Raw genomic sequence first — 57,671 nt, 5'->3', positions numbered from 1 at the left:
TAGCTGTAGAACTCTTTGTTTTAGAGAATGGACAAGTTATTATTAATGAGTTAGCACCACGTCCACACAACTCAGGACACTATTCGATTGAGGCCTGCAACATTTCGCAATTCCATCAGCATATTCGTGCTGTATGTGGTTGGCCATTACGTGAACCACAATTATGGTCACCTTCGATTATGGTTAATGTCCTTGGACAACATGTCGTACCACTGAGTAATTCTATTTCAAAATACTCTGACTGGTCTATTCATTTATATGGTAAGCACGAAGCAAAACATAATCGTAAAATGGGCCACGTTACAATCATGACAAACGACATTGAAAAAAAGTTAACAGAAATTAATGATTCCCACATTTGGTCGGAATAGAAGGAGAAATTTATGATAGAACGCTATACTCGTCCCGAAATGGGCGCAATTTGGACAGAAGAAAACAAATATCAAGCTTGGTTGGAAGTTGAAATCTTATCATGTGAGGCTTGGGCAGAACTTGGTGATATCCCGAAAGAGGATGTTATGAAAATCCGTGAGGGTGCAAGTTTTGATATTGACCGTATTTTAGAAATTGAAAAAGAAACTCGACATGATGTAGTTGCATTTACACGTGCAGTTTCTGAAACTCTAGGGGAAGAACGTAAATGGGTACATTACGGTTTAACTTCTACGGATGTTGTAGATACTGCTCTTTCTTATTTAATCAAACAAGCTAATGAAATTTTACGTAAAGATATCAAAAACTTTATCGAAATTTTAGAGAATAAGGCAAAAGAACATAAATACACAGTTATGATGGGCCGTACACACGGTGTTCATGCTGAACCAACTACATTTGGTTTAAAACTCGCATTATGGTTAGAAGAAATGAAACGCAATTTAGAACGCTTTGAAGCATCAGCTCAAGTAATCGAAACAGGTAAAATTTCTGGAGCGGTTGGTACTTATGCTAATATTGATCCATTTGTTGAAAAATACGTTTGCGAAAAATTAGGCCTTCAAGCAGCTCCTATTTCTACACAAACGTTACAACGTGACCGTCACGCACAATACATGGCAACTTTAGCTTTAATCGGATCTTCAATTGAGAAATTCGCAACTGAAATTCGTGGTTTACAAAAATCAGAAACACGTGAAGTTGAGGAATTCTTTGCAAAAGGTCAAAAAGGCTCTTCTGCAATGCCTCACAAACGTAATCCAATCGGTTCTGAGAATATGGTTGGTATGGCTCGTTTACTTCGCGGTTATATGATGACAGCTTATGAAAACGTGTCACTATGGCATGAACGTGATATCTCACATTCATCAGCAGAGCGTGTAATCTTACCAGACGGTACAATTACTCTAAACTATATGTTAAATCGTTTTGCAAACATTGTGAAAAACTTAACGGTATTCCCTGACAATATGAAACGCAATATGGGTCGCACATTTGGCCTTATCTATTCACAACGTGTATTACTTGCTTTGATCGACAAAGGCCTTGCACGTGAAGAAGCGTACGATACAGTACAGCCCCTAACTGCTAAAGCTTGGGATGAACAAGTGCAGTTCCGTGGACTAATTGATGCTAGTGAGAAAATCACTGCTCATTTATCAAAAGAAGAGTTAGATGATTGTTTTGATTACAATTATCACCTACAACATGTAGATACAATTTTTGAACGTCTAGGATTAAACTAAACCGGGGGAATTAACAGTGGAAAAAGGTCAACTTTTGTATGAAGGAAAAGCTAAAAGATTGTACTCGACAGCAGAAGAAAATATTCTGTTTGTTGAGTACAAAGATAGTGCTACAGCATTCAATGGTGAGAAAAAAGAGGAAATCGCAGGTAAAGGTATTTTAAATAATAAAATTACAACTTTAATTTTCGATAAATTAAAGTCAGCGGGTATCGAATCTCACTTTGTTGAACAAATTTCAGAAAACGAACAGCTTGTAAAAAAAGTAGACATTATTCCAATTGAATTGGTTGTCCGCAATATTGCAGCAGGTAGCCTTGCAAAACGACTTGGATACGAAGAGGGTACGCCTCTTCGTCGTCCAATCGTTGAATTTTATTACAAAAACGATGATCTTGGAGATCCACTCATCACAACAGAGCATATTGAAATATTGAATATTGCTACACCAGAAGAAGTACAAGCTCTTTACGACAATGGCTTAAAGGTGAATGAAGTTCTCCGTCCATTATTCCAAGAAATCGGCGTAACTCTAGTAGACTTCAAACTAGAGTTTGGTCGTGATGCTAGTGGGCAAGTGCTATTAGCAGATGAAGTTTCACCAGATACTTGCCGTCTTTGGGACATAGAAACAAATCAAAAGCTTGATAAAGACGTTTTTCGTCGAGATCTTGGTAATTTAACAGATGTTTATAAAATCATATTAGCTCGCCTAGGAGGACTATCAAAATGAAAAAGGTAAAAGTTTATGTAACATTACGTGAAAGTGTATTAGATCCACAAGGTTCTGCAGTGAAAGGCTCATTACACACAATGGGCTACAAAGAAGTTGCAGACGTTCGTATTGGTAAATACTTAGAATTACAAATCGAACCATCTGATCGTGATTTAAATGTAGTAGTAAAAGAAATGTGCGAAAAACTACTTACAAATACTGTTATAGAAGACTACCGTTTTGAAGTCGAGGAGGCTAACTAACTATGAAGTTCGCAGTACTCGTTTTCCCAGGATCGAACTGTGATTTAGATATGTATCACGCAATTAAAGACGAACTTGGTGAAGAAGCAGAATATGTATGGCACGATACAAAAGATTTAAGTAGCTATGACGGTATCTTATTACCAGGTGGATTCTCTTACGGAGATTACCTACGTTGTGGTGCAATTGCTCGCTCTTCAAACGTTATGACTGAAGTAGTAAAAGCTGCTGAAGCAGGTAAGCCAATCCTTGGCGTTTGTAATGGATTCCAAATTTTAACTGAGGCAGGACTACTTCCGGGTGCCCTTCTACGCAATAAAAATTTGAAATTCATGTGTCGTACTGTTGACTTAAAAGTAGTTAATAATAATACACAATTTACAAATCAATATGCAAAAGATGAAATTATTAAAGTACCTATCGCACATGGTGAAGGAAATTATTACTGTGATGAAGATACTTTGCAATCATTAAAGGACAATAACCAAATTGTTTTCACTTATTCTAGCGAAAATCCGAATGGTAGTTTAGAAGATATTGCAGGAATTGTCAATGAACGCGGTAATGTACTTGGTATGATGCCTCACCCAGAGCGCGCTGTGAACGAATTAATCGGTGGCGCGGATGGACTTGCAGTATTTAAATCAATCGTCAAACAGTGGAGGGAATCACATGTCAATCAAGCTTGAACCAACACAAGAGCAAATTAAAGAGCAAAAACTCTATGCACAAATGGGCTTGTCCGATGAAGAATTTGCGCTAGTTGAAAGTATTCTAGGACGTCTACCGAATTGGACTGAAACAGGTCTCTTTTCAGTAATGTGGTCAGAGCACTGCTCATATAAAAACTCAAAACCGGTGCTACGTAAATTCCCAACTACAGGACCTCGAGTATTACAAGGCCCTGGTGAAGGTGCAGGAATCGTCGATATCGGCGATGACCAAGCCGTTGTGTTCAAAATGGAATCACACAATCACCCGTCTGCAATTGAACCTTATCAAGGTGCAGCAACAGGTGTCGGCGGTATTATCCGCGATGTATTCTCAATGGGTGCACGCCCAATTGCCATGTTAAACTCTCTACGCTTTGGTGAGTTGAAAACTCCACGCGTAAAATATTTGTTTGAAGAAGTAGTAGCTGGAATTGCAGGCTACGGTAACTGTATCGGTATTCCAACAGTTGGTGGCGAAATTCAATTTGATGATTGTTACGAAGGTAATCCACTAGTAAATGCTATGTGTGTTGGTTTAATCGATCATAAAGACATTCAAAAAGGTATTGCTTCAGGTGTGGGGAACCCAGTAATGTACGTTGGTGCTAAAACAGGTCGTGATGGTATTCACGGTGCTACATTCGCTTCTGAGGAATTAAGTGAGTCATCAGAGGAAAAACGCCCAGCTGTACAAGTTGGCGATCCATTCATGGAGAAATTACTTCTTGAAGCTTGCCTAGAATTAGTGAAATTTGATTCACTAGTTGGAATTCAAGATATGGGTGCTGCAGGCTTAACTTCATCATCTGCCGAAATGGCTTCTAAAGCAGGTTACGGTATTGAGATGAACTTAGATCTAGTACCTCAACGTGAAACAGGTATGACAGCTTATGAAATGATGCTTTCAGAATCTCAAGAGCGTATGTTAATCGTTGTGAAAAAAGGACATGAAGCTGAAATCGTTACTCTATTCGAGAAGTATGGTTTAGATGCTGTAACAATCGGTCATGTAACTGACGATAAAATGCTACGCCTTATACATAAAGGAGAAGTTGTAGCAAATGTTCCTGCAGATGCTCTTGCAGAAGAAGCACCTGTTTATAACAAACCATCTGCAGTACCAGCTTACTACAATGAATTCCAAGCAATGGAAAACGTAGAGCCTACAGTTGCTGACTATAAAGAAACTTTAATCTCACTATTAAAACAATCTACAATTGCTTCTAAAGAGTGGGTTTATGACCAGTATGACTATCAAGTACGTACATCAACAGTTGTAGCACCAGGATCTGATGCAGCAGTAGTACGTGTACGTGGTACGAACAAAGGTCTTGCAATGACGACTGACTGTAACTCTCGATACATTTACTTAGATCCAGAAGTTGGCGGGAAAATTGCGGTAGCAGAAGCAGCACGTAATATCGTTTGTTCTGGTGGTAAGCCACTTGCAATTACAGACTGTTTGAACTTTGGTAATCCAGAAAAACCAGAAATCTTCTGGCAAATCGAAAAATCAGCTGATGGTATTTCAGAGGCTTGTTTAGCACTAGAATCACCAGTAATCGGTGGTAATGTTTCTCTTTACAATGAGCGTAGTGGAGTGGCTGTTTATCCAACACCAACAATCGGTATGGTTGGTTTAGTAGAAGACTTAGCTCATGTTACAACACAACAAGTTAAAGAGGCTGGAGACTATATCTACTTAATCGGCGATACAAAAACTGAATTTGGTGGATCTGAACTTCAAAAAATGCAAAATGATGGTCGTATTTTCGGTCTAGCACCAGAAATCGATTTAACTGTAGAAGCAGCACGTCAAGACGCGTTATTAAAAGCTATCCAACAAGGTTTAGTAGCATCTGCACATGATGTTGCTGAGGGCGGAGTAGCTGTTGCATTAGCAGAAAAAACATTTGGTACAAAATTCGGAGCAGAAATCATCTTAGAAGGTTCGGCAGTAACTGCTTTATTTAGTGAATCACAATCACGTTTCTTAGTAACAGTTAAAGCTGAAAATGCTCAAGCATTTGAAGTAGCTGTAAAAGATGCTCGTAAAATTGGTGTTGTTTCAGCAGATGCCAAATTGAGTGTTCGCGGTGAAGACGGTTCTACATTAATCGAAGGTCCAGTAGCAGAATTCCAAGATGCTTGGAAAGGGGCAATACCATGTTTGGTGAACTCAGAGGCTTAAATGAAGAATGTGGCGTGTTTGGGATTTGGGGTAATGAAAACCCAGCGCAGCTTAGTTATTATGGTTTACATGCATTACAACATCGTGGTCAAGAAGGTGCGGGGATTGTTGTCAAAGATGGCAAGCAATTTCGCGCTGTAAAAGGTGAAGGACTTGTAAATGATGTATTTAGTGAAGGTAAATTAGAAGGCTTAAAAGGACAAGCAGCAATAGCTCATGCACGTTATACAACAGCAGGAGGCGGCGGAATTGAAAATGTTCAGCCGCTGCTGTTCCGCTCATCAACAGGCAGTTTATCAATTGCGCACAATGGTAATTTAGTTAATGCAAATCACTTAAAGCAACATTTAGAACGTCAAGGTAGCATTTTTAACTCAACTTCTGATACAGAAGTACTTGCTCACTTAATTAAAAAAAGTACGCATCCGACATTTCTTTCAAAAGTGAAAAATGCGCTTACTTTGTTAAAAGGTGCATTTTCAATCTTGATGTTATCTGAAGAAGGTTTAATCGTGGCTCGAGATCAGCACGGTTTACGTCCTTTAGCGCTTGGTAAGTTAGGTGACAGCTGGGTTGTTGCTTCTGAAACTTGTGCGTTCGATTTAATTGGCGCAGAATTCGTCCGTTCAGTAGAACCAGGAGAATTAATTGTCATAAATGATTCAGGTGTGAAAAGCGACCGTTTTGTAGAACCAGATAAACGTGCAATGTGCGCAATGGAATATGTATATTTAGCGCGACCAGATTCAGAAATTGGTGGCATAAACGTGCATATGGCACGTAAACGTATGGGTAAAACACTTGCTAAAGAATGTGCTCATATTGAGGCAGATGTTGTAACGGGTGTTCCAGATTCAAGTATTTCCGCAGCAATTGGTTTTGCAGAAGAAAGTGGGATTCCTTACGAATTAGGCCTGATTAAAAACCGTTATGTTGGTCGTACCTTCATTCAACCTACACAAGAGTTACGTGAACGTGGTGTGAAAATGAAATTATCTCCAGTACGTCAAGTTGTTCAAGGAAAACGTGTTGTAATGGTAGATGATTCAATTGTTCGTGGTACAACTTCAAGACGTATAGTGAAAATGTTGAAGGAAGCTGGAGCAGCAGAAGTACATGTTGTTATCAGTTCTCCACCAATGACAGACCCATGCTACTACGGTATTGATACATCTTCATCAGAAGAACTTATCGCTTCTAGTCATAGTGTTGAAGAGATCCGTGATGCAATTGGTGCTGATACGGTAACATTTTTATCTGTTGAAGGCATGGTAGAATCTATTGCTCGTCAACACGAAGGTCCAGAGCGTGGTCTATGCTTAGCATGTTTTACTGGAAAATATCCAACTGAGATTTTCCCGGATACTATCTTGCCACACGAAAAAGAACTTATACGTTAAGGAGACGATCTACATGTCAAAAGCATATGAACAAGCAGGCGTTAATATTGAAGCAGGCTATGAAGCAGTCCAAAGAATGAAATCACATGTTGAACGTACAGCAAGAAAAGGCATCATGGGTTCATTTGGTGGCTTTGGCGGCATGTTCGATTTATCTGAATTAAACTTGAAGGAACCAGTTCTTATTTCTGGTACTGATGGTGTTGGTACAAAATTAAAACTAGCGTTTATGGCTGATAAACACGATACAATCGGAGTAGATTGCGTAGCAATGTGTGTAAACGATATCGTTGCACAAGGTGCAGAGCCGTTGTACTTTTTAGATTACGTAGCAGTTGGTAAAGCTGAACCTGCTAAAATCGAGCAAATTGTTAAAGGTGTTGCTGATGGTTGTGTTCAATCCGGTGCTGCGTTAATCGGGGGCGAAACAGCTGAAATGCCTGGTCTGTATGAAGAGGATGAATATGATTTAGCGGGCTTTGCGGTAGGTGCTGCTGAAAAAGCAAACATCGTAACAGGCGAGAAAATTTCAGAAGGTGACGTACTTCTAGGTCTAGCTTCTAGCGGTATTCACTCAAATGGTTATTCACTTGTCCGTAAAGTTGTATTTGCTGATAATGACTTTACACCTGAAACAATTGTTGAAGGCTACGAGAACCTAGGCCCGATTGGTGAAGCTTTATTAGTACCAACAAAAATTTATGCAAAACCTGTTTTAGCAATGCTAAAAGAGTGTGAAGTGCATGGTATGGCACACGTTACAGGTGGAGGTTTCTACGAAAACCTACCTCGTATGATGCCGGAAGGACTAGCAACTGAAATTGATTTAGGCACTTGGCCAGTATTACCTGTCTTTGAATTCTTAAAAGAGAAGGGTAACCTACAAGAGCGTGATTTATATAATGTTTTCAATATGGGAATTGGATATGTACTTTCAGTACCAGCTTCTGAAGCAGCCCGCATTATCGAGATTGCTGAACAACATGGTGAAAAAGCGTATGAAATTGGTCGCGTTGTGAAAGGTGAAGGTGTTCTTTTCAACGGTAATCATGATGGGAGCTTAACTCATGAGTAATATCGTTTCCATCGCAGTTTTCGCATCAGGTAGCGGTTCAAATTTTCAAGCTATTCAAGAAGCAATTGAATGCGGTGAACTAAATGCGAAAATTGAGCTCGTTGTCACAGATAAGCCTGGTGCTTATGTTGTAGAACGTGCTAAAGCAAAAGGTATCCCCGTATTAGCGCTAAGCCCTAAGGATTTTGGTTCTAAGGAAGCTTTTGAACAAGCTATTTTAGCTAAGCTACAAGAGTGTGAAGTGAAATGGATCGTTCTTGCGGGATATATGCGTTTAATCGGTGAAACATTATTAAATTCCTATAATTCGAAAATTGTCAATATTCACCCTTCTCTATTACCTTCGTTTCCAGGGAAAGATGCCATTGGACAAGCAATGGAACATCGTGTGAAAGTAACGGGTGTAACAGTTCACTTTGTAGATGCAGGGATGGATACAGGTCCAATTATTGCGCAACGTGCTGTAGCAGTCACTGACGGAGACCGCGTCGCAACTGAACAAGCAATTCATGCTATTGAGCATGATCTTTATAAAGAAGCATTACAGGCAACTTTAAAATAAATAATTAAGTGGAACCAGAGCTTCGTGCTTTGGTTCCGATTATGTACAACATAAGAATTACAACTTGCTTTCAAATCTAAGGAGGAAATAATCGTGACGAAACGTGCGTTAATCAGTGTCTCTGATAAATCAGGTGTTTTAGAATTTGCTAAGGAATTAGAGGCATTAGGCTATGAAATTTTATCAACAGGCGGTACAAAAAAACATTTACAAGAAAACGGTGTAGCAGTAACTGCTGTTGACCAAGTAACAAACTTCCCAGAAATTTTAGGTGGACGTGTTAAAACATTGAACCCGCTTATTCATGGTGGATTACTTGCAAAACATGATGATCCTGAACACCAAGCGCAAATGGTTGAACATGGTATTCAACCAATCGAAATCGTTTGTGTAAATCTATATCCATTCGTTGAAACAATTTCAAAGCCTAATGTAACAATCGTCGATGCTATTGAAAATATTGATATTGGTGGTCCTACAATGCTTCGTTCGGCTGCTAAAAACCAAAAATATGTATCTGTTATCGTCGATTCAAATGATTATGCAACTGTATTAGCAGAGCTAAAAGCAGAAGGTCAAACAACACTTGAAACACGCCGTCGTCTAGGTGCAAAAGTATTCCGGCATACAGCTGCTTACGATTCTTATATTTCTAACTACTTAACAGAATACACTGGTGAAGAATTCCCAGAGCAAATGACTTTAACATATGAATTAAAACAACCACTTCGTTACGGTGAAAATCCACATCAAAAAGCAGCTTTCTACCAAAAGCGCTTAGGCTCAGATTTCTCAATCGCATCAGCTGAGCAATTACATGGTAAAGAACTTTCTTACAATAATATTCAAGATGCAAATGCTGCACTTCAAATTATCAAAGAATTTGACGCACCAGCTGCAGTAGCCGTAAAACATATGAATCCTTGTGGTGTTGGTACAGCTGAAACAATCTCTGAAGCATTCGCTAAAGCATATGAAGCAGATTCAACTTCAATTTTCGGTGGTATTATTGCGTTGAACCGTGAAGTAGATTTAGCAACAGCAGAACAACTTGCTGGGATCTTCCTAGAAATTATCATCGCTCCTGCATTCACTGCTGAAGCACTTGAAAAATTATCTGCGAAGAAAAATATTCGCTTACTAACAATTTCATTTGCACAAGAAAAACGTGATGCATTCAACACGGTATCTGTTGAGGGTGGCTTACTTGTTCAAGAGCCAGACCGTTTTGGCTTAAAAGATGGAGAAGTAAAAGTAGTTACAGACCGCGAACCAACGGAAGAAGAATGGGCAGCAATGAAACTTGGTTGGTCAGTAGTAAAACACGTTAAATCAAATGCTATCGTTGTAACTGATGACAAAATGACATTAGGTGTTGGTGCTGGTCAAATGAATCGTGTAGGCTCAGCGAAAATCGCATTAGAGCAAGCCGGTGAAAAAGCAAAAGGTGCAGCACTTGCATCAGATGCATTCTTCCCAATGAATGACACCGTAGAAACTGCTGCTAAAGCAGGAATTACAGCAATCATCCAAACAGGCGGCTCAATCAAAGACCAAGACTCAATCGACAAAGCAAACGAATACGGCATCGCAATGGTATTCACAGGAGTAAGACACTTTAAACACTAATTAGAGGAAGGCAACCTAAAAGCGCGACGTCGTGTCGCGACGGTTGCATGACCAGCATCCTGTTGGCCCAAGGAACACAATGATTAAACATCGGCGTGTTCCATTAATTTATAAGTAGGGGGAAACATCAATGAAAGTACTGGTTATTGGTAGTGGCGGTCGTGAGCATGCAATTGCTAAACAATTTGCAAATGCAGCATCCGTTGAGAAAGTATTTGTAGCTCCAGGTAACGATGGTATGAAAAATGATGCAGAGTGTGTGGCAATTGACGTTTTCAACTTTGCGGAACTTATAGCTTTTGCTAAAGAACAGTCAATCGATTTAACATTTGTCGGACCTGAACAACCTTTAGTAGCTGGTATCGTAGATGCTTTTCAAGAAGAAGGTTTGCGCATTTTTGGACCAACAAAGGCGGCAGCTAAAATAGAAGGTAGTAAATCATTTGCAAAAGAACTAATGCAAAAATATCATATCCCAACAGCAACTTCCGCAACATTTACTGAAGCAGATGCTGCAATTGCATATGTGCAAAAAATGGGGGCACCAATTGTTGTTAAAGCAGATGGTCTAGCTGCCGGAAAAGGTGTAATCGTTGCATTAACTGAAGAGGAAGCGATTGAAGGCATCAAAGACATGATTGGTAATCAACGTTTTGGTGATTCTTCTTCTCGAGTAGTAATTGAAGAATTCCTTGATGGGGAAGAGTTCTCTTACATGTCATTTGTACATAATGGTCAAATTTATCCAATGGTTATTGCACAAGATCATAAACGTGCATATGACGGTGATAAAGGTCCAAATACAGGTGGAATGGGTGCTTACTCTCCGGTACCTCAAATTTCTGATGCGGTTGTTAAACGTGCATATGATGAAGTAGTCGTGCCAACTGTACAAGCGATGACAACTGAAGGTGCACCATTCACTGGGATTTTATATGCAGGACTTATTTTAACTGCTGAAGGTCCAAAGGTAATTGAATTCAATGCACGCTTTGGTGATCCTGAAACACAAGTTGTTTTACCACGTATGGCATCTGATTTTGGAGAATTCTTGATGGCGTTAATGAATGAAGAACCTTATACATTGGAATGGTCGAACGAGGCAATGCTCGGTGTAGTAATTGCTTCTGAAGGATATCCAGGCGATGTAAAAAAAGGTGCTAAATTACCGTCCCTTGAAAAATTATCGTCAAACTTCGATGTATTTCATGCTGGAACAAAGTTAGTAGGAGAAGACTTTGTAGGAAATGGTGGACGCGTACTACTAGTTACTACAAAGGCTACATCATTAAAAGACGCACAACAAAAAGTATATGAAGGTTTATCTAAAGAATCGTGGGCAGGCTTTTTCCACCGTTCGGATATTGGTTGGCGTACAATGAAGTAAAACAAAAAGCTGCCCGATTTTTAGGTCGGACAGCTTTTTGTATAGTATGGGAATTATGAATTAGTTGAGTTAGATTGACTGTTATTATTGTTCTTATTTTGATCATTAGACTGATTTTTAGAGTTGCTGTTTTGTGAATTATTCTTTTCACCATTATTATTGGAGTTACTATTCGAATTAGTATTCGTATTAGCATTCGAATTACTATTAGAATTACTATTCGAATTAGCATTCGAATTTCCACCAGCAAAATCTTTCATCAATTGATCAATATTCGGAATAATACTTGCAGCTTGGCCACCAAAAGCACTTGTCATAGAACTATCCATTACGGATTTCATAGTGGAGTTCATCATTGCCTTTGTTGGACAATACTTTAATATACCTTCCGCTGTTTTCATAGCACCGAAAATAATCATCAATCGACCACCAGTACAATTAGAATCGCGCGAAATTCTACCGATACCAAATGCTGTCATAGTTATACCACAAGTTAACCGCATAAAAGCATTCTTCGTACTTAAGTTTTCTGATTGTGTCAATTAAGTCACCCTCCTATACAAATTTTCCCACAAAATACTACTAAAAACTTTGCTTTCCTAAAGTGCTGTGATACGATAATTCAATAATGCTAAAACAGAATTAAATCCTATTTTTGACATAAATTAAATAATCGATTTAACGAGCATATAAACAAAAAAGAAAAGCGAAAGGAGATGGATGTAATGCCAGAACCCTCATGGAAAATCAGTCAAATCCGTCAACAAATAGCTATCATTGATGGTAAAGAAGCACCTAATTTAGTAATTAAAAACGCGCGTTATTTACATGGTGTATATAAACAATGGATCCAGGGGAACATTTGGATTGATAAAGATCGTATTATATACGCAGGGTCTAAAATGCCACCAAACACAGCTGCAACAGAGATTGTTGATGCCGAGGGACAGACGATTGTTCCAGGTTACATTGAACCACATGTTCATCCATTTCAGCTTTATAATCCCCAATCCTTTGCGGATTATGCAGCGCAACTTGGAACGACGACGTTTCTATCTGACAACTTGATGCTATTTTTAGCAATTAAAAACAAGAAAGCGTTTACAATACTAGATCAATTAAAGCAACTGCCATTCTCATTCTACTGGTGGGCTCGATTTGATTCGCAAACGGAGCTTGAAAATGAACATGATCTCTTTACGACAAAAGCAATTAATGATTGGCTTGAACGAACAGATGTCATGTTAGGTGGGGAGTTAACAGGTTGGCCAAGATTACTAGCAGGCGATGACCAAATGCTATATTGGTTAAAACTCGCAAAAGCACATGGTAAAAAAATTGAAGCGCATTTACCGGGCGCATCTGAAAGAACATTAGCTCGTATGAAACTATTTGGTGCTGATGGAGACCATGAATCAATGACTATAGAAGAAGTGGAAAATCGTATTTTACATGGATATGCAGTAACTTTACGTCATTCTTCCATCCGTCCAGATTTACCAATACTTTTGAAAGATATTGTTGAGAAGAAATTGAATATTTTTGATCACTTAATGATGACAACAGATGGTGCTACACCTTCATTCCATAGAGATGGTGTGATGGACAAATGTATTCAAGTAGCCCTTGATGCGGGGGTTGCGCCGATTGATGCCTATCAAATGGCATCTTACAATGTCGCGCGCTATTATAATATGAGTAATTTACACGGACTTATAGCAACGGGACGATATGCTACGCTGAATTTTTTAGAAAACGAATTCAATCCGGTTCCTGTAAGCGTATTATCAAAAGGTGTTTGGTTAAAACGCGACAATAAAAAGGCGTTCACTCTACCATCAATCGATTGGTCAGCAATGGGCACACTCGATTTGAAATTTGATTTATCTGATGATGACTTCCAATTCTCGATGCCATTTGGGATCCAATTGGTGAATGATGTTATAACGAAACCATATAGCGTATCCGTTCATACGAATGAAGGTAAACTTCACACGGACCACGATGAATGCTATTTAATGCTAGTTGATAAAAATGGAAAGTGGCGTGTAAATACTTTGCTAAAAGGGTTTGCGACACATCTTCAAGGATTTGCATCCTCTTACTCAAGTACTGGCGATATAATTTTAATAGGAAAAAATACAAAAGATATGTTAATAGCCTTCAATGAAATGAAAAAAATGAAGGGTGGTATCGTAATTGTTGAAAATGGGCGAGTTTTAGAAAGCCTACCACTTTCAATTGGAGGAGGATTATCCACCGAGCCTGTTGAAGTATTAATAGAGCAAGAATTAGCTCTAAAGAAAGCGTTACAAGAGCGAGGCTACCATCTAGGTGATGCTATATATACTTTGCTATTTTTACAATCTACACATTTACCTTATATTCGGATTACTCAACGCGGTATTTTCGATGTGATGAAGAAAACCGTTCTATTCCCGTCCGTTATGAGATAGGAGGAAATCTTTTGAAAAAGAAGTTGATGGTGGGGCTATTAGTACTTGGCGTTTTAATCGTCGGATGCTCTAAAGATAAAGAAGAAAAAGAAGTAAAGAAGGAACCAGAAAAAACGGAAGTACAGGCTGAAGCAGAAGTTGAGAAAAAGACATATTTCACACCGTTTACTGGTTTAGAGGTAGAGCAAAAACCAAAAATGCGACCAGTGATGGTGACGATTAATAATCATCCGCAAGCACGTCCTCAATCTGGTCTGACTTCGGCTGATCTAGTTTATGAGATGGTAGCTGAAGGGAATATTACACGTTTACTTGCTGTATTCCAAAGTGAGTTGCCTGAAAATATGGGGCCAGTTAGAAGTGCAAGAGATTATTTTGTTGATCTAGCAAAAGGCTTAGATGCATTTTATATTGCACATGGGTATAGTCCAGAGGCACAAAGGATGTTAAGTGCTGGTGTAGTGGATAATATTAATGGAATGCAATATGATGGTTCATTATTTCAACGTTCAACGGATCGTGTAGCACCACACAACTCCTATATTTCAGAAGAGAATGTAAAGTTGGGATTTAAAAAAGTAGGAGCTTCATTAAAAATGCAGAAAAAAGTACCTTTCTCTTTTTATGAGTCTGCTGAAGATGTTAAAATAGAAAAGTATATTTCGAAAATAGATATTCGTTATGGTGTTGATGAACAATTCCATAACACATATACTTTTAATGAAGACAGTAAATTATATGAACGTCAATCTGGCGGTGTAGTTACTAAGGATTTATTAAACGATGAATCTGTACAAGTTGCCAATGTATTATTCTTTGAAGTGAATCAAAGTACTGTTGATCAAAAGGGACGTCAATCGCTTGATTTGACTTCAGGTGGAAATGGTTATGTATTTCAAGCTGGGCAAAAGTTAGATGTCAAATGGCGAAATGTAGATGGTGTATTAGTACCATATGCAAATGATCAGCCTGTCAAACTAGTGCCTGGTAAGTCGTGGATTCACCTCGTACCTTCCAATCCTGGATTAGCAAAAGCGGTCACATATGAACCTTAATGAGGAAAGGGGGAAGGAAGCATGCAAATTGAAAAAATTAAAGGTCATCAAACAGAACAACTATTTAAAGCGGTTTTGGAGTTAAATGACATAGAAGAATGCTATAAATTTTTTGATGATTTATGTACAATAAGTGAAATCCAATCTTTAGCACAACGTTTTGAAGTAGCGCATTTATTACGCTTGAAAAAAACGTATGAAACAATCAAGAAGGAAACAGGTGCTTCTACAGCAACAATTTCTCGTGTACGTCGTTGTTTCGATTACGGAAATGATACATACGATGAAATGCTTGGTCGCCTTTATCCAGATGAAAAACCTTTTCTAGCTCCTAAAGACTGAGAAGTTGTTTAGCAAATATAATGAAACCGACTGAGCAGATGTCTGTTCAGTTTTTTTCTTGTGAAATAAATTTCAGATAAATTCTTTCGAGCCTTTTCGAATATTCAATGGAGGGCACGTTTGACTAATGTATACTGGTAATTAGAGAAAAACTTGGTTGCTCTTTGACTAAGTCAAATAGATATTAATATTACAGATAGGTGGGTTAAAATGGAGTTTCAAAATTGGCGTCATGTATTTAAAGTTGATCCGGCAAAACCAATGACAGATGAGATGCTAGAGCAATTGTGCGAATCAGGCACAGATGCAATAATTGTTGGTGGCACAGATAATGTGACAATCGATAATGTATTAGATTTATTGGTAAGAATACGTCGTTTTACAGTGCCAGTTGTTTTAGAAATTTCTAATTTAGAATCTGTTACACCAGGTTTTGATTATTACTTTATACCAACAGTATTAAATAGCAGTAACACTAGATGGGTGAAAGATTTACATCATCAAGCGATTAAAGAATACGGCGATATCATGATGTGGGACGAACTTTTTGCAGAAGGCTATTGCATTTTAAATGCAGATTGCAAAGCTGCAAAAGTGACGGAGGCAAATACTGAGTTAGATGCAGAAGACGTAGTTGCTTACGCAAGAATGGCTGAAAATCTGTTCAATTTACCTATTTTTTATCTAGAATATAGTGGCATTTACGGGAATCCTAATATAGTAAAAGATGTTCAAGCTGTTTTAGAAAATACACGATTATTTTATGGTGGAGGGATTTCTAACGCTGAACAGGCAAAGGAAATGGCTCAATCAGCTAATACCGTCGTAATTGGCAATATTATATATGAAGATTTAAAAACAGCGCTTAGTACAGTAAAGGCAGTGAAAGAAATATAAAACTATAGTATAATCAAGAACAAATGTTTGTATTGTAAAAAGGTGGTGCGTTATGGAACAACTAACGGATAATTTATTAAAAGGAATGAACCCTGAACAGGCTGAAGCTGTGAAAACAACAGAAGGTCCATTGTTAATAATGGCTGGAGCAGGATCAGGGAAAACGCGCGTACTAACTCATCGTATCGCGTATTTAGTAATTAAAAAAAAGGTTTATCCTTCGAAAATATTAGCCATCACATTCACGAATAAAGCGGCTCGTGAAATGAGAGAACGTATCGATGGTTTGCTAGGCAACGGAACGGGTGCACAAATGTGGGTATCTACATTCCACTCCATGTGTGTTCGTATTTTACGTCGGGATATCGATCGTATTGGCTACAACAAAAACTTCTCCATTCTAGATACAACTGATCAATTAACAGTAATTAAAAATGTTTTGAAAGAGTTAAATATAGATCCTAAACGTCATGATCCACGCTCTATGTTAAATGCGATTAGTTCTGCGAAAAACGAATGTATCGATGTTGAAACATATAAAGCACAAATAAGTTCAACAAATCCATATGAAAAAACTGTGGCGGATGTATATGAAGGTTACCAAAGACGTTTGCGAAAAAACCAATCATTAGATTTTGATGATCTAATCATGATTACTATACGTCTATTCAAACAGGTACCTGAAGTACTTGAATATTACCAAAATCGATTCCAATATATTCACGTGGATGAATATCAAGATACAAACCATTCGCAATATCAATTAGTTCAAATGCTTGCGAAGAAATTCCAAAACATTTGTGTTGTTGGTGACTCTGATCAATCCATTTATCGTTGGCGTGGAGCAGATATCCAAAATATTTTATCTTTTGAAAAAGACTATCCTAAGTCAAAAGCGATCATGTTAGAACAGAATTACCGCTCGTCTGCACGCATCCTTCAAGCGGCGAATGACGTCATAAAAAATAACTCAAGTCGTTATCCAAAAGAATTACGTACGGAAAATGCTGAAGGTGAGAAAATTGCTATTTCACGTTCTTATGATGAGAAACAAGAAGCGCAATTTGTCGTACAAACAATTCAAGAATTAATGATAAAAGATAATCGCTCACTTGATGATTTCGCAATTCTTTATCGCACAAATGCACAATCACGTGCAATGGAAGAGGTGCTTGTGAAGTCGAACATGGCTTATACAATCGTTGGGGGCACGAAGTTCTATGATCGTAAAGAGATAAAGGATTTACTAGCATACTTACGTCTAATTGCTAATAATGACGATGATTTATCGCTAGCGCGAATTATTAATGAACCAAAACGTAGTATTGGTGCAACTTCTTTTGATCGCATGGCGCAATTCGCATTCGAACAAGATCGCTCTATCTTTGATGCATTAAGAGAAGTTGACTTTATGGGGCTGCCAGCAAGAGCAGCAAACGCGGCAGCAAAATTTCATGCGATGATCTCTGACTTTACACGAATGCAGGAATTTTTGTCTGTGACAGAACTAGTTGAGCAAGTGCTCGAAAAGTCAGGCTATCGTGAAATGCTCAAAACGGAAAAAACGATTGAAGCAGAAAGCCGCTTAGAGAATATCGATGAATTCTTAACAGTTACAAAAGCATTTGAAGCTCAAAGTGATGATAAAACGCTTGTTGCCTTTTTAACTGATTTAGCACTTATAGCAGACATTGATTCTCTTGATAAAGAGGATGAGTCTAAAGGTAGCATTGTTTTAATGACTATGCACTCGGCAAAAGGTTTAGAATTCCCAGTCGTGTTCATAATCGGTATGGAAGAAAATATCTTCCCACACTCACGTTCATTGCAAGATGAAGATGAAATGGAAGAGGAGCGTCGTCTTGCTTATGTAGGTATTACACGTGCTGAACAGAAACTATTCTTAACTTGTGCACAAACTCGTACTATTTTTGGACGTAGCAGTTATAACAATCCATCTCGATTCTTACAGGAAATCGATAATGGAATTATTGAAGATGTTTCGGCTAACAATAGTAATAGTAGGACAAGTGCTGGACGTTCACCACGTCAGTCTGGATTTGTTACATCAACAACACAGCCAACTCGTACAGTAGTGACAAAACCAGCATATACACAATCTGGTGGAGAAAAACTTGGCTGGGCTTCTGGTGACAAAGCATCTCATAAAAAATGGGGTGTTGGTACAGTTGTCAGTGTTCGTGGTGAAGGAGAGAATGTTGAGTTAGATATTGCATTCCCAAGCCCAACAGGTATTAAACGATTATTAGCAAAATTTGCGCCTATCGAAAAAGTATAGGCGCAGTTGCGGAGGAAAATGAATGGACAAAATACAACTGGAAAAGCGTGTAGCTGAACTAAATGAGCTTCTTCATGAATATGGACATGCCTATTATGTACTGGATAAACCGGTTGTTTCAGATGCAATTTACGATCAATTATTAAATGAACTCATTACAATTGAACAAGAAAATCCGGATTTAATTTATCCGGACTCACCTACACAACGCGTAGGTGGGGACATATTACAAGGTTTCAAAAAGGTTACACATGACTATCCAATGCTTAGCCTTTCAAATGCTTTTAACGAAGCAGATTTGAATGACTTTGATCGAAGAGCACGTGCTATTATTGGTGACAATTTCAATTATATTTGTGAATTGAAAATCGATGGTTTAGCGATTTCTCTTCGCTACGAAAATGGTGTTTTTGTTGTAGGTTCAACACGTGGTGATGGTCAAATTGGTGAGGATATTACAGAAAACTTAAAAACGGTTCGTTCTATACCGTTACGTTTAAAAGAGCCGATATCCATTGAAGCACGTGGAGAATGTTATATGCCAAAACGCTCTTTCACAAATCTTAATAAAGCACGTGCAGAAAAAGGCGAGGAGTTATTTGCAAACCCTCGTAATGCAGCGGCTGGATCACTTCGTCAACTAGACCCTAAAATTGCTGCGAGTCGTAATTTATCGACTTTCATTTATGCTATCGGAGGTAGTGGCGAGGCTTACAATTTAGACAGCCATAGTGAAGCATTAGATTACATGGATAAATTGGGATTCCATACAAATCATGAACGCAGAGCATGCAAGGATATTAAAGAAGTAATGGCTTACATCGAAGAGTGGACAGAAAAACGTCCAGAATTACCATATGAAATTGATGGGATCGTCATTAAAGTAAACCGTTATGACCAGCAAGAGGAGTTAGGTTATACAGCGAAAAGTCCACGTTGGTCTATCGCATATAAATTCCCCGCTGAAGAGGTGGTCACTAAAGTTTTAGATGTTGATTTAACTGTCGGCCGTACAGGTGTTGTTACCCCTACGGCTATATTAGAACCAGTTCTTGTAGCAGGGACAACTGTTGGGCGTGCAACATTGCATAATGAGGACATTATTCGCGAAAAAGATATCCGAATCGGAGACCAAGTTATTATCCGTAAAGCCGGTGATATCATCCCTGAAGTTGTTTCCGTATTGTTTGATCAACGTAGTGAAGATTCAGTTCCTTATGAAATGCCAACACATTGTCCAGCTTGTGATAGTGAGCTTATCCGTTTAGAAGGTGAAGTAGCACTTCGCTGTGTAAACCCACAATGTTTCGCTCAAATTTCAGAAGGTATGGCTCATTTTGTATCACGAAATGCCATGAATATCGATGGTTGCGGAGAAAAAGTTGTAGAGCAATTATTAAAATCTGATCTTGTAAAAGATATATCAGACCTATATAAATTAAAAGTAGAAGATTTAGTTCAATTAGAGCGCATGGGTGAAAAATCAGCAAATAATTTAGTGACAGCTATTGAAAATTCAAAAGAAAATTCAATGGAGCGCTTATTATTCGGCTTAGGGATTCGCCATGTTGGTGCAAAAGCAGCACGAGTATTATCTGAAGAATTTGGTTCTATGCAGAATTTAATGAAGGCTACTACGAATGAACTTGTGAATGTAAATGATATTGGTGAAAAAATGTCCGAATCATTGCTTTCATATTTTGAAAATGAAGAAGTCCAAGCATTAATACAAAGGCTTTCTGATGCAGGTGTGAACATGGACTTTAAAGGTAAAAAAGTAAATGTGGCTGACATAGAGAGCGTGTTTTCAGGAAAGACAGTTGTTTTAACCGGTAAATTAGAACAATTGACACGACAAGATGCAAAAGAGAAAATAGAACAGTTAGGCGGTACAGTTACTGGAAGTGTAAGTAAAAAAACGGATCTAGTAATCGCCGGAGAAGAAGCAGGTTCGAAACTAGCAAAAGCTGAACAACTTGGCATTGAAGTTTGGGATGAAAACCGCCTTCTTCAAGAATTAACTGTGTAAAGGAGATCAAGATCATGAAACGACTTCGCTGGATACCGGCGATGATTGTTGTCACCATGCTTGCAGGTTGCGTTCCATCATTAAAGAATGACACGGAAGTAGTACAAAGCGATGCTAAAGACAAGGAAGAAGCAACGATCATTCCTAATATGCAAATTGATGACCAATACTATCGTACTCTTTTACCTTATAAAGCAAGTGCAAGTAGAGGTTTGATTGTTTCAAACATTTATTCAAAATATGATATTACAGAAGCAGAAAGTGGACTATTACGCTTATCTCAAAAGGCATTTGACCCAGGTAAGTACTTTTTCCAGGAGGGGCAGTATATAGATAAGGAAACTGCCTCTTCATGGCTTGCGCGTAGTTCTCAAACAGATGATGGATTAAACCCTGCTACTACCAAAAGTATGTCGCCAACAGAACGTGCTAAAAAGGCTCCTATCTATTTAGCGCATATCGTAGAGCAAAATTACCTTGAAAAAGCAGGGAAAAATAAAGTGAAGCTTGCTGGTGTTTCAATCGGCTTGGCTCTTAACTCTATTTACTATTATCAAAAAGAAGATTATGGTGCAACATATGAAGAACCAATACCAGAACCGGTTTTAACAAAACAGGGAGAAAAAATTGCTGCCCAAGTCATTCAACGATTACGTCAAAAAGAGGGACTAGAAAATGTGCCAATGGTTGTTGGACTATTTAAACAGCAAAGCCGTAGTTCCATTGTTCCAGGCACATATATCTCTTACGGTATTGTAGATGAGGGATCTAATAAAATCTCAGAGTGGAAATCGGTTAAAGAGGAATATGTCTTGTTCCCAACAAATGATAGTGAAGAAAATTACCGTGAGATGAATCAATATTTTAAATTCTTTAAACAAGATATTGAAAAGTACTTCTCTAACTATACAAATGTTATTGGAACAGGTTTCTATCAAGATAATAAAATTAAAAAGTTAAACATAGATATTCCGATTAAATTTTACGGTACTTCTGAAATTATTGGTTTCACACAATTCATGGCTGGTGCAGTAATTGACCAATTCCCTAAAGGCTTAAAAGTCGAAGTTAATGTGACCTCTGTCAACGGACCAGAGGCATTAGTAGTAAAAGATGCTAATTCAAGTGAGCCATATATTCATATATATAATGATTAGTTTTTAATAGAAAGAGTGCGACAAATCTGTCGCACTCTTTTACTTTAGTAGAAAGTATGAAAATCATACTTATTTGTGTCGATAAATTGTATAATCTGAAGGTAGTCAATTATCTCTATTCATTTTGCTATAATGGATTATGAGTCTAGTAAGGTTGTTAATAAAGGAAAGAAAAGCCTTTATTTTCAAGCGTTTGGCGTCACTTTAGCGGAAAGTATCGCCTTGCATAAATATTACTAAAAATGATATTATTATCGGTATGGTTATTGAATTCGGAGGTGTGAAGAATGGCGAATATTACAAAAGAAGAAGTTAAGCACGTTGCTAACTTAGCTCGTCTAGCTATTACAGAAGCTGAAGCTGAAAAGTTTGCACAACAATTAGGTGCGATTACTAAATTTGCAGAGCAACTTAATGAATTAGATACTACTAATGTTGAACCAACAACACATGTCTTACCACTTGTAAACGTTTTACGTGAAGACGTTGCAGTGAAAGGTTTAGATCGTGAAGTTATGATGTTAAACGTAAAAGAACATGTAGACGGTTTAGTTAAAGTACCACCAATCATTACAGAATAATAGTCAGTAAGGAGGGCCACATATGACATTGTTTACAAAATCAGCACAAGAGTTACAAGAACTTTTAAAAACAAAAGAAATCTCAATCGCTGACTTAACAGAAGAAGCTTATAAACGTGTAGCTGCACTAGATGGTGAAGTAGGCGCGTTTTTAGCATTAAATGAAGAAAAAGCAACAGCACAAGCAAAAGAAATGGATGCAGTACCTTTTGAAGAAAGAGGACCATTATTCGGTCTACCTATCGGTGTTAAAGATAATATCGTCACTGAAGGCTTGGAAACAACTTGTGCAAGTAAAATTCTAGAAGGCTTCAACCCGATTTATGACGCAACAGTTGTCAATAAATTACGTGAAGCTGGAATGGTAACAATCGGTAAATTGAACATGGATGAATTTGCAATGGGTTCTTCAAATGAAAACTCAGGCATCAAACCAGTTCGTAACCCATGGGGTCTTGACCGCGTACCAGGTGGATCTTCAGGTGGTTCAGCAGCAGCTGTAGCAGCAGGAGAAGTACCATTCTCATTAGGTTCTGATACAGGTGGTTCAATTCGTCAACCAGCATCATTCTGTGGTGTTGTTGGGATGAAACCAACTTATGGTCGTGTATCTCGTTACGGTTTAGTAGCATTCGCTTCTTCACTTGATCAAATCGGACCGATTACTCGTAATGTACGAGACAATGCATTATTACTTGAAGCAATATCAGGTGTAGATGCTAACGATTCAACTTCAGCAAACGTTGAAGTACCAAGCTTTGTAGAAGCTCTTACTGGTGATGTGAAAGGTCTTCGTATCGCTGTACCTAAAGAATATTTAGGTGAAGGTGTTGGAGAAGCGGCACGTCAATCAGTTCTTGATGCACTTAAAGTATTAGAAGCTCAAGGCGCAACTTGGGAAGAAGTATCACTTCCTCACTCTAAATATGCATTAGCAGCATATTACATCCTTTCTTCTTCTGAAGCATCTTCAAACTTATCACGTTTCGATGGTATCCGTTTTGGCTTCCGCGCTGAAAACGTTACAAACTTAGAAGAACTTTACAAAGAAACTCGTGCTCAAGGTTTCGGAGATGAAGTAAAACGTCGTATCATGCTTGGAACTTATTCATTAAGTGCAGGTACTTATGATGCTTACTACAAAAAAGCGCAACAAGCTCGTACATTAATCAAAGAAGATTTCGATAAAGTTTTCGAAGAATTTGATGTAATTCTTGGACCTACAACTCCAACTCCAGCATTCAAAATTGGAGAAAATGTTGAAGATCCAATGACAATGTACGCTAACGATATTCTAACAATTCCTATTAACTTAGCAGGTGTACCAGCTATCTCAATTCCATGTGGATTCGAAGATGGTCTACCACTAGGTTTACAAATTATTGGTAAATACTTCGATGAAGCTACAATTTACCGTGTGGCAGATGCTTTCGAAAAAGCAACTGAATTCCACAAAGAAACTCCTCAAATTTGGGAGGTAAAATAATATGAACTTTGAAACAGTCATTGGTTTAGAAGTACACGTAGAGTTAAAAACAAACTCTAAAATCTTCTCTGGTTCACCAAACCACTTTGGTGCTGAACCAAATACAAACACAACAGTAATTGACCTAGGTTACCCAGGTGTTTTACCAGTTGTAAACAAAAACGTTGTAGATTACGCAATTCGTGCATCTCTAGCACTTAATATGGAAATCGAACAACATACTAAATTCGACCGTAAAAACTATTTCTACCCTGATAATCCGAAAGCTTACCAAATTTCACAATTTGATAAACCAATCGGTAAAAACGGCTGGGTTGATATTGAAGTAAACGGTGAGAAAAAACGTATCGGTATTACTCGCCTTCATATGGAAGAAGATGCTGGTAAACTTACTCACGGTAAAAACAGCTCTCTAGTTGACTTTAACCGTCAAGGTACACCACTTGTGGAAATCGTATCTGAACCAGATATCCGTACTCCAGAAGAAGCATACGCTTACCTTGAGCAAATCAAATCAATCATCCAATATACAGGTGTATCTGACTGTAAAATGGAAGAAGGCTCACTACGTTGTGATGCCAACATCTCAATCCGTCCATACGGCCGAGATGAATTCGGTACAAAAACTGAATTGAAAAACTTAAACTCATTCAACTTCGTTCGCCGTGGTCTTGAGTTTGAAGAAAAACGTCAAGCAGCTGTATTAAATGCAGGCGGTGTCATCGAGCAAGAAACTCGTCGTTTCGATGAGAAAACAGGTAAAACAATCCTTATGCGTGTAAAAGAAGGCGCGGACGATTACCGTTACTTCCCAGAACCGGACTTAGTTGATATCGTAATCGACGATGCATGGTTACAACGCGTGAAAGATGAAATCCCTGAACTACCAGCAGCTCGTAAAGTTCGCTATGTTGAAGAACTAGGCTTAACAGCATACGATGCAGGCGTGTTAACATTGCAAAAAGACATCGCAGATTTCTTTGAAGCAACAGTAGCAGCTGGAGCAGACGCAAAACTTGCTTCTAACTGGTTAATGGGTGAAGTATCTGCTTACTTAAACGCAGAACAAAAAGAATTAAAAGATACTGCTTTAACACCAGAAGGACTTGCAGGTATGGTTAAGTTAATCTCTGCAGGAACAATTTCTTCTAAAATCGCTAAAAAAGTTTTCAAAGAGCTAGTTGAAAACGGTGGCGATGCAGAAAAAATCGTTAAAGATAAAGGTCTTGTTCAACTTTCTGATCCAACAGCTTTACTTAAAATTGTTACAGAAACTTTGGACAACAACCAACAATCAATTGAAGACTTCAAAAACGGTAAAGATCGTGCAATTGGCTTCTTAGTAGGTCAAATCATGAAAGCTACTAAAGGACAAGCTAACCCACCAATGGTTAACAAAATCCTTCTTGAAGAAATCAACAAACGCTAATTTAAAACTTTCAAAGACTGCTTGAGCATCCGTGCCTCAAGCAGTCTTTTTTGCTATAGTAGAGAAAAAGTATGGGGGTATTCATATGGAAACATTAAGTCGTTCTGAAGGCATCGTTTACGCTTTTGATAAAAATCACAAGCCTATTAAAACCATTTCATCAGGTACCACAATTCGTATTGAAACATTCGACTGTTTTCAAAACCAAATAATATCTGAGAAAGATAAGATAGAGCAACTAGCTTGGGATCAAACAAATCCCGCAACAGGACCCATTTATATTAAAGAAGCGATGCCTGGGGATATTTTAAAGATCAAAATTAATAAAATCGAAGTTGGTTCACAGGGTGTGATGATGACTCTGCCGAATGAAGGTACATTAGGACATCGTTTTACTGAATCGACAATTAAAATTTTACCAATAAAAGAAGACCATGTACTCTTAAACGATATTAAATTATCTATTAATAAGATGATTGGTGTTATCGGTGTTGCACCAAAAGAAGAAGCAATTAATTGTGGCACGCCTGGACCACATGGGGGAAATATGGATAATAAAATGATTACAGAGGGTGCAATTTTATATCTCCCTGTTTTCGTTGAAGGTGCATTATTTGGTCTTGGTGATTTCCATGCAGCAATGGGTGATGGGGAAATTGGCGTTACTGGTGTTGAAGTAGAAGGAACAGCGACGGTTACATTAGAGGTGTTAAAAGGAGAGTCAATAGAGCAGCCTTTATTAGAAAATGAAGACGTGTTTACACAAATCGCTTCTGCCGAAACATTAGACGAAGCAAGCAGGCTTGCAACAGAGTTAATGGCTAATAGAATTGTACAAAAAACGGGACGATCACTAGCTGAAGTTACCATGTTATTAAGTGCAGCTGGTCAAATTGAAATTTGCCAAATAGTAGATCCACTCATGACAGTGCGCTTTGTTCTATCAAAATCTATACTAACTCAATTAAATACGAAGTTAATTTAAAACGACTGTAGTAGAGTAACAATATCTTATTGGAGATTAGCATGTTTATAACTTTGCCAAAAATTCATAAAACATTTACACTATTTTCAAGGGGGTTTTACATATGAAAACTGAAAAACAATATTTTGACGAAGCAATTTCAATTCAAGATTATATGGATAGTATGACAACGCATAAGGATAACAGCTTTAAAGTTTATAATAATTACCAGCTGCCTGAAGATGAAGAGTTTATTTCATTACTTGCATCTAAAAAACCACATATTTTAACAATAACAGAAGACTGGTGTGGTGATGCGATGATGAACAATCCAATCATCCGTAAAATTGCAGAGGCAGCAAATTTAGAAATGCGTTGTGTTTACCGTGACCAAAATTTAGAGTTAATGGATCAGTATTTAACAAACGGTGGTCGCTCTATTCCTGTTTATATTATTTTAAGTGAAGCAGGAGAAGTGCTTGGAAAATGGGGACCACGTGCACCACAGCTACAAGAATATGTGTTAGCAAAAAAAGCCACACTACCTACACAGGATGATCCTACATTTGAAGAGAAACAAAAGGAATTATTCGCAAGTATTACTGAAGAGAATGCTTCAAATGAAGAATTTTGGAGCTGGGTATATGATGATTTCCGTAAAGTTGTAACAAACACTTTAAAATAAAACCGTCATTTGCACAATAAGGATGATTCTGTATAATGGGATTGAAAGCTTTTCATGTTTGACTGCTACAAACTGAAATTTTGATATACATTATAAGAAATAAAGGGCTGCCTAAACGTATTTAATTTAATCGTTGAGACAGCCTATTTTGAGCCTTAAGTACTTTTGGGAACATTCCTCAGAATTTTTCCGTTAACATATATAGAAAATTGTAGAGCAAAGAAGGTAATGATATGAAACGAGCACGAATCATTTATAACCCCACATCGGGTAGAGAAATTTTCAAAAAGCATCTACCTGAAGTATTAGAAAAATTAGAAGTCGCCGGCTATGAAGCCTCTTGTCATGCTACTACCTGTGCAGGCGATGCAACTACTGCTGCAAATGCAGCAGTTGAGCGTAAATTTGATGTGATCATTGCTGTAGGTGGAGATGGTACATTAAACGAAGTTGTCGCTGGGGTTAGTGAGTTTGAAGAAAGACCTAAAATTGGATTAATACCAATGGGGACAACAAATGACTTTGCACGTGCGGTACATATTCCACGAGATATAAGTCAAGCTGTAGATATTATTATCAAAGGTGATACTATTCCAGTGGATGTAGGATTAGTGAATGATCGTCATTTTATTAATATTGCTGGTGGCGGTCGTATTACTGAACTAACTTACGAAGTACCTAGTAAGCTTAAAACAATGATTGGACAACTGGCTTATTATTTGAAAGGAATTGAAATGCTACCTTCAATAAAAGCTTCTAAAATGCGTATTGAATACGATGGTGAAGTCTTTGAAGATGAAGCAATGATGTTCTTAATCGGTTTAACAAACTCGGTAGGCGGATTCGAAAAATTATCACCAAACTCAAGTATTAATGATGGTTACTTCTCCATGTTTATACTAAAAAAATGTAATATCGCCGATTTTATCAAACTTGTTTCACTTGCAGTTCGCGGAGAACATTTTAAAGATCCACATGTTATCCATGCAAAGGCTAGCCATGTGAAAGTGACTTCGGATGAAGTAGTACAGTTAAATTTAGATGGTGAATACGGTGGAGATATTCCTGCTGAATTTAGAAATTTAAAAAGACATATTGAAGTCTTTGTACCAATTGATGATATTAGAGAACAAGATAGACCATAATATAATGAATGTTTTTAGACTAGAAGCTATGTTGCTTTCTAGTCTTTTCTTTTATCTAAAATGTGAAAAGCAAATTCTTTGCTCAAGATAAATAACAATTCACATTTTGAACATTCTTTTATCATATTTTGAACATGAATACGTGATAAATCTGACACGTTCGGAAGTTAGAATACCAGTTGCTCTGGGTATAATAATAAGTAAGGGAGAGTGCGCTATGTATAAAACACATGAGAAGAAACTAATCTGGTTAAGCTTTATCGTAGCAGGTATTATGCTGCTGTCACTCGTCGGACGTATTTTCGGAAGCTGAGGAGGAACAATCATGGAAAATGAAAGTGCTGTATTTTTTAGCCGTGTCTTAACGGAGCTTACATTATCTTTCCATATCATTTACGCTACAATCGGCGTAGGTGTCCCATTAATGATTATGATTGCACAATGGGTTGGGATTAAGAAGAATGATGAGCACTATATTTTACTGGCAAGGCGTTGGGCGCGTGGATTCGTTATTACCGTTGCAGTTGGTGTAGTGACAGGTACAGCTATCGGTTTGCAGTTATCGCTACTATGGCCTAACTTCATGCAGCTAGCAGGTAATGTTATTGCCTTACCACTTTTTATGGAGACATTTGCATTTTTTTTTGAAGCAATCTTTTTAGGTATTTATTTATACACCTGGGATCGTTTCGAAAATCAAAAGAAACATTTACTATTATTAATTCCTGTTGCAATTGGTGCATCGATGTCAGCAGTCTTTATTACAATCGTGAATGCATTTATGAATGCACCACAAGGCTTTGATGTCGTAGATGGTCAGCTCGTTAATATACAACCAATTTTAGCGATGTTAAACCCAGCAATGCCAACTAAAGTAGCGCATGTTGTCGTAACAGCCTACATGACAGCAGCCTTTGTTCTAGCAGCTATTGCAGCATTTAAAATGCTTAAAGGTTCAAATCACGTTTATCACAAAAAAGCGTTGTTCTTATTAATGAAAGTTGGTTTAGTATTTGCCATTGCATCAGCAATCATTGGAGATTTCTCTGCAAAATACTTAGTAGAATATCAACCAGAAAAATTAGCAGCAGCTGAGTGGCATTTTGAAACTGAGAAAAATGCTCCACTTGTTCTATTTGGTGTAACCGATGGTGAAGAAGTGAAGTATGCCATTAAAGTGCCGTATGCTTTAAGTTTTTTAGCACATTCAAACCCTACAGCTGAAGTTATTGGGTTAAATGAATTTCCAGAAGATGAAACACCTCCACTTTACATTCACTACTTGTTCGATACTATGGTCATGATAGGTATGTTCATGGTATTAGTGTCAGCAGCGTATGTATTAGGTAAAATTCGAGGTTGGTCTTTTGTAAGTACTAAATGGTTCCGCAGGGTCATTGTTGCAGGAGGACCGTTATCTATTATTGCCATTGAAGCTGGCTGGTGGCTTGCAGAAGTTGGTCGCCAACCGTGGATTTTACGTAAGTATATGAAGGTAGCAGAGGCTGCAACAACAAGTGATCATGTGGACATTATGCTGATATTATTCTGTGGCCTATATATTATTTTAGGTGTTGGTAGTGTCGTTGTACTTCGACGCATGTTCCGTCACAATCCAATTGAACAAGAAATTGAAGATCGTAAAGCTGAAAAAGGCGGTGACTTCTCATGACATTAGAAATATTGGGAATTTCCGTATTATGGATGTTTTTACTTGGCTATTTAATTATCGGTTCGATTGACTTTGGTGCAGGATTTTTCAATGCTTACGGTGTATTAACGGGGCGACAACATATTTTAACTAATATCATTCAACGTTATTTGTCACCAGTATGGGAAGTAACGAATGTATTCTTAGTATTCTTTTTCGTGGGAGTAGTTGGTTTCTTCCCGAAAACAGCTTTTTATTATGGAACAACATTACTCGTGCCAGCAAGTATAGCGATTATTCTCCTTGCCATTCGTGGTAGTTATTACGCGTTTGAATCGTATGGGTCACGAGGACATAAAGGTTATTCGTTTATGTACGGAGCAGCAGGATTGTTAATCCCTGCTTCACTATCAGTAGTATTAACAATTTCTGAAGGTGGCTTTGTATCGATGGTGAATGGTAATCCGGTTTTAGATTATCATGCATTGTTTACAAGCCCATTAACTTGGAGTATAGTCGTGTTGGCAATTGCGGCTGTTCTATATATATCAGCGGTATTTTTAACTTGGTATGCAGATAAAGCTGGAGATCGAAAAGCTACAAAGCTTCTAAGAAAATACGCGCTCATTTGGGCGGGGCCATTAGCAATTTCTGTTATTGGGATTATGTTTGAGTTAAGTAAACATAACGTAGAACATTTTAATCGTATGATCGATATTGCTTGGATGTTCGGTCTGTCAGCAATCATGTTTGTCATTACAGTTTGGTTTATTTGGAAGCAACAGCATTATAGCTGGGCGTTAGGCTTACTTGTTGGTCAATTTGCATTAGCATTTTTTGCCTACGGTATTTCACACTATCCATATTTGCTTTACCCATATTTGACTATATATGATAGTTTTACGAATCCAGCAATGGCAACTGCTTTAGTAGTTGCTTTCGTGCTAGGACTTTTACTGCTAATACCATCAATATATTTGCTTTTGAAGTTATTTTTATTCAACAAAGATTATATTCGTGGGAAAAAAGACCATCATGCATAAGGGAGGATTTTCAGAATGGTTAATTTTCTAATTTTCTATGCACCATTTATCATATTAGCAGCATCCATTGCCGTCGCCTTCTATGTAGCATTAAAAGATGGGCCAGTTACGAAAGGTGAATAATTAATTTTATAAATCCAAGTGTCGATTCTGGCACTTGGATTTTTTCTACATCTAGCTTCGTATACCACACCCTTGAGGTCGCTTCGAACACTTATATGAAGTCAAAAAGCGACTTCACATGAGTGTCCTCAACTGCTTGACGGGTGTAAAGGGGCACTCTGCGCTTTTGTTCCTTCTAAGAGGTCATGGTACAATAGAAGAACTGAAATGGAGGAAGTACGAAAATGACAGCACCAGTAAAGAAAAATGACCGCTTGACGGTTTATATAGAAGACTTAACACATGATGGAGCAGGGGTTGCGAAAATCGATGGTTACCCACTTTTTATCCAAGGTGGACTGCCTGATGAAACTGCTGAAGTCCATGTATTGAAAACATTAAAAAACTACGGCTTTGCTAAAATTATCAACATTACAGAACCTTCACCTGACCGTGTCGCAGCACCATGCCCTGTATTTGCACAATGTGGCGGTTGTCAGCTACAACACTTATCGTATGAAGGTCAATTGAAATGGAAAGAGAAAATGGTCCGTAATGTCATGACTCGTATCGGTAAGATTGACGCACCAGTGTTACCTGTTAAAGGTATGGATAATCCATGGAACTATCGCAATAAAGCTCAGATTCCATTCGGCTTAAACGGCGAAGCACCGATTGCAGGTTTTTACAAAACAAAATCACATGATATCGTCGATACAGACCGTTGCCTAATCCAAACAGCAGAGGCAGATGCCATTTTAGAAGGCTTAAAACCACGCCTTTGGAAGTTAGGTATTAAACCATATGATGAGCAAACAGGACAGGGTATGCTACGTCATGTAGTAGTACGCAAAGGCCGCGCAACAAACGAAGTAATGGTAGTACTTGTAACGAAAAAGCGCAAATTCCCGCAAGCTGAAGCAGCAGTAGAATTAATCAAGCAACTCGTACCAAACGTAACATCAATTATGCAAAATATTAATGGTGAAAAAACAAACGTTATTTTCGGTAACGAAACGTTAAAACTTTGGGGCAATGACACCATTGAAGATACAATTGGCGACGTACGCTTCGAAATTTCAGCGCGTTCATTCTATCAAGTAAACCCAGAGCAAACAGAAGTGCTTTATAAGCAAGCTTTAGATTACGCAGATCTAAAAGGGGACGAAACAGTAATCGATGCTTACTGTGGCATTGGTTCAATTTCATTATTCCTAGCACAAAAAGCTAAATATGTAATGGGTGTGGAAATTGTACCGCAAGCAATTGAAGATGCGAAACGTAACGCTGAACTGAATGGCTTTACAAATACGTATTTCGAGGCAGGTCCAGCTGAAGAAGTCATTCCACGCTGGTACAAAGAAGGCAAAACAGCAGACATTTTAGTAGTCGATCCACCACGCAAAGGTTGCGACGAAGCATTGTTAAATACAATTTTAGAGCAACGTCCAAAACGTGTTGTGTATGTATCTTGTAACCCAGCTACATTGGCAAGAGATTTAAGGATCTTAGAAGATGGTGGCTATAAAGCACAGGAAGTACAACCTGTGGATATGTTCCCACATACGGCTCATTGCGAAGCTGTCGCGTGGTTGGAATTAGTATAGTAAAGAAAAAAAATAGTCTCTTGCTACATGAAATAAAGATGTGCAAACCGTGTGGATAAAGAATGGAGAGAAAAGGGGATATCCCCATCTCACCATACTTTATCCACTTTTTGTTTTAAACGAAGTACAGGTTAAGAAAAAGATGATGAGGAATATCTTATATGAGAAGAGATAAAATCTAAGATTCCAGCTTTTTAATTGAATTTATCGAACTAAAAAAACATCCAGCCCAATTTAAATCAAAAAACTATTCTGAAAAACAGGGTTTACCGTTACATGAAATTCATATATATAGAGTAAAAGTTAATAGGGGTGGGGCTCATTGGAAAAACGAGATAGCAGATACAGATGGGTTGTATTTGTTGCTGTATTGTTTACTTATTTGTTAATGGCAAGCCAACGAACCGCTCCAGGATTGATTACAGACCAATTGATGAGGGATTTTAATGTAACTGCATCAACGATTGGGTTATTAACGAGTATACAATTTTTAGTGTACACGAGTTTGCAAATTCCGATGGGGATTTTGGCTGATCGTTTTGGACCTAACTTTTTTCTAATTATAGGGGCAATACTTACAGGTTTAGGTACGATTTTTTATAGTCTTAGTACACATGAATTCGTCCTATTCTTTTCCAGAATATTAACAGGGATAGGGGATGCGACTATTTGGGTTAATATGGTGCTAATTTTGGCCCGATGGTTTCATACAAAGGAATTTGTGAGATTAATTGGCCTGGCGGGCATGACGGGAAGTCTTGGTTTCTTATTGGCGACAGTCCCTTTCTCCACATGGATACTTTTACTTGGTTGGAGAGGAGCATTTTTCTCAGCTGGATTAATATTATGTTTATGTGGACTTCTCCTTTATATTGTACTTGTAAAAAAAACTAAGCGAATCTTTTTAGATGAATCGGTAGTTGTGATAGCAGAAGTACAACGCGAAAAAACAGTAGTTTTATTACGAAGAATTTTTTCGAATCGGCAAGCATGGGCTCTATTTTTTTGTCATTTTGGAGTAGTCGGAGGTTATGTAGGGTTTATCAGTTCTTGGGCAGTACCATATGGGATGAATATGTATGAAATGACACGCTCAGATGCAAGCCAACTGATTATGATCGGTCTCATCGGGGCACTTATTGGAGCGCCGCTAACTAGTTGGATTTCAAGCCGGTTAGAAACAATAAAAAGGCCATATATTTTCGTTCATAGCATTGTTTTATTGGGTTGGTTTTCTTTCCTTTTATCTAAGGGGCATCCGTCCTTTTTCTTGCTAATTGTACTATTCTTTATCATTGGCTTTGGATATGGGTCAAGTGCATTAACATTTGCAGCGGTACGTCAATCTTTCCCTATAAAAGAATCTGGTATTGTTTCTGGTGTTGCGAATACGGGTGGCTTTCTAAGTGCGGTCTTGCTACCAATCATTTTTGGATATATATTAGATCATTTTCAAGCTACTTCAGGTAATCAAGTTGATGGATATTATTATGGTTTCATCGCGCCGGTTATCTTCTCGATAATAGGCTTGATTGGAATAATTTCATATAAAGAAAAGCATCAAGTAACAGAAAATAAAACGAATATAAGCATGTCTTAACTAGCATAAATAAATAGAAATATTTCTAGAAGAGCGCTTGTTAAAATGTGTTTTTTAGAAAATAAAATGCATGATTCTATGTGTTATGTATCCCCTAATGTAGCTCATATATTATTTTTATATAATATGCTATGGTAAAACAATTTATAGTTTGTTAGAATAAATAACAAGATAATTATCCTTTAATATAGCCCAGAGAGGCTAAAAAGGGCTACTTGATATTTTATTTGTTATTATATCTTTGTTTTTTCATGCCCTTTTGTCATCTCTGACGGAAGGGTATTTATTTTGCTTTAATGTTATGCGTAGATATAACTTTAGTACCTCTTTTAAAGGAAGTCCTGTGAGGCTTAAAAGGAAAATGGAGAAGTTTCATTTAATAGATTGATACATCCATTCCTCTGGAAATAAAAGAGAATATTTACAGTAAGAAAATATTGGAGGATCGTAAAATGGATTATCGTAAAAAAACAGTGGTAGCGTCGGTAGCTGGTTTAACATTAGAAGGCATGGACATTATGTTTATCTCTTTTGCAATGACAATGATTATTTCGGAATTTAACATTGATTTGGCAACTGGCGGACTTATTTCTTCTATAACAAATATAGGTATGTTATTAGGTGGAATTATTTTTGGGGTTTTAGCAGATAAGTATGGACGAGTAAAAGTTTTCACCTATACCGTTTTGCTGTTTGCAATGGGCACAGCATTAACAGGATTAGCAACAAATATTGAACAAGTATATATATATAGATTTATTGCTGGGTTAGGTGCTGGTGGTGAATATGGGATCGGTATGGCGCTTGTTGCAGAAGCCTGGCCAAAGAACAAACAAGGGAGAGCATCTTCATATGTCAGTGTAGGTGCTCAATACGGTGTCATTATCGCGGCGTTGCTTAGTGCAATTATTCTTCCTACATTAGGTTGGAGAGCATTATTTTTCGTTGGTGTAGTGCCTGTTATTTTTGCTGTTATTGTACGTAAGAATCTTGATGAATCACCTGAGTGGCTAGCTGCTCAGAAGAATAAGAAAATAAATAATAAAAATGAAAAGAGTAAGTTAGTTCAATTGTTTGAAACTCCTCGAACTACCATGACAACTATCTCTTTAATCATTATGGCAACTGTTCAAATTGCTGGTTATAATGGCTTGATGATTTGGCTGCCATCTATGTTGCAACAATCACAAGGTTTATCTATTTCAAGCTCTGCACTTTGGACAATCAGTACAGCAGTAGGAATGATTATAGGTATGTTAACCTTCGGAAGATTCATGGACCGATTTGGTGCAAAGCGTGCCTTTGGAATCTTTCTTCTTGCCTCTGCATGTGCGGTGTTTTTATACTCATATGCAACTGGAAGTGTAGGTGTATTATTAGGTGGTGCAATCGTTGGATTCTTCTCAAATGGAATGTTTGCCGGATATGGTGCATTAATTAGCAGTTTTTATCCCGTTCAGATTCGTAGTACAGCTACAAACACGATTTTTAACTTTGGTAGAGCTATAGGAGGATTTTCACCAATCCTTGTAGGTTATATTCTACAGAGTTATGACATGACAGTCGCGATGGTCTATTTAGCAGTACTATATTGCATTTCCTTTATTGTCATGCTTACTTTGAAAAATAGTACATGGAAGCCTATGCAATCAATTGAGGAAGTATAAACACAAAACAACTTAACTTACAGTACAATGTTAAAGAAGACCATGGATTTGAAATAATCTATGGTCTTTTTTTTATTAAAAAAACTAATGGGTAGTATAGATTAGTTAGTGAGTGAGAAGATAAAAATGTACGAGTACTAAGCGAAACTTGAAATAAACCTTATTTCTTGTGAGAATGGAGATTATAAGAGTGTTTACACTTACTTGTAGAGTAGTATGTCTTTATAGCTCTTTGAATAGGCGATTTAAATATTGATGTCGACTCCTAAAGCTAATTGATAGAAATAGAGTTTTTTTTAGGTACTACTAACAACGTTGTGTATATACGTGTTAAGATTCTTTAAGGATAATCAAACTGCTGAAGCGGCGAAGAAAAAAAGCAATAGTATGAGGTGCATTATAAATGGATAACAATGATATTTTAATTAGAACAAGATACGCTCTAGATATAAAAAATAGAGATATGGTAGAGATATTTAAACTTGGTGGAATGGAAGTAACAAGAGAAGAAGTACCAAAGATACTGACAAAAACAAAAGATGAATTCGATGATGAAGTTAACGTAGAAGAAAATGACGATCAGATAAAATGTGATTATAAAATGTTAGAGTCATTTTTAAATGGCTTCATTACTTTCAAAAGAGGAAAACAGGATGCAAAACCAGGGCAACTAAAAGCTCCTGAAACAACTAAGGATCATGTGAATAATATGCTTCTTAAAAAATTGAAAGTAGCACTACAATTAACAACAGAAGATATGTTGGATATCCTTGATGATGGTGGTATAGCTGTTTCAAAAGGCGAATTAGGCGCTATCTTTAGAAAACCAGGGCATAGAAATTATAAAGAGTGCGGTGATAATTTCGCACGTAAATTTTTAAAAGGCTTGGCTGTAAGGTATAGAGCGTAATAGAAAAGAATATTTAATTTTCACAAAAAGCCTCTTTCTTTGGAAAGGGCTTTTTGTGTTTTATTAGTTTAGAGTGTTGAAGAAAAAGTTTAGCTATAGTTTAAAGCTATAACTAGAGATACATTATATGTGTTATATGCTAACAATATTATCATGCTACACTTTCCTTACATCACAAATTTAAGGAGATACAAACTATGACAGTAAAAACTACAACTGCTCCATTTCGTTATGATCATGTAGGAAGCTTATTACGCCCTACAAATTTAATACAGGCACGGGAACAATATAAATCAGGGGCAATTACATATGAAGAGTTAACAAATATTGAAAATAACGAGATTATCAGAGTTATTGAAAAGCAAAAAGAAAATGATGTATTAGGGGTTACAGATGGTGAATTCCGTAGAAGCTGGTGGCATTTTGATTTTTTAGGCGAGCTTGATGGAGTAGAATTATACGCAAAAGAAACCGGTCTTAAATTCCATAAAATGGAGACTCGTAAAGGCGGTATCCGTGTTGTTGGAGATATCGATTTTTCAAGACATCCATTTGTAGAGCATTTCAAATTTTTAAAAGAACATGCTGGTGATACAGTAGCGAAACAAACGATTCCAAGTCCAAACATGCTTTTATGCCGCGCTGATGTAGAACTCGAAAAGTACGAAGATCGAGAAAAGCTTCAACAAGATACAATTATAGCTTATCGAAAAGCAATCCAAGCATTTTATGATGCTGGTTGCCGTTACTTACAATTAGATGACACAGCGTGGGCAGATTTATTCTCAGAAGAAGGTCACAACAAGCTACGTGCTAAAGGTTTAGATCCAGCGGAAGAGTTAAAAGTAATGCAAACTATGATTAATGAATCTATTGCTCATAAACCAGAAGATTTAGTAGTAACAATGCATATTTGCCGTGGTAACTATAAATCTAATTATTTCTCAAGTGGTGGCTATGATTATGCTTCTGAAGTAATTTTCGGAGGTTTAAATGTAGATGGTTTATTCCTAGAATTTGACGACGAGCGTTCAGGAAGTTTTGAGCCATTAAAATATGTTAACCGCAAAGATTTAAAAATCGTACTAGGCCTAGTAACATCTAAGTCAGGTGAATTAGAAGATAAAGAATATATTAAAAAGCGTATTGCAGAAGCGGCAACTTATGTACCACTTGAACAACTTTGTTTAAGTCCACAATGCGGCTTTTCATCCACAGAAGAAGGCAATATTTTAACAGAAGAACAACAATGGCGTAAACTTCGCTTTGTTAAAGAAATAGCAGATGAAATTTGGCGATAATACATTTTTTTTGCAAGCATGTAATCAGTTTGTGAGAAAAGTAAAATAAAAAATAATTAGAATTAGATTGAAAGCTATCATTTTTAACTGAAAATCTTTTATTTTCTTTCTAAAGATGGTAGCCATATACCTTAAATTAAATGCATATCGGAGGATACAGTGAATACAGTCAACCCCATTGAAATAGTTAATCAGAGTAAATTAAAAGGTTTTCATTATATTTTAATTATTTGTTTGTTTTTTATTATGATGTTCGACGGCTATGATGTTGTCATCTATGGTGCGACCATTCCTTTGTTAAAAGCAGAATGGGGACTGTCTAATATAGTAGCGGGGTCAATTAGTAGTTATACAACAATGGGAACTGCAATTGGTGCTGTCTTATTCGGGTTGTATTTAGATCGTTTCGGAAGAAAACGCATTATTATTTTAACAACCCTTATCTTTAGCCTCTTTACATTATTATCTGGATTCGCACCAACGCCTCTATTATTTGTAATTTGTCGTGTTATTGCAGGGTTAGGATTTGGTGGTGTTATGCCAAATATCGCTTCTTTGATTTCAGAATATGCGCCAACAAAACACCGTGCTGCCATTATTTCATTAATTTTTTGTGGTTACTCTGTAGGTGCTATGCTTGCCTCGTTTAGCGGACAAGTATTACTTGAAAAATTTGGTTGGCAACCTGTTTATTGGATTGCTGGTTTACCACTTCTTATATTACCGTTTATTGTACCTATAATTCCAGAATCTGTTAATTATTTAATTCAACAAAAGGATACAAAAGGTCTTGTTATTGTCCTACAAAAAATAGAGCCAATGCTTCCTAAAGATGTTCAATTTGCATATGTCAAACAGGAAAAAATTCAAAAGTCACCAGTACGTGATCTGTTCAAAAACAAACTGGGTCTAAGTACGATGATGTTTTGGCTATCATGCTTCTGTACATTTATCTTAATGTATTCTTTGAATACATGGCTTCCAACATTAATGATGAATGCAGGCTATGACTTAAAATCGAGTCTTATGTTTATTGTAGCACTACAATTCGGGTCAATTGCTGGAACAATGATATTCAGCAACCTCATTAAATTCCTTGGTTTCAAACGTGTACTTATCCCACTTTATTTAGTTGGAGCTGTGTCACTAACACTTATTGGATTTTCAAAAAATATTTATCTTGCATATGTGCTAATTATTATTATTGGTGCTGCTTCACTTGGTTTACAAAACATGTCTAATGCATATGTAGCTGAATACTATTCTGTCGATGTTCGCGCGGCTGCACTAGGTAGCACAATGGCATTCGGACGTATCGGTTCCATTGTTGCTCCAACTTATATGGGTATTCTATTAACTTTTAATCTCCAACCGCAGTATAACTTTTTTGCAATTGGTATTGCCGCAATTTTTGGGGCAATAGCTATGAGTTTTATTCGTGAAGAACGTGCAGATTACGCATTAGAGAAGCAAGTGACTGCTAATAAAGTTACAATATTAAAATCTTCTACGAATAGTTAATATTAAATAGCTAATTTTAAATCCAAAGTAAAAAGGTAGAGCATGATAACTCTACCTTCATACTTTGGATTTTTATTGTCCAGATTTACCTTTTACTTGGTTTTCAGCCATTTGAACTAGTCGTTTAGTGATTTCTCCACCAACTGAGCCGTTTGCGCGAGAAGAAGCTTCTCCACCAAGTTGTACACCAAATTCTTGTGCAATTTCATATTTCATTTGATCAACTGCTTGTTGAACACCTGGTACTTCAAGTTTATTAGAACTTCGATTATTTGAAGCCATAATTTTCACCTCCTTGAGATATTAGAATGGACAAGAATTTGTTTTTAATACATGTAGTGAAGAGGATGTTTTTTAGGCTCCTATAGCAATTACAAAAAGTATATTCTGTGAAACGAATGGAAAAATAATAATGCAGGCAGAATAAGTGTAGTAGAGTTTAGTAATAAAAAGTGTAGAAATGCCAATTGGGTTACACACTAAAGAAGGTCATCATATTCAGAATAATTCCAATGAACAAGTGATTATTGATTATGAATGAGGTTTATGAGGAAGTGAATTAGTAGCTATCAAAAAAAGTATCCAAAATACTTTAAGATATTTTGGATACTTTCTCTTGTCTATTTTTTATGAAAAATTCTTATTGTAGTTGTTTAATGAATTCCCTCATAAATCCTGGTAGATCCGGCCAAGCATGTCCGGAAATGAGGTTTCCTTGAACATGGAGTGGGTCTTCAATATAAGTTGCTCCCGCGGCTTCTACATCTGGTTTACAAGCGATATAAGCCGTTAATTCGCGACCTTTTAAGTATTGAGAAACAGTTGTTAAAATGAGACTAGCGTGGCAAATTGCTGCAACAGGTTTATTTGCCTCAAAGAAATGAGCGACGATTTTTGGAACATTTTCATTTAATCGAATGTATTCAGGAGCTCTTCCTCCAGGGATAATCAATCCATCATACTCTTCAGGCTGTACATCCTCAAACGCCAAATGAGATTCAATAAGGTATCCTTTACTCTCAGTATAAGTATCCCAACCAATAAAATCGTGAACGACCGTTTGTAAGTTTTTCTTCGATGGAGCAGCTATTTGCACATCATAGCCCTCTTCAAGACAACGAAAATACGGATAATAAATCTCCAAAGCTTCAACGGCATCTCCAGCTAACAATAATACTCTCTTTGACATTACTCATTTCCTCCTCTCAAAAATGGACTTTCGCCTTCACTTATATATTCTGAACATATCATCAATTTCCTCTATTACGTGGTTTTTTTATAAATCTAAAGGTGCCAGTCACCCAGTCAGCGATACTATTTAAGTTATGAGTATTAAATTGAATATATTGTTGATATTAAATTATATAACGGAAGACTGGCGCGAAAAATAAAATTTGATATAATAAAGTATAGTATTTATTAGGAGGAAATGGATTGTCAGTAGAAATTGGTAGTAAGGTACAAGGTAAAGTTACAGGAATTACAAATTTTGGTGCGTTTGTTGAGTTGCCAGATAAGGTGACGGGACTTGTGCACATTAGTGAAGTTGCAGAAGCTTACGTAAAAGATATTAATGAACATCTTAAAGTAGGGGATCAAGTAGAAGTAAAAGTCCTAAGCGAAAAAGAAGGAAAAATTGCCTTATCTATTAAAAAAGCGATTGATAAACCTGTTGAAAGTACGTCTTCTTATACGAAGCGCCCTTATCGTCAGAAGGATAATCGCCAACGAGGCAATTTCCAACCGAAAGAAACTTTTGAAGATAAGATGGCTAAATTCTTAAAATCAAGTGAAGATAACTTATCTACTCTAAAACGCAGCACCGAGTCTAAACGCGGTGGAAGAGGCGGAAGAAGAGGGTAATTATAGATAGCAGAAGAAACGCGCATCTTTTAAGATGTGCGTTTTTTTATTTTAATGACCATTTCAACGACACTACGTATACTAGATATCTTATTATGGGTTTTGTCTTTTTTTTAGTTGAAATTGAATACATAAATATAAGTAGAAAAGGACATCTTATCAACTAGGAGGTGAACCCTACTATGTCGATAATCGGTGTAGAGCAATCATTAACGAATGTATCAGAGGCTTTGCTTGCAAAGGGATATGAAATCGTTGAACTGAAACATGAATCAGATGCAACGGGTGTAGATTGTTGTGTCATTACAGGGTTGGACAATAATGCACTAGGCATTCACGATACGTCTATTCAAGGTTCAATCATTGAAGCGGCGGGCCTATCCGCAGATGAAGTCTGTCGGAAAGTAGAAGAAAAACTTAATCTACATTAATAAAACAATGCCAGGTCTAGTATAGAGACCTGGCATTGTTTTATTATGTGGTAGCCTAAATTACTTAAATCAATAGAATTAAATAAAAGAAACTAATTTCAAATATACGTAATAATAAATATTTAACACAATGAAATTTGGGGTTAACAGGTAAATAGCGCTAAATATTGACAATCTATGGATATACATGTAGATTGATAACAAGTAATTAAAAATATGTAACTTTCTTATTTAGAGAGATGGAGGGACTGGCCCTTTGATATCTCAGCAACAGACTTTTTTTGCACTGTGCTAATTCCAGAAGCGTAACGCTTGAAGATAAGAAGAGTAAACAGCTATGAAGCCAATCTCTTCTTTTTTTAGAAGGGGTTTTTTTATACCCCGAAAAGCTAGTGAAAAACATAAATTTAACTTCAGAGGGGTTGTCCATTTTGACTAACACAATAACTAAAGCACCATTTCGAGCAGACCATGTAGGGAGCTTTCTTCGTCCCCAAGTACTTAAAGATGCAAGAGCACAATATCAACAAGGTCAGATTACTAAAGAAGAATTACGTTTAATTGAGGATATAGAAATTGCTAAGCTTGTTGAAAAGCAAAAAGAAGTCGGTCTATCTGCTGTAACTGATGGCGAATTTAGAAGAAGATGGTGGCATTTAGACTTTATCAGAGCGATTGATGGGATTCGTGTTTATGAAGTAGACATTTCCGGGGCTTTTAATGGGGCTATGAAAAAAGCGGAGGCATATACGGTCGATTCGAAATTAAATTTCCCTAAAGACCATCCATTTTTAGAAGACTTTAAGTATTTGAAGAGCATTGCTGGTGAGCATGTTGCGAAAATTACAATCCCAGGACCTAATATGATTTTTTACTCAGGTGTAGTTGCAAGCGAACCGTATTTAAGTAATCCTTCATATGCTTCACTCGATGATGTGGCTAAAGATATTATTAAAGTATATCAAGATGCGATTCAAGCTTTTTATGAAGCAGGATGCCGCTATTTACAATTAGATGACACAAGCTGGGGAGCTTTGTTCAGTGATGTTTTTCGAGATAAGATAAAAGAAAAGGGATTTGATCCAGATGAATTAGTGAAAAAGTTTGCTGATATTACTGTTGAATCACTAGCAAATAAACCGGAAGATATGTCGGTTACAATTCATATTTGTCGCGGGAATTTTAAATCTTCTTGGTTATATCAAGGGGCATATGAGCCGATCGCAAAAGAATTGTTTTCACGTGTGAATGTGGATGCCTTTTTCTTAGAATTTGATAATGAAAGATCCGGAGATTTTAAACCATTACGATTCATAAAAGATCAACATGTCGTTTTAGGGTTGATTACTTCCAAGACTTCTGAACTCGAAGATGAAGCGGAAATTAAAGGAAAAATCGAAGAAGCAACGGAATATGTGAATATCGATCAGCTTTGCTTAAGTCCACAATGTGGTTTTGCCTCTACTGAAGAAGGAAATCTATTAACGGAAGAACAGCAATGGGATAAATTACGACATGTTGTACGTATCGCTAAAGATGTTTGGGATAAATAGATTTTAAAATATGGACTACCTACAAAGTCAGCTATTAATGACTAGTGTGGGTAGTCCTTTTTACCATTACGGATGTATAAAAACCGCAGTCCCAATCGGAACAATACTTGCTAGCTCTTCTACATCTTCATTATGCATGCGAATACAGCCGTGAGATACGGCTTTACCGATTGAACTTGGATCATTTGTACCATGAATTCCATAGGATTCTTTTGATAAGCTCATCCACATCGTACCGAATGGGCCTCCTGGGTTAGGTGCTTTATTAATAATAATATAATATCCTACAGGTGTAATGGTTAACATTTTGCCAACTGCAATGGGATATCGCTTTTGTAAAATACCATTTTTATATAAGCTAAGCAAGCGTTCGTTGAGTGAAACAAAAATTTGATATGGAATCGTATTTGGATCAGGAAAACCTGGAATAACAATCGGTTGACCAATATAAAGTACATTTGGATTGATAGATGGGTTCGCGCTAATTATTGCGGAAAGTGGTGTCCGAAAATCTCTAGAAATTTGAAAGAGTGTTTCACCTTGTTTAACCGTATGAATCAGTATGATCACCTCCGTAGTTGTTACAGTATATTATATGTTTGTTACATATGGAGTTTCATAATGAAGCATTGACAACCACAATCTTTTTATAAGAATTAGCAGAAGAAGTCAAAACTGCGACAACTTTAAAATTGGTCTTTAGTAGGATTAGTGACACTTTAACTAGTTGAATTCAAGCCTCCCATTAGATACTTCAAGATTTACTTAAGGAAGAATCCTCAACAATGATTCATTAATGGGTATCATTATTTGTCTAATTTCATACTATGTTATAAATCAGGCTAAGAATGGAGGGAAGGCTATAGACATTTTAAGTAAGTTTAAGGTTTATCGTGAAGAAGAAAACAGGCTTAAGTGGGAAGGTTCTTTTGCGGATTACTTAAACATTGTGAAAGAAAGGCCGGAAGTCGCTCAAACAGCCCATTCACGTGTGTATAATATGATTAAAACCTCTGGACTAGAAGAAAGAGACGGACAAAAATTATTTAACTTTTTTGGACAAGAAATTTTCGGGCTCGAATCAGCAATTGAACGATTGGTAGAGGAATACTTTCACCCTGCAGCACGAAGATTGGATGTTCGCAAACGGATTTTATTATTAATGGGACCCGTAAGTGGAGGGAAATCGACAATTGTGACTTTGCTAAAGCGAGGACTTGAGCAATATTCACGGACTGATGAAGGCGCGATATACGCAATAAAAGGATGTCCGATGCATGAAGACCCACTCCACCTAATTCCACATCATTTGCGTAAAGATTTTTATGAAGAGTATGGTATACGTATAGAAGGTAATTTATCTCCTTTAAACACGATGAGACTTGAAAAAGAATATGATGGCCTTATTGAAAATGTCATGATTGAACGTATTACTTTTTCAGAAGATAAACGTGTGGGAATTGGGACATTTACACCTTCTGATCCGAAATCACAAGACATTGCCGATTTAACTGGTAGTATTGATTTTTCAACGATTGCGGAATTTGGGTCGGAATCAGATCCTCGTGCTTACCGTTTTGACGGGGAACTAAACAAAGCAAACCGAGGCATGATGGAATTTCAAGAAATGCTTAAATTAGATGAAAAGTTTTTGTGGAACTTATTATCATTAACACAAGAAGGCAACTTTAAAGCGGGTAGATTTGCATTAATTAGTGCAGATGAGTTAATTGTTGCTCATACAAACGAAACTGAGTATCGATCTTTTATTTCAAATAAAAAGAATGAGGCACTTCACTCAAGAATTATTGTGATGCCTATTCCTTATAATTTAAAAGTAAGTCAGGAAGAACGAATTTACGAGAAAATGATTAATGAAAGTGATATGGCGCATGTTCATATTGCCCCTCATGCATTAAAAGTCGCTGCAATCTTTTCCGTCTTAACTAGGCTTGAAACACCGAAAAAGCAAAGTATTGATCTTGTGAAAAAGATGCGTATGTATGACGGAGAAAGTGTAGAAGGATATAATTCTGTTGATGTAGAGGAATTGAAAAAAGAGTATCCAAACGAAGGTATGAATGGCATTGATCCACGCTATATTATAAATCGAATTTCGTCTGCCATTATTCGAAAAGAAGTACCATCCATAAATGCATTAGACGTATTACGTTCGCTTAAAGACGGACTTGACCAACATGCTTCGATTTCTCAAGAAGATCGAGAGAAATATACAAATTACATTGCAGTTGCACGAAGAGAATACGATGAAATCGCCAAGAATGAAGTTCAAAAAGCATTTGTTTATTCGTATGAAGAATCTGCAAAAACACTAATGAATAATTACCTCGATAATGTTGAAGCATACTGTAATAAAAATAAAATTCGAGATTTCCTTACTGGGGAAGAAATGAATCCAGATGAAAAACTAATGCGATCCATAGAAGAACAAATAGGTATTTCGGAAAATGCGAAGAGGGGATTCCGAGAAGAAATATTAATTCGTATTTCGGCCTATGCAAGAAATGGAAAGAGATTCGAATATCATTCTCATGAAAGATTACGTGAAGCAATCCAAAAGAAATTGTTTGCTGATTTAAAAGATGTTGTGAAAATTACAACGTCTTCAAAAATGCCTGACGAGTCTCAACTTAAAAAGATTAACGAAGTTGTTGCAAGGCTTATAGATGAACATGGATATAATTCAACTTCTGCAAATGAATTGTTACAATATGTAGGTAGCTTGCTGAATAGATAAACTTAAGAAAAGCGTCAAACGAATAATATTTTTTCTTCTTAAATAAGGGGTGTCCGGATAAACTTTAGGGCACTCTTTTTTATTTATAAAAATAAGTCAAATAATTCTAAAAACTAACATATTATAAGAAAAGTGCCTTCCGATTTTAAGCAATCTAACATAAGAAGTAGATCTTATAGGAAGTCGTACTTAATTATGTAATACCAAGAAAGAACGTTTTTTTTGAACAGGGTGTAAAGTCGGTTGCTAATAGGCTTAGGCGAATTTGATTTTATAGATGGGTGAGGATAAAAATGAGCGAAAACCAGGATAAACGCTTTGCCATCTCTCAGGAAAATTGGTCCCTCCATCGTAAAGGGTACCAAGATCAACAACGCCATATGGAAAAAGTAAAAGAAGCTATTAAAAATAATTTACCAGATCTAATAAGTGAAGAAAGTATTGTTATGTCAAACGGTCGAGAAGTTATTAAAATTCCTATACGATCTCTTGATGAATATAAAATTCGCTATAACTACGATAAGTCAAAACATGTTGGTCAAGGACAAGGTGATAGTCAAGTCGGTGATGTAGTAGCACGAGGTCCGAGCCAAGGCGATAAAGGCAAAGGTGCAGGGAACGGTAAAGAAGCAGGTGACAAACCTGGAGAAGATTACTATGAGGCGGAAGTCAGCCTTGAAGAAATAGAGAGCGCCTTATTCAGAGAGTTAGAATTACCAAATTTGAAAGAAAAAGAAATGGCAGATATCACAACCGAAAAAATTGAATTTAATGATATTCGCAAAAAAGGGCTTATGGGGAATATTGATAAGAAACGTACCATTTTAAATGCGATTAAACGTAATGCCATTAAAGGAAAAGCGGAGATTACTCCTATTCATAATGATGATTTACGTTTTAAAACTTGGGATGAAGTGACAAAACCTGAATCGAAAGCAGTAGTCCTTGCGATGATGGATACAAGTGCTTCGATGGGCAATTTTGAAAAGTATTGTGCAAGGAGCTTTTTCTTTTGGATGACAAGATTTTTGCGCTCCAAGTACGAAACAGTTGAAATTGAATTTATTGCACATCATACAGAAGCAAAAGTGGTGTCAGAGGAGGATTTCTTCTCGAAAGGAGAGAGTGGAGGAACGCTTTGTTCATCCGCCTATAAAAAGGCATTAGAACTTATTAAACAAAAATATAACCCTGCTAGATATAATATTTATCCTGTCCATTTCTCAGATGGTGAAAATATGTCAACAGACAATGAGACGTGTATGAAATTGGTTGGGGAATTAATGAAAGTATCCAGTATGTTTGGGTACGGAGAAGTAAATCAACATAATCGTTTTTCTACATTAATGTATAACTATAAAAAAATCGATGATCAGAAATTTCGCCACTATATTTTGAGACATAAAAGCGACGTTTATGAAGCACTAAAAAGCTTTTTCCAAAAAGTTGAGTCTTAAGCGAGGGACGAATGGTGCCATGCACTCATTCCCTAATAATAGACACGGGGGGATTTAGATAAATGGAAAAAGAGCTTCACCAAGCGATAGAAGAAATTACGGAAATTGCGACTGGGTTTGGTCTAGACTTTTACCCGATGCGTTATGAAATATGCCCTGCAGATATTATTTATACATTTGGAGCATACGGTATGCCTACTCGCTTTTCTCACTGGAGTTTCGGTAAACAATTTCACAAAATGAAGCTGCAGTACGATTTAGGTTTAAGTCAAATTTACGAGCTCGTCATTAACTCAAACCCTTGTTATGCATTCTTACTTGATACAAATAAGTTAACACAAAATAAGCTAATCATTGCGCACGTTTTAGCGCACTGTGACTTTTTCAAAAATAACGTTCGCTTCTCCAATACAAGACGAGATATGGTCGAGAGTATGACAGCTACGGCTGAACGAATTGCTAACTATGAAATGCTCTACGGAAAAGATGAAGTAGAAGAGTTTTTAGACGCTGTTTTAGCTATTCAAGAGCATATTGATCCATCTATACAGCGTCCCAAGTTGTTAACGTATGAAAACGATATAGATGAAGATGAGGATGTCGCCCGTAAAACGCCTTATGATGATCTTTGGAGATTAGACGAAAAAGAAAAAGAAGAGAAAACAATACGACAAAAAAAGAAACAGTTTCCGCCATATCCAGAAAAAGATCTACTACTATTCATCGAGCAATATAGTCGGGAATTAGAGGAATGGCAAAGAGATATATTAACGATGATGCGTGAGGAAATGCTCTATTTTTGGCCCCAATTAGAAACGAAAATAATGAATGAAGGTTGGGCTTCCTTCTGGCATCAACGTATTATGAGAGAGCTAAATTTAACAACGGATGAATCGATTGAATATGCTAAGTTAAATGCAGGTGTTGTTCAACCTTCAAAGACGACGATTAATCCATATTATCTAGGATTGAAAATTTTCGAAGATATTGAGAAGCGATATGATTCTCCAACGGAAGAGATGCTAAAATTAGGAGTGAAACGGCACTCCGGTCGAGAGAAAATGTTTGAAGTAAGGGAAGTCGAATCGGATATTTCCTTTATCCGAAACTATTTAACAAAAGACTTAGTAAAGCAAGAAGATCTTTATTTATTTGAAAAAAAGGGCAATGAATATAAAATTACAGATAAAGATTATGAAAATGTACGTGATCAACTCGTATCAATGCGTGTGAATGGAGGATTTCCATATATTGTTGTGAAGGATGGAGATTACTTACGAAATGGTGAATTATATTTAGTCCATGGATTTGAAGGTATGGAACTCGATACTCGCTATTTAGAAAATGTTTTACGGTATATTTATCAGCTGTGGGGGCGCCCAGTTCATGTAGAAACGCATAGTGAAGAAAAGATAGTTCTCTATTCATATGATGGTAAAAAAAATTCAAGGAAATTTTTATAAAACTAAATATGAAACTATTGATTGAGCCCTTGAATTGATATATTTAAGGGCTTTATTTGTTGCATATGTAAATGTAGGAAGCTATGCATGTAAATAGTGAATTAATTAAAGAACATGCAAAATAACTCGAACAACTTTTTGCCCAGTTTCATATGTATATAGAGGAAGGGGCGAATTAGATGGTTTCAACTGAAACAATTAATATTGAAGGTTCTATATTTAAGGCTGTTACTGTAAGCTTACCTAAAACGACGTTGTTAACGGTTTCAAATGATGTAGGTTATATTATGTGTGGTGCGTTAGATGTCGGACTTTTGAATACGAAATTAGCTGATCGTAAAATAGTTGCCGGTCGAGCAGTTGGTGTGAAGACAATTGAACAATTGTTGAATGCACCACTTGAGTCAGTTACCCTTGAAGCAGAGCAATTTGGCATTGCTAAAGGAATGATTGGATCAGAGGCATTATTGAAAATGATTTAAACGATCTCCTAACAATAAGCAATGAATAGTAGTAATGATGTAAAGTTGAGGTAGAAATCAATATAATAAGTGATCTAATGGGTCGGTCTTCATTACGTAAAGTAATAGAAGATTGACCCATTTATTTTTATATTATTAGCAAGTTTTTTTTATAATACGGATATTATTGGAGATAATAAGAGAAGTAAAAGGATTGAGAGGATGTGTCACTATGGACTTTTTCCATGCACAAGAGACGCTTACGGCAATTCAATGGATTCTCCGAGCAATTGTAGCATTTCTTTTTTTACTCATTGCAGCGAAAGTTATGGGGCAACGTTCTATCTCTCAGTTGAGATTACTCGATTTTGCTATGGCAATATCTGTAGGAAATATTATTGCCCATCCCTTGTCTGATGAAGGGTTAGGGATGAAGGGTTCCATTATTTCTATGTCAACTTTAGTTATTTTATATTCAGTAGGCGTATACTTGAGCCTTAAATGGGTCCCGTTTCGACATTTAATAGATTCCTCACCATTCCCACTTATTAAGGATGGACAAATTGTTTCTAAAAACTTATCAAAGGCTAGGATTTCCGTCGATTTACTTTTATCTGAATTAAGAAAAGAAAAAATAGAAGATATTCAAAAGGTTGCTCTAGCTTTATGGGAGCCAGATGGAACTATTTCAAGCTTTTTATACCCTCAATACCAAACATTAACTCGAGCAGATATGAAGTTAGCACCTGAAGCCTTTTCTTTACCTACAGTACTTATTAAAGAGGGTAAGATTGATTACTATGAATTGAAAAACTTAAATATTAATGAGGATTGGCTTAAAGACAGAGTCATATCCATGTTTAACGTAGATGTTAAAGATGTATTATTAGCAACAATAGACCAAAACGATAATTTGCAAGTTTATCTATATAACTAAAGTAGGTCGCTCAAGTATTTCTCTTTGTGTTTAAAGTAGATAGAATTCCATCCAAAATTTAGTGGGATTCCTGTCTATTAAGATGAACATTGGAAACTAAATTGGAACATTTAGTATTAAATGAATACAAATTTCAAAATAATATATATTAATTGGTATAAATGATGTACCTCGTTAAATAGAATATAAGGATTGCTATTTAAGGAGGGTTATTGTGAAATCTATTATAAAAAAAGTAGTAGTAGTTTTAGCAAGCTTTGCATTGTTATTTTCACTAGTCAGTAGTTTAAAAGTAGACGCAAAAACTAAATCTATTGCAGCTAAATTGCACTCGCTTAGCCAAAATGAACGAACATCTAAAATTGAAAAGACTGCGAATTATAGTGACGACACAATTATTATTAAATATTCAAGTTTGCTAAGCGCTAGTGATCATCGCAAGGCTGGCGGTACAGTTGTAAACCAAATAAAAGGACTTAACTATGTAGCTGTTAAAGTTAGTAATAAGAACAAACTACAGCAAACTATTAAAAACTATCAAAAAAACAGTAAGGTAGTTTCTGTTGGTCTTAGTCCAAAATATCAGCATGCGGGCTCAGTTGACCCGAAAGTAAGTGAACAATATATGCATAGCATACTAAAAACAGCAGATGCCCAAAAGTTGGCTGGGAAAAATCAAGTAAAGGTAGCGGTTATTGATACGGGAATTGACCGTAATCACCCGGAGTTAAAAGGGTCTATTCTTTCAAGTACAAACATTATGAATCCGATGAATCCGGCAACTACTGACATACATGGAACTCACGTGGCTGGCATTATTGCTGCTAAAAAGGATAACGGTATCGGTGGCTATGGCATAAATCCAAATGTGAAGATTCTTTCTTATGATATCTTTGACGGAGATATGTGGACATTCGACTACACAATTGCAAATGCTATATTAAAAGCTGTAGATCAAGGAGCAGACGTCATTAACATGAGCTTGCAGGGCTCAATGCCATCTACCGTTCTAGAAGAGGCTGTGGCAAAGGCGATTAATAGTGGTGTTGTTGTCGTTGCAGCAGCGGGGAATCAAGGATCTGATATGCCAATTTATCCTGCCAAGTATGAAGGGGTAATTAGCGTAGGCTCTATTAATAACGAAAAAAAATTAAGTGAATTTTCATCTTACGGTGCGTCTACTGATGTGGTAGCACCTGGTGAAAATATTTATGCACCTTTTTATGATACACAAAAGGGATCAACTTTTGCGAATTTAAGTGGAACATCTATGGCTTCCCCTGTAGTTGCTGGAACAGCAGCATTGCTGTTGTCTAAATATCCAAATTTAAAGCCGGCTGAAGTAGAATATATTTTAGAAAAAACAGCGACAGATTTAGGAGACAAAGGGTTTGATCATAAATATGGGAATGGCCTTATCAACCCAGTTGCTGCAATGAAATTTGATGTGAAAAAGATTCCTTCTCTAGTGAAAGAGAAGTGGGGCGAAAAAGAAATTATAAAGAATGCTGAGCAGATTTCAATTCCTGCAAAAGTGAAGCATTCTTTTACAAAGCCTTCAGAACAAAAGTGGGTTAAAATTCCTGTAGAAAAGGGAGAATACATTCAAACTTCATTGATTGCTGCAAAGCAATATGATTATAAAATGAGTATTCATTTTTATGGTAATAATCAAAAGCAACTTATGGATGTTAACGATGTGACGGAAGGAAAAACGGAAGGAAAGCTAATTCAAGCACCGTTTAGTGGAACATTAGCGATTGGTGTAAAAGATGTGAATGGTAATTTTGATGTCTCAGGTCAGAATCAATCTAGTTTCACATTAATTGTAGATAAGGTATCTCAAATTCCAAAAACTGAGTCTACATTAGAAAACCCAATTAAAATAGATAAATGGCCATTTAACCAAGATAACCTTTATATGGCTGGTGAAAATGGCGATACAGATTACTTCCACTTTACATCAAAAGAAGCGCAATTTATGAAATTTGATGTTACAGGTATACCGGGAGTAGATATAAGTGCTGCTGTATATGAAAAGGAGCAGTTATTCCCAGCAACATCTGAAGAATTAGGCACAGAAGATATGCCAGCTTTATATACAAGTAATACGCATGGTATAGGAGAAGGTGAAACGCTATTATTCCAAACTGAACCTGAAAAAGAATATTATTTAAAAGTAACAAATAAAGGAACTTTTGGTTACGTTACTTTAGAACAGTTACTATTAGGATTGGTTGGAGGCATGGAAGAAAAAGAACCTGCGGGGTCTGCACTCCCATATAGCGTGAGCCTAGTCGGAAAGATTATTCCAGAAGATGAAGACCACTATAGTTCTATGGATGATTCCACAATGATGAATGTATTAACAGAAGATGACTCAGAACGAATTAATCTGTTGGAATCGGTAGCAATACCATACGAATTAGGTGGAACCATTCAAGGCTATCTACAAAATACAATGGACCAAGACTGGTATAAATTTAACACTTCAAGTGCGGGCATTTATCAGTTCCAATTACCAACACCAAAAGAGAATATTCCAAATCTAGGATTGTATGAGGTAATAATAGATAAAGATGAGAATGGTAAGGAATTTCAACTCTTATCTCTTGTCTCAACTAATGAGGACTGGTCTTCATATGATGATTGGGTCAAAGGGAAATTTTTCGCTAGTTTAAAAGCAGATAAAACGTATTACTTATCCATCAATCCAAACTATAATACGTATCAAATTCCGTATGATGGGTATCAAGTAACTTCTAAACTTGTCGTTAAAGACACCGGTGATAGCTATGAAGAAAATAACCACCCAGAGCAAGCAAAAGATTTTCCGGCTTCTGGTGTGACGGCAAATTTCTCTACAGCGAATGATATTGATACTTATTATTTCACTGCAAAAGAAAAAGCAATATACGGAGTGAAATTCTCCCGTACACCACTGACTTCTAAGCTTAAAGCTAAGTATCCAAAAGAGTTGTTGAGCCCATATTTAGGCCTCATGGAAATTACAGAGGACGTTAACAAAAATCATAAAATAGATGATAAAGATATGGAATATAGAACATACCTATTAAAAAATACTGCAGATGGAACGACAACAGGCTCTTTTGAAGCAAAAAAAGGTAAATCATATTTTATCACAGTATTAGGTTTAGTTGACTCAAGTTCAGCAATTTCTTTATGGCCATATCAACTAAAAGTAGACTCAGTGAATAAAAAAGATGAAGATGCCGGATCTAAAGTGAAAAATAACAAACCTTCTAAGCCTATCAAGCTACAGAAGAAAAGTAGCAAATTATATTCAACGACAGGATACTTTAATACAGGATATGAAGATGGTGATGAAGATTGGTATATTTATCAACCAACTAAAACAGAACAAGTGACGTTGACACTCGATGCTAGCCAAGAGCTAGATGGTGTGATTGAAGTCTATCGTAATGGCAAAAGAGTAGCTAAATCGGATATTTATGGGCAAGGGGATAAGGAAATTCTATCCTTAAATATGACCAAAGGAACTTATTATGTGAAGGTTCGAGATGGTCAAGGACGTGCGTCAATTGATCCGTACACATTATCTTTGAAAGTAAAGTAAGAAAATGAAATGAAATGATGCCTCCGAATGCCGTTACCAAGCGGCTTTTGGGAGGTATCTTTTTATGTTATTGCTGCAACAAAAATCGTTATAGAATAGAAAAGGTATGCATACACTCCAACTCTATTGTTGAAAGACTGTTCAGTATCATCGAATTTGATTACAATAACTATAGTCATGGAATATACAGAGAACGGGAATGGTGAATTATAATTGAAAACATTTAAAAAAGTTTATGTTGAAATTACAAGCGTCTGTAATCTTGCGTGTAGCTTCTGTCCACCTACGAGTCGTAAGGCGAATATAATCAAACTAGATGCGTTTAACAATATACTTGATCAGATTAGACCGCATACGAAATATATTTACCTACATGTGAAAGGAGAACCTCTTTTACATAATAAAATTGACCAATTACTTGACGCAGCACATGCTAAAGGATTTAAAGTGAATATCACGACTAATGGAACATTGATTAAAAAGAATCGAGAGAAATTATTAGGAAAGCCTGCGCTACGCCAAATCAACTTCTCATTACATAGCTTTGATGGACATGAGGGGTCAGAGAATCGTGAAAAATATTTAGGAGATATTCTTGAATTTGTGCGTGATGCGGCGGAACATAACATTATCATATCGTACCGATTATGGAACCTACAAAAAGATCAGGTTACAGATTTAGAGAAGAGAAGAAACCGTGAAACGTTAGATATATTAGAGCAGGAATATAACTTAGACTTTAAGATTGAAGAAAAAGTACAACCGGGAAAAGGTGTTAAAATTACGGATCGTGTTTATTTAAACCAAGATCATGAATTTCAATGGCCGAGCTTGCAAGCCCCTGAGGATGAAGGAAAAGGATTTTGTCATGCACTTCGCAGTCAAGCAGCAATTCTTGTTGACGGTACAGTTGTCCCATGTTGCCTAGATGGAGAAGGCGTCATAAATCTAGGGAATATTAATAACACACCATTCTCTGAAATTGTAGAAAGCGAGAGAGCCAATAATCTCTTTGATGGATTCACTAGAAGAGAAGCAGTTGAAGAATTATGCAGGAAGTGCGGCTTTAGACAAAAATTTGGAATGTAAGAGCAATTAGCTTCAAACGATTTTAAGTTTATGTCATGTCAGCTACAGGCAATATAAAAAAGCATCTCTTATGAGATGCTTTTTGTTTTGGAATTAGAATGAGTGAATCAGAAGAGGGAGCGAGTAGGTTAAAAGGGAGCCCGAGTGAGTCAAAAGAGAGAGTGAGTAGGTTAAAAGGGAGCCCGAGTGAGCCAAAAGAGAGAGTGAGTAGGTTAAAAGAGAGCCCGAGTGAGTCAAAAAAACCCCGATAAGATTAAATAAGAGCACCAGTCAGTTAAAAGTGATCACAAGTAAGCAAATTATGATAATAAAATAGAATTCCACAGCTCCTGTTAATCTACAAGTACAAAGCATCCAATCTAATTAATCTGTAAATCCAACTTAATTCATGAGAAAATATTGACAATTCACAATGTTATGTGATTTGCTATAATAATATAAAAATATAAACGGAATATAGTAGAAGTAGTTTAGAAGGAGAATTGATGATGGTGCAAATTTTTTCAGATAGAGTTTTACAAGCAGATAGTTCTTTTATAAAAGATATTTTAAGTTTGACTGAGGTGGAAGATATTATTTCATTTGCAGGAGGGTTACCAAACCCTATTTCATTTCCAATGAAAGAGTTCCAAGAATCGATTAATCGCGTTTTACAAAATTCTGGCGACAAGGTATTCCAGTATTCAGGGACTCAAGGCTATTTACCATTACGCCAATGGATTGCAGACCGTTATAAAAAACGATTTGGTATGGATGTTACAGCAGATGATATTTTAATTACAACAGGTTCTCAACAAGGACTAGATTTAATGGGGAAGGCTTTAGTAAATAAGGGGGATAAAGTAGCTGTAGAAAGCCCGTGTTATCTGGCTGCTATTCAAACATTTGCACTTTTTGAACCCGAGTTTTTACCAATCAGCCTTGAAGATGACGGTTTAAATTTAGAAGAGCTTGAAGCAACTTTACAAAATAATGATGTAAAATTATTGTATACAGTCCCTAATTTCCAAAATCCCACAGGCTTAACTTACTCAAAAGAGAAACGTGAAGCTATTTTTGAAATCATTAAGAAGACGAACACAGTTTTAATTGAAGACGATCCCTATGGAGAACTTCGCTTTGAAGGAGAATCATTACCTTACATTGCAGGTGGAAAATCCGAAAATAGTGTACTATTTGGTTCTTTCTCTAAAACTTTATCACCAGGAATGCGTATTGGTTATTTATGTACAAAAAATAAGGAGCTAATGGGCCATTTAATCGGAGCAAAACAATCGTCTGATTTACATACGAATGTACTTGCACAATATGCTATTTATGATTATTTAGCGAATAATGATTATGAAGCGCACATTAGTAAAATTACAGCACTATATAAACAACAGTGTGATGCAATGATATCGGCGATGGAAAAATATTTACCAGCGCATGTTACGTTTACAAAACCAGAAGGCGGTATGTTTTTATGGGCAGATTTGGGAGAAGGAGTCTCTTCAGTAGAAGTCTTTAAACGAGCAACTGAGAAGAAAGTGGCTTTCGTCCCTGGAGATCCGTTCTATACGAATATTAAAGGAGCAGGAACTTTGCGCCTTAATTATACGAATTCTGATCCAGAAACAATTGAGGAAGGTATCAAAAGACTGGCTTCCGTTTTATAAAGAAAACAAGAATTTCAATTAGGCAATTAGTATTAGATGAATAGAAGAAGGTAGAACCTCAGGAGATAGATCTGGTTCTGCCTTCTTTTTTTGGGTCAAATAAAGAAAGTTAGAAAAGTATGGTAAAATTCATTGACAATTTGTGACGAAATTGTGTACAATAAATTAAGACACATTTTCGTCACATTTATAATTAATATGTTTGAAAATTGGGGGATGCACAATGAACTTTACAGATGTGATTTTAATCGCTATTGCATGTATGAGTATTCCACTCGTCGTTGCTATTTTTACGGACATTTTCTATGCACAGAAGAAACAACGTCAATTTTCGTTACGACGTATGTCTTTATGGTACATTTTATTTTTTGGCATTTCTTTCATACCATCCATTTTTTTAGTTATACCGAACTCATAAATTATTTCAAAGTCTTCCGATTGGAAGACTTTTTTTTGTATCTGAATGATGGCGAGGTAAATGTCTTAGATGAATAATGTGGAAGTTAATTCCATAACCTATATAGCACTGAAGAAATGAATACAAAAAAGGATGTTTATCTTCACAACAATAAACATCCTTTTTAATATAAATTATGAATTAGCTTTCAATAGCCGAAATTTTAAATCCATTGCTTGTTTTGATAATTGTGAAATAAACTTCAGCACCAGAATCTTCATTTTCTTTGATTAGCAATGTACGTATCCAATAGCTCCCTTTGCCATCATAATTAAACCATTCTATATGAACTTCATAAATAACGTTTGAATTGATTTCTGAAACGATTGGTATAGGACTTTGACCATCCTTAATTAATTCAACTTGTTTGTTATTTTTTTTGATCGTAACGTCTTCTGTAAATAG

Annotated in this window: 50 protein-coding genes and 1 riboswitch (2 of these 51 running past the window's edge); of the genes, 45 read left to right on the top strand and 5 right to left on the bottom strand. The window is 36.6% G+C overall.

What is annotated here, in order from left to right; translation table 11 throughout:
* The 11 genes from purK to purD all read left to right on the top strand — a co-directional run.
* Nucleotides 1-371, top strand: the end of a protein-coding gene (gene purK / locus AMD00_RS20715) for a 5-(carboxyamino)imidazole ribonucleotide synthase (protein ID WP_053418895.1). It extends 751 nt beyond the left edge of the window; only the last 371 of its 1,122 coding nucleotides appear in the window; its start codon lies off the left edge, out of view; its stop codon occupies nucleotides 369-371.
* A 12-nt stretch (nucleotides 372-383) separates the two neighbouring features.
* Nucleotides 384-1,679 (top strand): adenylosuccinate lyase, encoded by a 1,296-nt coding sequence (gene purB, locus AMD00_RS20710; protein WP_053418894.1) that lies wholly within the window; start codon nucleotides 384-386, stop codon nucleotides 1,677-1,679.
* Nucleotides 1,680-1,695: 16 nt separating this feature from the next.
* Entirely contained in the window at nucleotides 1,696-2,412 is a 717-nt protein-coding gene (purC, locus tag AMD00_RS20705) for a phosphoribosylaminoimidazolesuccinocarboxamide synthase (protein ID WP_053418893.1), read from the top strand.
* Nucleotides 2,409-2,657: a phosphoribosylformylglycinamidine synthase subunit PurS gene (gene purS / locus AMD00_RS20700; protein WP_038178699.1), complete on the top strand. Its 249-nt coding sequence runs from the start codon at nucleotides 2,409-2,411 to the stop codon at nucleotides 2,655-2,657. The genes purC and purS overlap by 4 nt, the downstream gene beginning before the upstream one ends.
* A gap of 2 nt (nucleotides 2,658-2,659) precedes the next feature.
* Nucleotides 2,660-3,346: a phosphoribosylformylglycinamidine synthase subunit PurQ gene (gene purQ, locus AMD00_RS20695; protein WP_053418892.1), complete on the top strand. Its 687-nt coding sequence runs from the start codon at nucleotides 2,660-2,662 to the stop codon at nucleotides 3,344-3,346.
* Entirely contained in the window at nucleotides 3,330-5,561 is a 2,232-nt protein-coding gene (purL, locus tag AMD00_RS20690) for a phosphoribosylformylglycinamidine synthase subunit PurL (protein ID WP_053418891.1), read from the top strand. The genes purQ and purL overlap by 17 nt, the downstream gene beginning before the upstream one ends.
* The gene (gene purF / locus AMD00_RS20685; protein WP_053418890.1) at nucleotides 5,537-6,961 is read left to right on the top strand and encodes an amidophosphoribosyltransferase; all 1,425 of its coding nucleotides are present in this window, start codon (nucleotides 5,537-5,539) and stop codon (nucleotides 6,959-6,961) included. The genes purL and purF overlap by 25 nt, the downstream gene beginning before the upstream one ends.
* Nucleotides 6,962-6,974: 13 nt before the next feature.
* A complete protein-coding gene (gene purM / locus AMD00_RS20680; protein ID WP_053418889.1) occupies nucleotides 6,975-8,036 on the top strand; it encodes a phosphoribosylformylglycinamidine cyclo-ligase in 1,062 nt (353 codons plus the stop codon).
* A complete protein-coding gene (gene purN, locus AMD00_RS20675) occupies nucleotides 8,029-8,598 on the top strand; it encodes a phosphoribosylglycinamide formyltransferase (protein WP_053418888.1) in 570 nt (189 codons plus the stop codon). The genes purM and purN overlap by 8 nt, the downstream gene beginning before the upstream one ends.
* Nucleotides 8,599-8,691: 93 nt before the next feature.
* Nucleotides 8,692-10,227 (top strand): bifunctional phosphoribosylaminoimidazolecarboxamide formyltransferase/IMP cyclohydrolase, encoded by a 1,536-nt coding sequence (gene purH / locus AMD00_RS20670; RefSeq protein WP_053418887.1) that lies wholly within the window; start codon nucleotides 8,692-8,694, stop codon nucleotides 10,225-10,227.
* Between the two features lie 130 nt (nucleotides 10,228-10,357).
* Entirely contained in the window at nucleotides 10,358-11,614 is a 1,257-nt protein-coding gene (gene purD / locus AMD00_RS20665; RefSeq protein ID WP_053418886.1) for a phosphoribosylamine--glycine ligase, read from the top strand.
* Between the two features lie 53 nt (nucleotides 11,615-11,667).
* Here the strand turns inward: purD and AMD00_RS23745 are convergent, their stop codons facing one another.
* Nucleotides 11,668-12,156, bottom strand: a complete 489-nt coding sequence (locus AMD00_RS23745; protein WP_053418885.1) for a YgaP-like transmembrane domain — start codon at nucleotides 12,154-12,156, stop codon at nucleotides 11,668-11,670.
* A gap of 183 nt (nucleotides 12,157-12,339) precedes the next feature.
* Here AMD00_RS23745 and AMD00_RS20655 point away from each other — a divergent pair, with 183 nt between their 5' ends.
* From AMD00_RS20655 to AMD00_RS20555, 22 genes are all read left to right on the top strand, one after another.
* On the top strand, nucleotides 12,340-14,070 hold the full coding sequence (locus AMD00_RS20655) for an adenine deaminase C-terminal domain-containing protein (protein ID WP_053418884.1): 1,731 nt from the start codon (nucleotides 12,340-12,342) through the stop codon (nucleotides 14,068-14,070).
* An 11-nt stretch (nucleotides 14,071-14,081) separates the two neighbouring features.
* Entirely contained in the window at nucleotides 14,082-15,125 is a 1,044-nt protein-coding gene (locus AMD00_RS20650; RefSeq protein WP_245639571.1) for a DUF3048 domain-containing protein, read from the top strand.
* A 21-nt stretch (nucleotides 15,126-15,146) separates the two neighbouring features.
* On the top strand, nucleotides 15,147-15,467 hold the full coding sequence (locus AMD00_RS20645) for a YerC/YecD family TrpR-related protein (RefSeq protein ID WP_038178690.1): 321 nt from the start codon (nucleotides 15,147-15,149) through the stop codon (nucleotides 15,465-15,467).
* Nucleotides 15,468-15,677: 210 nt separating this feature from the next.
* Nucleotides 15,678-16,364, top strand: coding sequence for a heptaprenylglyceryl phosphate synthase (gene pcrB / locus AMD00_RS20640; protein ID WP_053418883.1), 687 nt, complete (start codon nucleotides 15,678-15,680; stop codon nucleotides 16,362-16,364).
* A 52-nt stretch (nucleotides 16,365-16,416) separates the two neighbouring features.
* Nucleotides 16,417-18,663: a DNA helicase PcrA gene (gene pcrA, locus AMD00_RS20635; protein ID WP_053418882.1), complete on the top strand. Its 2,247-nt coding sequence runs from the start codon at nucleotides 16,417-16,419 to the stop codon at nucleotides 18,661-18,663.
* Between the two features lie 22 nt (nucleotides 18,664-18,685).
* Nucleotides 18,686-20,692 carry an NAD-dependent DNA ligase LigA gene (gene ligA, locus AMD00_RS20630; RefSeq protein WP_053418881.1) on the top strand — a complete coding sequence of 669 codons (2,007 nt, stop codon included), beginning with the start codon at nucleotides 18,686-18,688 and terminating at the stop codon, nucleotides 20,690-20,692.
* 14 nt (nucleotides 20,693-20,706) lie between these two features.
* On the top strand, nucleotides 20,707-21,849 hold the full coding sequence (locus AMD00_RS20625; RefSeq protein WP_053418880.1) for a CamS family sex pheromone protein: 1,143 nt from the start codon (nucleotides 20,707-20,709) through the stop codon (nucleotides 21,847-21,849).
* 287 nt (nucleotides 21,850-22,136) lie between these two features.
* The gene (gene gatC / locus AMD00_RS20620) at nucleotides 22,137-22,430 is read left to right on the top strand and encodes an Asp-tRNA(Asn)/Glu-tRNA(Gln) amidotransferase subunit GatC (RefSeq protein ID WP_038178678.1); all 294 of its coding nucleotides are present in this window, start codon (nucleotides 22,137-22,139) and stop codon (nucleotides 22,428-22,430) included.
* A gap of 22 nt (nucleotides 22,431-22,452) precedes the next feature.
* Complete coding sequence (gene gatA / locus AMD00_RS20615) at nucleotides 22,453-23,916, top strand: Asp-tRNA(Asn)/Glu-tRNA(Gln) amidotransferase subunit GatA (protein ID WP_053418879.1); 1,464 nt, start codon at nucleotides 22,453-22,455, stop codon at nucleotides 23,914-23,916.
* A gap of 1 nt (nucleotide 23,917) precedes the next feature.
* The gene (gene gatB / locus AMD00_RS20610; RefSeq protein ID WP_053418878.1) at nucleotides 23,918-25,345 is read left to right on the top strand and encodes an Asp-tRNA(Asn)/Glu-tRNA(Gln) amidotransferase subunit GatB; all 1,428 of its coding nucleotides are present in this window, start codon (nucleotides 23,918-23,920) and stop codon (nucleotides 25,343-25,345) included.
* An 85-nt stretch (nucleotides 25,346-25,430) separates the two neighbouring features.
* On the top strand, nucleotides 25,431-26,330 hold the full coding sequence (locus AMD00_RS20605) for an acetamidase/formamidase family protein (protein ID WP_053418877.1): 900 nt from the start codon (nucleotides 25,431-25,433) through the stop codon (nucleotides 26,328-26,330).
* A gap of 103 nt (nucleotides 26,331-26,433) precedes the next feature.
* Nucleotides 26,434-26,994, top strand: coding sequence for a thioredoxin family protein (locus AMD00_RS20600; RefSeq protein WP_053418876.1), 561 nt, complete (start codon nucleotides 26,434-26,436; stop codon nucleotides 26,992-26,994).
* A gap of 233 nt (nucleotides 26,995-27,227) precedes the next feature.
* Nucleotides 27,228-28,139, top strand: coding sequence for a diacylglycerol kinase (locus tag AMD00_RS20595; protein ID WP_053418875.1), 912 nt, complete (start codon nucleotides 27,228-27,230; stop codon nucleotides 28,137-28,139).
* 325 nt (nucleotides 28,140-28,464) lie between these two features.
* Nucleotides 28,465-29,811 (top strand): cytochrome ubiquinol oxidase subunit I, encoded by a 1,347-nt coding sequence (locus AMD00_RS20590; RefSeq protein WP_053418874.1) that lies wholly within the window; start codon nucleotides 28,465-28,467, stop codon nucleotides 29,809-29,811.
* On the top strand, nucleotides 29,808-30,833 hold the full coding sequence (locus AMD00_RS20585; protein ID WP_053418873.1) for a cytochrome d ubiquinol oxidase subunit II: 1,026 nt from the start codon (nucleotides 29,808-29,810) through the stop codon (nucleotides 30,831-30,833). Before AMD00_RS20590 ends, AMD00_RS20585 begins: the two co-directional genes overlap by 4 nt.
* 15 nt (nucleotides 30,834-30,848) lie before the next feature.
* Nucleotides 30,849-30,956 (top strand): cytochrome bd oxidase small subunit CydS, encoded by a 108-nt coding sequence (gene cydS, locus AMD00_RS24350; RefSeq protein WP_390394333.1) that lies wholly within the window; start codon nucleotides 30,849-30,851, stop codon nucleotides 30,954-30,956.
* A 224-nt stretch (nucleotides 30,957-31,180) separates the two neighbouring features.
* Nucleotides 31,181-32,542: a 23S rRNA (uracil(1939)-C(5))-methyltransferase RlmD gene (gene rlmD / locus AMD00_RS20580; RefSeq protein ID WP_053418872.1), complete on the top strand. Its 1,362-nt coding sequence runs from the start codon at nucleotides 31,181-31,183 to the stop codon at nucleotides 32,540-32,542.
* Nucleotides 32,543-32,864: 322 nt separating this feature from the next.
* Complete coding sequence (locus AMD00_RS20575; protein WP_053418871.1) at nucleotides 32,865-34,142, top strand: MFS transporter; 1,278 nt, start codon at nucleotides 32,865-32,867, stop codon at nucleotides 34,140-34,142.
* Nucleotides 34,143-34,594: 452 nt separating this feature from the next.
* The gene (locus AMD00_RS20570) at nucleotides 34,595-35,809 is read left to right on the top strand and encodes an MFS transporter (RefSeq protein WP_053418870.1); all 1,215 of its coding nucleotides are present in this window, start codon (nucleotides 34,595-34,597) and stop codon (nucleotides 35,807-35,809) included.
* 403 nt (nucleotides 35,810-36,212) lie between these two features.
* Nucleotides 36,213-36,719, top strand: a complete 507-nt coding sequence (locus tag AMD00_RS20565) for a YehS family protein (RefSeq protein ID WP_053418869.1) — start codon at nucleotides 36,213-36,215, stop codon at nucleotides 36,717-36,719.
* A 197-nt stretch (nucleotides 36,720-36,916) separates the two neighbouring features.
* Complete coding sequence (locus AMD00_RS20560; protein WP_053418868.1) at nucleotides 36,917-38,020, top strand: 5-methyltetrahydropteroyltriglutamate--homocysteine S-methyltransferase; 1,104 nt, start codon at nucleotides 36,917-36,919, stop codon at nucleotides 38,018-38,020.
* 159 nt (nucleotides 38,021-38,179) lie between these two features.
* Entirely contained in the window at nucleotides 38,180-39,541 is a 1,362-nt protein-coding gene (locus tag AMD00_RS20555; protein WP_053418867.1) for an MFS transporter, read from the top strand.
* A 72-nt stretch (nucleotides 39,542-39,613) separates the two neighbouring features.
* Here AMD00_RS20555 and AMD00_RS20550 read toward each other — a convergent pair whose 3' ends face one another.
* On the bottom strand, nucleotides 39,614-39,823 hold the full coding sequence (locus AMD00_RS20550) for an alpha/beta-type small acid-soluble spore protein (RefSeq protein ID WP_053418866.1): 210 nt from the start codon (nucleotides 39,821-39,823) through the stop codon (nucleotides 39,614-39,616).
* 358 nt (nucleotides 39,824-40,181) lie between these two features.
* Complete coding sequence (locus tag AMD00_RS20545; RefSeq protein WP_053418865.1) at nucleotides 40,182-40,730, bottom strand: DJ-1/PfpI family protein; 549 nt, start codon at nucleotides 40,728-40,730, stop codon at nucleotides 40,182-40,184.
* Between the two features lie 245 nt (nucleotides 40,731-40,975).
* Between AMD00_RS20545 and AMD00_RS20540 the strand changes: the two genes are divergently transcribed.
* From AMD00_RS20540 to AMD00_RS20530, 3 genes are all read left to right on the top strand, one after another.
* Nucleotides 40,976-41,404, top strand: a complete 429-nt coding sequence (locus AMD00_RS20540; protein ID WP_053418864.1) for a S1 domain-containing RNA-binding protein — start codon at nucleotides 40,976-40,978, stop codon at nucleotides 41,402-41,404.
* A gap of 182 nt (nucleotides 41,405-41,586) precedes the next feature.
* Entirely contained in the window at nucleotides 41,587-41,835 is a 249-nt protein-coding gene (locus tag AMD00_RS20535; protein WP_053418863.1) for a YkuS family protein, read from the top strand.
* Between the two features lie 224 nt (nucleotides 41,836-42,059).
* Nucleotides 42,060-42,160: riboswitch (SAM riboswitch) on the top strand.
* 106 nt (nucleotides 42,161-42,266) lie between these two features.
* Complete coding sequence (locus AMD00_RS20530; RefSeq protein WP_053418862.1) at nucleotides 42,267-43,388, top strand: 5-methyltetrahydropteroyltriglutamate--homocysteine S-methyltransferase; 1,122 nt, start codon at nucleotides 42,267-42,269, stop codon at nucleotides 43,386-43,388.
* A gap of 66 nt (nucleotides 43,389-43,454) precedes the next feature.
* On the opposite strand, the gene AMD00_RS20525 is transcribed toward AMD00_RS20530, so the two are convergent.
* Nucleotides 43,455-43,949: a L,D-transpeptidase family protein gene (locus AMD00_RS20525; RefSeq protein WP_053418984.1), complete on the bottom strand. Its 495-nt coding sequence runs from the start codon at nucleotides 43,947-43,949 to the stop codon at nucleotides 43,455-43,457.
* 301 nt (nucleotides 43,950-44,250) lie between these two features.
* On the opposite strand from AMD00_RS20525, the gene AMD00_RS20520 reads away from it, so the two are divergent.
* From AMD00_RS20520 to AMD00_RS20480, 9 genes are all read left to right on the top strand, one after another.
* Nucleotides 44,251-46,146, top strand: coding sequence for a PrkA family serine protein kinase (locus AMD00_RS20520; protein WP_053418983.1), 1,896 nt, complete (start codon nucleotides 44,251-44,253; stop codon nucleotides 46,144-46,146).
* Nucleotides 46,147-46,439: 293 nt separating this feature from the next.
* A complete protein-coding gene (gene yhbH / locus AMD00_RS20515; protein ID WP_053418861.1) occupies nucleotides 46,440-47,603 on the top strand; it encodes a sporulation protein YhbH in 1,164 nt (387 codons plus the stop codon).
* 62 nt (nucleotides 47,604-47,665) lie between these two features.
* Nucleotides 47,666-49,066, top strand: coding sequence for a SpoVR family protein (locus tag AMD00_RS20510; protein WP_053418860.1), 1,401 nt, complete (start codon nucleotides 47,666-47,668; stop codon nucleotides 49,064-49,066).
* Nucleotides 49,067-49,245: 179 nt separating this feature from the next.
* Nucleotides 49,246-49,548: a YunC family protein gene (locus tag AMD00_RS20505; protein ID WP_053418859.1), complete on the top strand. Its 303-nt coding sequence runs from the start codon at nucleotides 49,246-49,248 to the stop codon at nucleotides 49,546-49,548.
* 211 nt (nucleotides 49,549-49,759) lie between these two features.
* Complete coding sequence (locus AMD00_RS20500; RefSeq protein WP_053418858.1) at nucleotides 49,760-50,464, top strand: DUF421 domain-containing protein; 705 nt, start codon at nucleotides 49,760-49,762, stop codon at nucleotides 50,462-50,464.
* Between the two features lie 214 nt (nucleotides 50,465-50,678).
* Nucleotides 50,679-54,062, top strand: a complete 3,384-nt coding sequence (locus tag AMD00_RS20495; RefSeq protein ID WP_053418857.1) for a S8 family peptidase — start codon at nucleotides 50,679-50,681, stop codon at nucleotides 54,060-54,062.
* A gap of 213 nt (nucleotides 54,063-54,275) precedes the next feature.
* Complete coding sequence (locus tag AMD00_RS20490) at nucleotides 54,276-55,151, top strand: radical SAM/SPASM domain-containing protein (protein ID WP_053418856.1); 876 nt, start codon at nucleotides 54,276-54,278, stop codon at nucleotides 55,149-55,151.
* 485 nt (nucleotides 55,152-55,636) lie between these two features.
* On the top strand, nucleotides 55,637-56,809 hold the full coding sequence (locus AMD00_RS20485) for an aminotransferase-like domain-containing protein (RefSeq protein ID WP_245639570.1): 1,173 nt from the start codon (nucleotides 55,637-55,639) through the stop codon (nucleotides 56,807-56,809).
* A 223-nt stretch (nucleotides 56,810-57,032) separates the two neighbouring features.
* The gene (locus AMD00_RS20480) at nucleotides 57,033-57,227 is read left to right on the top strand and encodes a hypothetical protein (protein ID WP_053418854.1); all 195 of its coding nucleotides are present in this window, start codon (nucleotides 57,033-57,035) and stop codon (nucleotides 57,225-57,227) included.
* Between the two features lie 180 nt (nucleotides 57,228-57,407).
* Here the strand turns inward: AMD00_RS20480 and AMD00_RS20475 are convergent, their stop codons facing one another.
* Nucleotides 57,408-57,671: the 3' portion of a bZIP transcription factor gene (locus AMD00_RS20475; RefSeq protein ID WP_053418853.1), read on the bottom strand. The gene runs 300 nt beyond the window's last position; 264 of the gene's 564 nt are visible here — the last part of the coding sequence; its start codon lies beyond the right edge, outside the window; its stop codon occupies nucleotides 57,408-57,410.

The organism is Viridibacillus arvi (assembly GCF_001274945.1).
GTDB lineage: Bacteria > Bacillota > Bacilli > Bacillales_A > Planococcaceae > Viridibacillus > Viridibacillus arvi.
The sequence above is the reverse complement of the archived record's forward strand: the minus strand, read 5'-3'. Positions and strand labels throughout refer to the sequence as shown.

Coding starts and splice junctions, on each gene's coding strand:
- purB (WP_053418894.1), top strand. CDS start 384: ATGATAGAACGCTATACTCGTCCCGAAATGGGCGCAATTTGGACAGAA.
- purS (WP_038178699.1), top strand. CDS start 2,409: ATGAAAAAGGTAAAAGTTTATGTAACATTACGTGAAAGTGTATTAGAT.
- purQ (WP_053418892.1), top strand. CDS start 2,660: ATGAAGTTCGCAGTACTCGTTTTCCCAGGATCGAACTGTGATTTAGAT.
- purL (WP_053418891.1), top strand. CDS start 3,330: ATGTCAATCAAGCTTGAACCAACACAAGAGCAAATTAAAGAGCAAAAA.
- purF (WP_053418890.1), top strand. CDS start 5,537: ATGTTTGGTGAACTCAGAGGCTTAAATGAAGAATGTGGCGTGTTTGGG.
- purM (WP_053418889.1), top strand. CDS start 6,975: ATGTCAAAAGCATATGAACAAGCAGGCGTTAATATTGAAGCAGGCTAT.
- purN (WP_053418888.1), top strand. CDS start 8,029: ATGAGTAATATCGTTTCCATCGCAGTTTTCGCATCAGGTAGCGGTTCA.
- purD (WP_053418886.1), top strand. CDS start 10,358: ATGAAAGTACTGGTTATTGGTAGTGGCGGTCGTGAGCATGCAATTGCT.
- AMD00_RS20655 (WP_053418884.1), top strand. CDS start 12,340: ATGCCAGAACCCTCATGGAAAATCAGTCAAATCCGTCAACAAATAGCT.
- AMD00_RS20645 (WP_038178690.1), top strand. CDS start 15,147: ATGCAAATTGAAAAAATTAAAGGTCATCAAACAGAACAACTATTTAAA.
- pcrB (WP_053418883.1), top strand. CDS start 15,678: ATGGAGTTTCAAAATTGGCGTCATGTATTTAAAGTTGATCCGGCAAAA.
- pcrA (WP_053418882.1), top strand. CDS start 16,417: ATGGAACAACTAACGGATAATTTATTAAAAGGAATGAACCCTGAACAG.
- ligA (WP_053418881.1), top strand. CDS start 18,686: ATGGACAAAATACAACTGGAAAAGCGTGTAGCTGAACTAAATGAGCTT.
- AMD00_RS20625 (WP_053418880.1), top strand. CDS start 20,707: ATGAAACGACTTCGCTGGATACCGGCGATGATTGTTGTCACCATGCTT.
- gatC (WP_038178678.1), top strand. CDS start 22,137: ATGGCGAATATTACAAAAGAAGAAGTTAAGCACGTTGCTAACTTAGCT.
- gatA (WP_053418879.1), top strand. CDS start 22,453: ATGACATTGTTTACAAAATCAGCACAAGAGTTACAAGAACTTTTAAAA.
- gatB (WP_053418878.1), top strand. CDS start 23,918: ATGAACTTTGAAACAGTCATTGGTTTAGAAGTACACGTAGAGTTAAAA.
- AMD00_RS20605 (WP_053418877.1), top strand. CDS start 25,431: ATGGAAACATTAAGTCGTTCTGAAGGCATCGTTTACGCTTTTGATAAA.
- AMD00_RS20600 (WP_053418876.1), top strand. CDS start 26,434: ATGAAAACTGAAAAACAATATTTTGACGAAGCAATTTCAATTCAAGAT.
- AMD00_RS20595 (WP_053418875.1), top strand. CDS start 27,228: ATGAAACGAGCACGAATCATTTATAACCCCACATCGGGTAGAGAAATT.
- AMD00_RS20590 (WP_053418874.1), top strand. CDS start 28,465: ATGGAAAATGAAAGTGCTGTATTTTTTAGCCGTGTCTTAACGGAGCTT.
- AMD00_RS20585 (WP_053418873.1), top strand. CDS start 29,808: ATGACATTAGAAATATTGGGAATTTCCGTATTATGGATGTTTTTACTT.
- cydS (WP_390394333.1), top strand. CDS start 30,849: ATGGTTAATTTTCTAATTTTCTATGCACCATTTATCATATTAGCAGCA.
- rlmD (WP_053418872.1), top strand. CDS start 31,181: ATGACAGCACCAGTAAAGAAAAATGACCGCTTGACGGTTTATATAGAA.
- AMD00_RS20570 (WP_053418870.1), top strand. CDS start 34,595: ATGGATTATCGTAAAAAAACAGTGGTAGCGTCGGTAGCTGGTTTAACA.
- AMD00_RS20565 (WP_053418869.1), top strand. CDS start 36,213: ATGGATAACAATGATATTTTAATTAGAACAAGATACGCTCTAGATATA.
- AMD00_RS20560 (WP_053418868.1), top strand. CDS start 36,917: ATGACAGTAAAAACTACAACTGCTCCATTTCGTTATGATCATGTAGGA.
- AMD00_RS20550 (WP_053418866.1), bottom strand. CDS start 39,823: ATGGCTTCAAATAATCGAAGTTCTAATAAACTTGAAGTACCAGGTGTT.
- AMD00_RS20545 (WP_053418865.1), bottom strand. CDS start 40,730: ATGTCAAAGAGAGTATTATTGTTAGCTGGAGATGCCGTTGAAGCTTTG.
- AMD00_RS20535 (WP_053418863.1), top strand. CDS start 41,587: ATGTCGATAATCGGTGTAGAGCAATCATTAACGAATGTATCAGAGGCT.
- yhbH (WP_053418861.1), top strand. CDS start 46,440: ATGAGCGAAAACCAGGATAAACGCTTTGCCATCTCTCAGGAAAATTGG.
- AMD00_RS20510 (WP_053418860.1), top strand. CDS start 47,666: ATGGAAAAAGAGCTTCACCAAGCGATAGAAGAAATTACGGAAATTGCG.
- AMD00_RS20505 (WP_053418859.1), top strand. CDS start 49,246: ATGGTTTCAACTGAAACAATTAATATTGAAGGTTCTATATTTAAGGCT.
- AMD00_RS20500 (WP_053418858.1), top strand. CDS start 49,760: ATGGACTTTTTCCATGCACAAGAGACGCTTACGGCAATTCAATGGATT.
- AMD00_RS20485 (WP_245639570.1), top strand. CDS start 55,637: ATGATGGTGCAAATTTTTTCAGATAGAGTTTTACAAGCAGATAGTTCT.
- AMD00_RS20480 (WP_053418854.1), top strand. CDS start 57,033: ATGAACTTTACAGATGTGATTTTAATCGCTATTGCATGTATGAGTATT.